At 73.9% G+C, this 57,006-nt stretch carries 48 protein-coding genes (1 of these 48 only partly in view); 28 read left to right on the top strand and 20 right to left on the bottom strand.

Features of this window, described 5'->3' with window-relative positions; translation table 11 throughout:
- The 6 genes in view from ABTW87_RS12775 to ABTW87_RS12750 are tightly spaced (at most 21 nt apart) and all read left to right on the top strand, a layout consistent with a single transcriptional unit that may run on beyond the window.
- A protein-coding gene (locus ABTW87_RS12775; protein ID WP_350650975.1) for a carbohydrate ABC transporter permease crosses the window boundary here: on the top strand, positions 1–613 show its 3' portion. Its footprint begins 203 nt before the window's first position; only the last 613 of its 816 coding nucleotides appear in the window; the start codon falls outside the window, past its left edge; it ends in the stop codon at positions 611–613.
- A 4-nt stretch (positions 614–617) separates the two neighbouring features.
- Positions 618–1,766, top strand: coding sequence for a galactonate dehydratase (gene dgoD / locus ABTW87_RS12770; protein ID WP_350650974.1), 1,149 nt, complete (start codon positions 618–620; stop codon positions 1,764–1,766).
- A gap of 5 nt (positions 1,767–1,771) precedes the next feature.
- Entirely contained in the window at positions 1,772–2,407 is a 636-nt protein-coding gene (locus ABTW87_RS12765) for a bifunctional 4-hydroxy-2-oxoglutarate aldolase/2-dehydro-3-deoxy-phosphogluconate aldolase (RefSeq protein WP_350650973.1), read from the top strand.
- Positions 2,407–3,360, top strand: a complete 954-nt coding sequence (locus ABTW87_RS12760) for a sugar kinase (RefSeq protein ID WP_350650972.1) — start codon at positions 2,407–2,409, stop codon at positions 3,358–3,360. The genes ABTW87_RS12765 and ABTW87_RS12760 overlap by 1 nt, the downstream gene beginning before the upstream one ends.
- A 21-nt stretch (positions 3,361–3,381) precedes the next feature.
- Entirely contained in the window at positions 3,382–4,611 is a 1,230-nt protein-coding gene (gene manD, locus ABTW87_RS12755) for a D-mannonate dehydratase ManD (protein ID WP_350650971.1), read from the top strand.
- Positions 4,601–5,140: a gluconokinase gene (locus ABTW87_RS12750; protein WP_350650970.1), complete on the top strand. Its 540-nt coding sequence runs from the start codon at positions 4,601–4,603 to the stop codon at positions 5,138–5,140. Before manD ends, ABTW87_RS12750 begins: the two co-directional genes overlap by 11 nt.
- An 11-nt stretch (positions 5,141–5,151) precedes the next feature.
- Here ABTW87_RS12750 and ABTW87_RS12745 read toward each other — a convergent pair whose 3' ends face one another.
- Positions 5,152–7,038: a transketolase gene (locus ABTW87_RS12745; protein ID WP_350650969.1), complete on the bottom strand. Its 1,887-nt coding sequence runs from the start codon at positions 7,036–7,038 to the stop codon at positions 5,152–5,154.
- Positions 7,039–7,171: 133 nt separating this feature from the next.
- On the opposite strand from ABTW87_RS12745, the gene ABTW87_RS12740 reads away from it, so the two are divergent.
- Positions 7,172–8,596, top strand: a complete 1,425-nt coding sequence (locus ABTW87_RS12740; RefSeq protein ID WP_350650968.1) for a glucose-6-phosphate dehydrogenase — start codon at positions 7,172–7,174, stop codon at positions 8,594–8,596.
- Between the two features lie 64 nt (positions 8,597–8,660).
- Here ABTW87_RS12740 and ABTW87_RS12735 read toward each other — a convergent pair whose 3' ends face one another.
- Entirely contained in the window at positions 8,661–9,176 is a 516-nt protein-coding gene (locus ABTW87_RS12735; RefSeq protein ID WP_350650967.1) for a hypothetical protein, read from the bottom strand.
- Between the two features lie 282 nt (positions 9,177–9,458).
- Here ABTW87_RS12735 and ABTW87_RS12730 point away from each other — a divergent pair, with 282 nt between their 5' ends.
- From ABTW87_RS12730 to ABTW87_RS12710, 5 genes are read left to right on the top strand one after another with little or no spacing between them, the layout of a single operon-like run.
- Complete coding sequence (locus ABTW87_RS12730) at positions 9,459–10,997, top strand: ABC transporter substrate-binding protein (protein ID WP_350650966.1); 1,539 nt, start codon at positions 9,459–9,461, stop codon at positions 10,995–10,997.
- A gap of 15 nt (positions 10,998–11,012) precedes the next feature.
- Positions 11,013–11,957 carry an ABC transporter permease gene (locus ABTW87_RS12725; protein WP_350650965.1) on the top strand — a complete coding sequence of 315 codons (945 nt, stop codon included), beginning with the start codon at positions 11,013–11,015 and terminating at the stop codon, positions 11,955–11,957.
- Positions 11,954–12,835 carry an ABC transporter permease gene (locus tag ABTW87_RS12720; RefSeq protein WP_350650964.1) on the top strand — a complete coding sequence of 294 codons (882 nt, stop codon included), beginning with the start codon at positions 11,954–11,956 and terminating at the stop codon, positions 12,833–12,835. Before ABTW87_RS12725 ends, ABTW87_RS12720 begins: the two co-directional genes overlap by 4 nt.
- Positions 12,832–13,821, top strand: a complete 990-nt coding sequence (locus ABTW87_RS12715; RefSeq protein ID WP_350650963.1) for an ABC transporter ATP-binding protein — start codon at positions 12,832–12,834, stop codon at positions 13,819–13,821. The genes ABTW87_RS12720 and ABTW87_RS12715 overlap by 4 nt, the downstream gene beginning before the upstream one ends.
- A complete protein-coding gene (locus ABTW87_RS12710) occupies positions 13,818–14,828 on the top strand; it encodes an ABC transporter ATP-binding protein (protein ID WP_350650962.1) in 1,011 nt (336 codons plus the stop codon). The genes ABTW87_RS12715 and ABTW87_RS12710 overlap by 4 nt, the downstream gene beginning before the upstream one ends.
- 38 nt (positions 14,829–14,866) lie before the next feature.
- Here the strand turns inward: ABTW87_RS12710 and ABTW87_RS12705 are convergent, their stop codons facing one another.
- Positions 14,867–15,754 carry a GNAT family N-acetyltransferase gene (locus tag ABTW87_RS12705; RefSeq protein WP_350650961.1) on the bottom strand — a complete coding sequence of 296 codons (888 nt, stop codon included), beginning with the start codon at positions 15,752–15,754 and terminating at the stop codon, positions 14,867–14,869.
- Between the two features lie 205 nt (positions 15,755–15,959).
- On the opposite strand from ABTW87_RS12705, the gene ABTW87_RS12700 reads away from it, so the two are divergent.
- The 3 genes from ABTW87_RS12700 (at position 15,960) to ABTW87_RS12690 (ending at position 19,036) form a co-directional block, all read left to right on the top strand.
- On the top strand, positions 15,960–17,078 hold the full coding sequence (locus tag ABTW87_RS12700; RefSeq protein ID WP_350650960.1) for a DUF3103 family protein: 1,119 nt from the start codon (positions 15,960–15,962) through the stop codon (positions 17,076–17,078).
- Positions 17,079–17,140: 62 nt separating this feature from the next.
- The gene (locus ABTW87_RS12695) at positions 17,141–17,758 is read left to right on the top strand and encodes a M23 family metallopeptidase (protein ID WP_350650959.1); all 618 of its coding nucleotides are present in this window, start codon (positions 17,141–17,143) and stop codon (positions 17,756–17,758) included.
- Between the two features lie 39 nt (positions 17,759–17,797).
- The gene (locus ABTW87_RS12690) at positions 17,798–19,036 is read left to right on the top strand and encodes a PucR family transcriptional regulator (RefSeq protein ID WP_350650958.1); all 1,239 of its coding nucleotides are present in this window, start codon (positions 17,798–17,800) and stop codon (positions 19,034–19,036) included.
- A 4-nt stretch (positions 19,037–19,040) separates the two neighbouring features.
- Here ABTW87_RS12690 and ABTW87_RS12685 read toward each other — a convergent pair whose 3' ends face one another.
- Together ABTW87_RS12685 and ABTW87_RS12680 are read right to left on the bottom strand one after the other, a co-directional pair.
- Entirely contained in the window at positions 19,041–19,268 is a 228-nt protein-coding gene (locus ABTW87_RS12685; protein WP_350650957.1) for a cation:proton antiporter regulatory subunit, read from the bottom strand.
- 50 nt (positions 19,269–19,318) lie between these two features.
- Positions 19,319–19,522, bottom strand: a complete 204-nt coding sequence (locus ABTW87_RS12680) for a hypothetical protein (RefSeq protein WP_350650956.1) — start codon at positions 19,520–19,522, stop codon at positions 19,319–19,321.
- A 412-nt stretch (positions 19,523–19,934) separates the two neighbouring features.
- On the opposite strand from ABTW87_RS12680, the gene ABTW87_RS12675 reads away from it, so the two are divergent.
- The 3 genes from ABTW87_RS12675 to ABTW87_RS12665 all read left to right on the top strand — a co-directional run bounded on the left by ABTW87_RS12675 (position 19,935) and on the right by ABTW87_RS12665 (position 22,517).
- A complete protein-coding gene (locus ABTW87_RS12675) occupies positions 19,935–20,750 on the top strand; it encodes a cell shape-determining protein MreB (RefSeq protein ID WP_350650955.1) in 816 nt (271 codons plus the stop codon).
- Positions 20,751–20,781: 31 nt separating this feature from the next.
- Positions 20,782–21,096, top strand: a complete 315-nt coding sequence (locus tag ABTW87_RS12670; protein WP_350650954.1) for a TraR/DksA family transcriptional regulator — start codon at positions 20,782–20,784, stop codon at positions 21,094–21,096.
- Positions 21,097–21,266: 170 nt separating this feature from the next.
- Positions 21,267–22,517: an NAD(P)/FAD-dependent oxidoreductase gene (locus tag ABTW87_RS12665; protein WP_350650953.1), complete on the top strand. Its 1,251-nt coding sequence runs from the start codon at positions 21,267–21,269 to the stop codon at positions 22,515–22,517.
- A gap of 45 nt (positions 22,518–22,562) precedes the next feature.
- Here ABTW87_RS12665 and ABTW87_RS12660 read toward each other — a convergent pair whose 3' ends face one another.
- From ABTW87_RS12660 to ABTW87_RS12635, 6 genes are all read right to left on the bottom strand, one after another.
- Complete coding sequence (locus ABTW87_RS12660) at positions 22,563–23,207, bottom strand: helix-turn-helix transcriptional regulator (protein WP_350650952.1); 645 nt, start codon at positions 23,205–23,207, stop codon at positions 22,563–22,565.
- 64 nt (positions 23,208–23,271) lie between these two features.
- Positions 23,272–25,623, bottom strand: coding sequence for a transglycosylase domain-containing protein (locus tag ABTW87_RS12655; RefSeq protein WP_350650951.1), 2,352 nt, complete (start codon positions 25,621–25,623; stop codon positions 23,272–23,274).
- A gap of 56 nt (positions 25,624–25,679) precedes the next feature.
- The gene (locus tag ABTW87_RS12650) at positions 25,680–27,941 is read right to left on the bottom strand and encodes a catalase (protein WP_350650950.1); all 2,262 of its coding nucleotides are present in this window, start codon (positions 27,939–27,941) and stop codon (positions 25,680–25,682) included.
- A 118-nt stretch (positions 27,942–28,059) separates the two neighbouring features.
- On the bottom strand, positions 28,060–29,778 hold the full coding sequence (argS, locus tag ABTW87_RS12645; RefSeq protein ID WP_350650949.1) for an arginine--tRNA ligase: 1,719 nt from the start codon (positions 29,776–29,778) through the stop codon (positions 28,060–28,062).
- Positions 29,779–30,053: 275 nt separating this feature from the next.
- Positions 30,054–31,493, bottom strand: a complete 1,440-nt coding sequence (locus tag ABTW87_RS12640) for a SagB/ThcOx family dehydrogenase (protein ID WP_350650948.1) — start codon at positions 31,491–31,493, stop codon at positions 30,054–30,056.
- Positions 31,494–31,550: 57 nt separating this feature from the next.
- Positions 31,551–31,895, bottom strand: coding sequence for an avidin-fold protein (locus ABTW87_RS12635; RefSeq protein WP_350650947.1), 345 nt, complete (start codon positions 31,893–31,895; stop codon positions 31,551–31,553).
- 43 nt (positions 31,896–31,938) lie between these two features.
- Between ABTW87_RS12635 and ABTW87_RS12630 the strand changes: the two genes are divergently transcribed.
- Positions 31,939–32,562 (top strand): CG0192-related protein, encoded by a 624-nt coding sequence (locus ABTW87_RS12630; protein WP_350650946.1) that lies wholly within the window; start codon positions 31,939–31,941, stop codon positions 32,560–32,562.
- A gap of 278 nt (positions 32,563–32,840) precedes the next feature.
- Here ABTW87_RS12630 and ABTW87_RS12625 read toward each other — a convergent pair whose 3' ends face one another.
- Positions 32,841–34,709 carry a pectate lyase-like domain-containing protein gene (locus ABTW87_RS12625; RefSeq protein WP_350650945.1) on the bottom strand — a complete coding sequence of 623 codons (1,869 nt, stop codon included), beginning with the start codon at positions 34,707–34,709 and terminating at the stop codon, positions 32,841–32,843.
- 183 nt (positions 34,710–34,892) lie between these two features.
- On the opposite strand from ABTW87_RS12625, the gene ABTW87_RS12620 reads away from it, so the two are divergent.
- From ABTW87_RS12620 to ABTW87_RS12610, 3 genes are all read left to right on the top strand, one after another.
- The gene (locus ABTW87_RS12620) at positions 34,893–35,375 is read left to right on the top strand and encodes a hypothetical protein (RefSeq protein ID WP_350650944.1); all 483 of its coding nucleotides are present in this window, start codon (positions 34,893–34,895) and stop codon (positions 35,373–35,375) included.
- Positions 35,376–35,452: 77 nt separating this feature from the next.
- The gene (locus ABTW87_RS12615) at positions 35,453–36,799 is read left to right on the top strand and encodes an MFS transporter (protein WP_350650943.1); all 1,347 of its coding nucleotides are present in this window, start codon (positions 35,453–35,455) and stop codon (positions 36,797–36,799) included.
- Positions 36,697–38,277 carry a Na+/H+ antiporter gene (locus ABTW87_RS12610; RefSeq protein WP_350650942.1) on the top strand — a complete coding sequence of 527 codons (1,581 nt, stop codon included), beginning with the start codon at positions 36,697–36,699 and terminating at the stop codon, positions 38,275–38,277. Before ABTW87_RS12615 ends, ABTW87_RS12610 begins: the two co-directional genes overlap by 103 nt.
- 62 nt (positions 38,278–38,339) lie before the next feature.
- Here the strand turns inward: ABTW87_RS12610 and ABTW87_RS12605 are convergent, their stop codons facing one another.
- Entirely contained in the window at positions 38,340–39,080 is a 741-nt protein-coding gene (locus ABTW87_RS12605; RefSeq protein WP_350650941.1) for a VHS/ENTH/ANTH domain-containing protein, read from the bottom strand.
- A 213-nt stretch (positions 39,081–39,293) separates the two neighbouring features.
- On the opposite strand from ABTW87_RS12605, the gene ABTW87_RS12600 reads away from it, so the two are divergent.
- Both ABTW87_RS12600 and ABTW87_RS12595 read left to right on the top strand, forming a co-directional pair.
- Positions 39,294–43,940: a hypothetical protein gene (locus ABTW87_RS12600; RefSeq protein ID WP_350650940.1), complete on the top strand. Its 4,647-nt coding sequence runs from the start codon at positions 39,294–39,296 to the stop codon at positions 43,938–43,940.
- Positions 43,941–43,949: 9 nt separating this feature from the next.
- Complete coding sequence (locus ABTW87_RS12595; protein ID WP_350650939.1) at positions 43,950–47,570, top strand: hypothetical protein; 3,621 nt, start codon at positions 43,950–43,952, stop codon at positions 47,568–47,570.
- A gap of 12 nt (positions 47,571–47,582) precedes the next feature.
- Here ABTW87_RS12595 and ABTW87_RS12590 read toward each other — a convergent pair whose 3' ends face one another.
- Together ABTW87_RS12590 and ABTW87_RS12585 are read right to left on the bottom strand one after the other, a co-directional pair.
- Entirely contained in the window at positions 47,583–48,098 is a 516-nt protein-coding gene (locus ABTW87_RS12590) for a 2'-5' RNA ligase family protein (protein ID WP_350650938.1), read from the bottom strand.
- 35 nt (positions 48,099–48,133) lie between these two features.
- Positions 48,134–49,180 (bottom strand): NAD(P)-dependent alcohol dehydrogenase, encoded by a 1,047-nt coding sequence (locus tag ABTW87_RS12585; protein WP_350650937.1) that lies wholly within the window; start codon positions 49,178–49,180, stop codon positions 48,134–48,136.
- Between the two features lie 158 nt (positions 49,181–49,338).
- On the opposite strand from ABTW87_RS12585, the gene ABTW87_RS12580 reads away from it, so the two are divergent.
- Positions 49,339–49,752 carry an SCP2 sterol-binding domain-containing protein gene (locus tag ABTW87_RS12580; RefSeq protein WP_350650936.1) on the top strand — a complete coding sequence of 138 codons (414 nt, stop codon included), beginning with the start codon at positions 49,339–49,341 and terminating at the stop codon, positions 49,750–49,752.
- Positions 49,749–51,824: an amylo-alpha-1,6-glucosidase gene (locus ABTW87_RS12575; protein WP_350650935.1), complete on the top strand. Its 2,076-nt coding sequence runs from the start codon at positions 49,749–49,751 to the stop codon at positions 51,822–51,824. Before ABTW87_RS12580 ends, ABTW87_RS12575 begins: the two co-directional genes overlap by 4 nt.
- Here ABTW87_RS12575 and ABTW87_RS12570 read toward each other — a convergent pair.
- On the bottom strand, positions 51,770–52,558 hold the full coding sequence (locus ABTW87_RS12570) for a hypothetical protein (RefSeq protein ID WP_350650934.1): 789 nt from the start codon (positions 52,556–52,558) through the stop codon (positions 51,770–51,772). The two genes, ABTW87_RS12575 and ABTW87_RS12570, sit on opposite strands and share 55 nt — an antisense overlap.
- Before the next feature lie 143 nt (positions 52,559–52,701).
- Here ABTW87_RS12570 and ABTW87_RS12565 point away from each other — a divergent pair, with 143 nt between their 5' ends.
- Both ABTW87_RS12565 and ABTW87_RS12560 read left to right on the top strand, forming a co-directional pair.
- The gene (locus tag ABTW87_RS12565; protein WP_350650933.1) at positions 52,702–53,601 is read left to right on the top strand and encodes a DUF72 domain-containing protein; all 900 of its coding nucleotides are present in this window, start codon (positions 52,702–52,704) and stop codon (positions 53,599–53,601) included.
- 71 nt (positions 53,602–53,672) lie between these two features.
- Positions 53,673–53,864: a hypothetical protein gene (locus ABTW87_RS12560; protein WP_350650932.1), complete on the top strand. Its 192-nt coding sequence runs from the start codon at positions 53,673–53,675 to the stop codon at positions 53,862–53,864.
- A 46-nt stretch (positions 53,865–53,910) separates the two neighbouring features.
- On the opposite strand, the gene ABTW87_RS12555 is transcribed toward ABTW87_RS12560, so the two are convergent.
- From ABTW87_RS12555 to ABTW87_RS12540, 4 genes are all read right to left on the bottom strand, one after another.
- Entirely contained in the window at positions 53,911–54,273 is a 363-nt protein-coding gene (locus tag ABTW87_RS12555) for a hypothetical protein (RefSeq protein WP_350650931.1), read from the bottom strand.
- 120 nt (positions 54,274–54,393) lie between these two features.
- Positions 54,394–55,053, bottom strand: coding sequence for a hypothetical protein (locus ABTW87_RS12550; RefSeq protein WP_350650930.1), 660 nt, complete (start codon positions 55,051–55,053; stop codon positions 54,394–54,396).
- A gap of 196 nt (positions 55,054–55,249) precedes the next feature.
- Entirely contained in the window at positions 55,250–56,110 is an 861-nt protein-coding gene (locus ABTW87_RS12545) for an alpha/beta hydrolase family protein (RefSeq protein ID WP_350650929.1), read from the bottom strand.
- Positions 56,111–56,163: 53 nt separating this feature from the next.
- The coding region (locus tag ABTW87_RS12540) for a glycosyltransferase family 9 protein (protein ID WP_350650928.1) at positions 56,164–57,006 on the bottom strand (843 nt) is incomplete at its 5' end.

Here is a 57,006-nt window from a genome sequence, read left to right as displayed (position 1 = left end):
CATCGGCAACAGCCTCTGGGTGGCGCTCGCGGCCACGGTGTTCTCGCTGATCCTCGGTGTGCCCGCCGCGTACTCGATGAGCCGCTTCAACATGCGCAAGTCGGCGCTCGTGGTGCTGATGGCCCGGGTGATCCCCGGTGTCTCGCTGCTGGTGCCCTGGTACTACGTCTTCTCGAACCTGCAGATGGTCGGCGGGTACACGGTGCTGATCCTCAGCCACATGTTCGTGTCGCTGCCGCTGATCGTCTACATCATGATGGGCTACTTCGACGGCCTGCCCACCGAACTCGAAGAGGCGGCGCTCGTCGACGGCCTGACCCACATCGGCGCCTTCCGGCGGATCACCCTGCCGCTGTCGGTGCCCGGCGTCGCCACCGCCGGCATCCTGTCGTTCATCTTCTCCTGGAACAACTTCATGTTCGCCCTGGTGCTCTCCGGCGCCGACACCAAGACGCTGCCCGTGGCGATCTTCGACTTCGTCGGCTACGCCAGCATCGACTGGGGCGGCCTGATGGCGGCGGCCACCGTGGTCACCCTGCCGATCATGGTGATCGCCCTGTTCGTGCAGAAGTACATCGTCTCCGGCCTCACCGCCGGCGCCACGAAGGGCTGAGGCCATGACGACGATCGCGCGGGTGGAGACGTTCCTCGTCGCACCCCGCTGGCTCTTCGTCCGGGTGGAGACCCTCGACGGGACCGTCGGCTGGGGCGAGGCGACGTGCGAGGGGCGCTCGGAGACGGTGCGCACCGCCGTCGAGCAGCTCAGCGAGCTGCTCATCGGCCGGGACGCGCTGCGCATCGAGGACCACTGGCAGGTGCTGACCAAGGGCTCGTTCTACCGGGGCGGGCCGATCCTGGCCAGCGCCGTCGCCGGGCTCGACCAGGCGCTGTGGGACATCGCCGGCAAGCACTTCGGCGCCCCGGTGCACCAGCTGCTCGGCGGCCCGGTCCGGGACCGGATCCGGGTCTACGGCTGGGTCGGCGGCGACGAGCCGGCCGAGGTCCGCGACCAGATCAGCGCCGCCGTCGAGAGCGGGCTCACCGCGGTGAAGATGAACGCCGCCGGGCGGATGAGCGCCGTCGCCTCGGTCGCCGAACTCGACGGCGTGGTCCGGCGGGTCGCCGCCGCCCGCGAGGTGCTCGGCGACGAGCGGGACGTGGCGGTCGACTTCCACGGCCGGTTCAACCTCGCCAGCGCCCGCCGGGTCGCCCCGCTGCTCGAGCAGTTCCGGCCGTTCTTCCTGGAGGAGCCGGTGGTCCCGGAGAACTCGCACCTGATCGGCGAGTTCGTCCGCTCGACCACCACGCCGGTGTCGACCGGGGAGCGGCTGTACAACCGGCAGGAGTTCCTGCCGGTGCTGCAGGCCGGCATCGCGGTCGCCCAGCCGGACCTCTCGCACGCCGGAGGCATCACCGAGGTACGCAAGATCGCCGCGCTCGCCGAGGTGTACGACGTGCAGCTCGCCCCGCACTGCCCGCTCGGGCCGATCGCGCTCGCGGCCTGCCTGCAGGTCGGCTTCGCCACGCCGAACTACCTGATCCAGGAACAGAGCATCGGCATCCACTACAACCTCGGCGCCGAGGTGCTCGACTACTGCCTCGACAAGACCCCGTTGACGTTCGTCGACGGGTACGTCGAGCGGCTCACCGGTCCCGGCCTCGGCATCGAGATCGACGAAGACGCGGTGCGGGCGGCGGACAGGCGCGGCCACGCCTGGCGCAGCCCCACCTGGCGGCACCGCGACGGCTCCTACGCGGAATGGTGATCCGAATGACCGTCAACCTCACCGCCGAACTCGCCGACGCCCGCATCCTGGCGGTCATCCGCGGCACCAGCGCCGACGGCGCGATCGCCGCCGGCACCGCGTTGCTGGAGGAGGGCGTACGCCTGGTCGAGGTCGCCCTCACCACACCGGACGCGGCACGGGCCGTCGAGGCGCTGCGCGCCGTCGCGCCGGCCGGGTCGCTGGTCGGCGCCGGCACCGTCCTCACCGCCGCCGACGTCGCCGACGTGGCCGCCGCCGGCGCGCAGTTCGTGGTGACGCCGGCCGTCGTCGAGTCGATCGCCGAGGCCGCGCGCCGAGGCCTCCCGGTCGCCGCCGGGGCCCTCACCCCGACCGAGGCGTACACCGCGATGCGGCTGGGCGCGTCGGCCGTCAAGCTGTTCCCGGCGTCGGTCGGCGGTCCGGCGTACCTCAAGGCGGTGCGCGACCCGTTCCCGGACATCCCGTTCGTCGCGGTCGGCGGCGTCGGCCTGGACGACGTGCCCGGCTACCTGGCGGCCGGGGCGATCGCCGTCGGCGTCGGCGGACCGCTGGTCGGCGACGCCGCGTCCGGCGGCGACCTGGCCGCGCTGCGGGCCCGTGCCCGCACCTACCTCACCGCCGTCCGGGAGCCGGCCCGCTGATGACCGCACCGGACCTGCTCACCTTCGGCGAGACGATGGTGTCGATGCGCTCGGCCGGCCCGCTCGCCGCCGGCGGGCCGCTGACCATGCACCTGGCCGGCGCCGAGTCGAACGTGGCCGTGGGCGTGGCCCGGCTGGGCCACCGCGCCGCCTGGGTCGGCCGGGTGAGCACCGACGAGTTCGGCGAGTACGTGCTGCGCCAGCTGCGGGCCGAGGGGATCGGCGTCGACGGCGTGGTCCGGGACCCGGACCGGCCGACCGGCCTGATGTTCCTGGAGCAGCGCACCGCCGACCTGACCCGGGTGCAGTACCACCGGGCCGGGTCGGCCGGGTCCGCGCTGCGCGCCGACGACCTGCGCCCGGCGCTGGCGGCCGGCACCCGGATGCTGCACCTGACCGGGATCACCCCGGCGCTGTCCGACACCGCCCGGGAGGCCACCGAGTGGGCGGTCGAGGCCGCCGCGGCGGCGGGCGTCCCGGTGTGCCTCGACGTCAACCACCGCGCCCGGCTCTGGACCCGGGACCGGGCCCGCGAGGTGCTCACCCCGCTGGCGCGGCGCGCGTCGGTCGTCATCGCCTCCGCCGACGAGCTGGACCTGGTCGGTGACCCGGGGGCCGACGAGGCACGCGTGGTGGCGGACCTGCTCGGCCGGGGCGTGCGGACGGTCCTGGTGAAGCTGGGCTCGGACGGCGCCCGGGCGCACACCCCCGACGAGACCCGTTACGCCGGGGCGGTGCCGGTGACCGCGGTCGACGCGGTGGGCGCCGGCGACGCCTTCACCGCGGGCTACCTGTCCGGATGGTTCGACGGGCTCGACCTGGCCGGGTGCCTGCGCCGTGCGACGACGCTCGGCGCGTTCGCGGTCGCCAGCCGGGGCGACTGCGAAGGGCTGCCCCGCCGCTCCGAACTGTCCCTCCTCGACGGCCACGAAACCGGAAGCGTTCTCCGCTAGCCACTGAAGAAAGGCCACCCCGTGAAGATCGCAGCTGCCGACGTCATCGTCACCAGCCCGGACCGCAACTTCGTCACCCTGAAGATCACAACCGACGACGGCGTCGTCGGCCTCGGTGACGGCACCCTCAACGGGCGGGAGCTGTCCGTCGCCTCGTACCTGCGCGACCACGTCGTCCCGCTGCTGATCGGGCGGGACCCGCACCGCATCGAGGACACCTGGCAGTTCCTGTACCGCTCGGCGTACTGGCGGCGCGGCCCGGTGACCATGGCCGCCATCGCCGCGGTCGACGTCGCCCTGTGGGACATCAAGGCCAAGGCCGCCGGCATGCCCCTCTACCAGCTGCTGGGCGGCGCGTCGCGGACCGGCGTCATGGCGTACGGGCACGCCTCCGGCCGGGACCTGCCCGAGCTGTTCGACTCGATCCGCCGGCACCTGGCCGACGGCTTCCGGTCGATCCGGGTGCAGACCTCGGTGCCGGGCATCAACGCGGTCTACGGCGTGGCCGCGCAGCCCAGCGTCGACGGCAAGCGCTACGACTACGAGCCGGCGCAGCGCATCCCGCTGCCGGCCGAGGAGGACTGGGACTCCCGCGCGTACCTGCGCCACCTGCCCGGGGTGTTCGAGGCGGTGCGCAACGAGTTCGGTCCGGAGCTGCCGCTGCTGCACGACGCCCACCACCGGTTGACGCCGATCCAGGCCGCGAAGCTGGGCAAGGCGCTCGAGCCGTACGACCTGTTCTGGCTGGAGGACTGCACCCCGGCGGAGAACCAGGAGGCGCTGCGGCTGGTCCGCCAGCACACCACCACCCCGCTGGCCATCGGCGAGGTCTTCAACACCGTGTGGGACTACCAGACGCTCATCCGGGAGCAGCTGATCGACTACGTGCGTTCGGCCGTCACCCACACCGGCGGCATCACCGCGATGCGCAAGCTGCTCGACTACGCCGCGCAGTACCAGATCAAGTCGGGTATCCACGGGCCGACCGACATCTCGCCGGTCGGCATGGCCGCGGCGCTCCACCTGGACCTGGCCATCCACAACTTCGGCATCCAGGAGTACATGCGGCACGGTCCCCTCACCAACGAGGTGTTCCGGCAGTCGTTCACATTCGACGACGGCTACCTGCACCCGGGCGAGCAGCCCGGCATCGGTGTCGAACTCGACGAGGAGGCCGCCGCGCGGTTCCCGTACGTCCCGGCCTACCTGCCGTTCAACCGGCTCAAGGACGGCACCGTCCATGACTGGTGACCGGCCACCGACCCGGCACGTCGTCGTGATGGGGGTGTCCGGGTGCGGCAAGACGACCGTCGCCCGGCTGCTCAGCGAGCTGACCGGCCTGCGGTTCGTGGAGGCCGACGAGTTCCACTCCGAGGCCAACGTGGCGCGGATGCGCTCCGGCGTACCGCTGGACGACGCCGCCCGCTGGCCCTGGCTGCGCGACCTCGCCGGCTGGATGACCGCCCGCCACCGGGAGGGTGTGTCCACGGTGCTGGCCTGCTCCGCGCTCAAGCGTTCCTACCGCGACGTCCTGCGGCAGGGACCGCCGAACGTGGAGTTCGTGCACCTGGACGGGCCGACCGAGGTGATCCGCGAGCGGATGGCGACGCGGACGCACCCCTACATGCCGGCGAGCCTGCTCGACTCCCAGGCGGCCACCCTGGAGCCGCTCGGGCCGGACGAACGCGGCCCGGTGCTCGACCTCCGGCTGCCGGCGGAGGCGCTCGCCCCGCTGGCGGCCGACCGGCTCGGCCTGCCGCTCGCCGTCGGGGGCGGCTGAGCGGGCCCGGCTCACCGGCCCCGGAGCAGGGTGCGGGCGGCGGCGGCGATGTGGTCGGCGTCGATACCGGCCCAGGCGAACAGCTCCGCCGTCTTACCGGAGCCGGGCATCCCGCGTACGGCCAGGTGGGCGACGTGCGGCGGGGACGCTCCGGCGGCGAGCAGGGCGTCGGTGACCGCTGACCCGAGCCCGCCCTCCGGGCGGTGGTCCTCGACGATCACCAGGCGCCCGCCGGTGGCGGTGGCGGCGTCCACGAGGGTGGCCGTGTCGATCGGTTTGACGGAGTAGCAGTCGATGACCCGGGCGCGGACGCCCTGCTCGCCGAGGACGTCGGCGGCGCGCAGGCACTCGTGGACGGTGACCCCGGCCCCGATCAGGGCGACCTCGTCGCGGTCGCTGCCGCGCACGACCTTGGCTCCGCCGATGGGGAACATCTCACCCGGCGGGTAGAGGACCGGGTAGGCGCCGCGGGTGGTCCGCAGGTAGCTGATGCCGGGCAGCGTCGCCATGGCCTCGACGAGGGCGACCGTGCCGGTGGCGTCGCTGGGGTAGAGCACGGTCGAGCCGTGTGTCGCCCGGAGCATGGCGAGGTCCTCCAGCCCCATCTGGGAGGGGCCGTCGGCACCGACCTCGATGCCGGCGTGCGAACCCACGAGGCACAGGTCGACGCCGGAGATGGCGCCCATGCGGATGAAGTCGTGCGCCCGGGTCAGGAACGCCGCGAACGTGGAGGCGAACGGGCGGTACCCGCTCACCGCCAGGCCGGTCGCCGCCGCGACCATCTGCTGCTCGGCGATGAACATCTCGAAGAAGCGGTCGGGATACGCCTCGGCGAACTTGTGCGCGCGGGTGGAGTCGCTGACCTCGCCGTCGAGCGCCACCACCCGCTGGTCCCGGCTGCCGAGCGCCTTGAGCGCGTCGCCGTACGCGTTGCGGGTGGCCACCTTCTCGCCGACGGTGTATCGCGGCGGTTGCGCGGGCGCGGGCAGGGCCGGCCGGCGGATCTCCGGCGCCGCTGCCGGGACCGGGCCGCGCAGGACCAGGTTACGTACGCCGCCGAGTTCGGCGACGGCCCGGTCGGCCTGGTCGGGGGGCAATTGCTTGCCGTGCCAGTCGGGCCGGTCGGCGATCTCGCCGAAGCCGTACCCCTTGACGGTGCGGGCCAGGACGACGGTGGGCCGGTCACCGGTGGGGTCGCCGGCCGTGGCCAGCGCCGAATCGACGGCGGCCAGGTCGTGGCCGTCCACGACGATCGCGCGGGCGCCGAAGGCCTCGACGCGGCGGGCGTACGCGTCCAGGTCCCAGCCCAGCTCGGTGGGGCCGCGCTGGCCGAGGCGGTTGACGTCGACGATCGTGACGAGGTTGGCCAGCCGGTAGTGCGCCGCCTTGTCGAGCGCCTCCCAGATGGATCCTTCGCTCATCTCGCTGTCGCCGCACAGCACCCAGACCCGGTACGGGTACCGGTCCAGGTACCGGCCGGCGAGGGCGACGCCCACCCCGTCGGGCAGTCCCTGACCCAACGAGCCGGTCGCCACGTCGACCCAGGGCAGCGCCGGTGTGGGGTGCCCCTGCAGCCGCTGCCCGAACCGCCGGTAGCCGGTGAGCAGCTCCTCTTCGGAGACCACCCCGACGGCCTTGAAGACGGCGTAGAGCAGGGGAGAGGCGTGCCCCTTGGAGAAGATCAGGTGGTCGTTGCCGGCGGCCCTCGGGTCGTCCCAGTCGTACCGCAGGTGCCGCGTGATCAGCACGGCGAGCAGATCGGCGGCCGACATGCTGGACGTCGGGTGGCCCGAGCCGGCGCTGGTGCTCGCGCGGATCGAGTCCACGCGCAACTGCGCGGCCAGGTCGGCGACGGTGTCCAGGTCGGCTCCCGCCGTGACGGTCGACGTTGTCGTCATCGTGGTTGCTCCATCACCTGAGCCACGCTAGACGAGCGGACCGCCGCAGATGGCCGGATAGCACTACTTTGTCGGCACCGGCTTCGGCCCGGAACCGGCGTACCGCCGCGGTCGGCAGGGCATGGTGTTGTGCATGACGACATCGCCCCCGACCGCACACTCCCGCGTTCCCCAGACGTTGCTGCTGCTGGGCGCCACCGGTGACCTGGCCGCGCGCCTGCTGCTGCCCGGCCTCGGCCGGTTGGTGGCCACCGGCGCCCAGCCGGACCTGACGCTTGTCGGCAGCGGCACAGAGGCCTGGGACGACGAGCGGTGGCGGCGCCGGGTGACCGACTCCTTCGCGGCGGCGGGCGCGGACGGTCCCCGGGCGGCCGAGGTCGTCCGAACCAGCCGGTACGTCTGCGCCGACGTCACCCGGGAGGAGGACCTGCGACGGTTGCTGGCCACCTGCCATGGCCGGCTGGTCATCTTCTTCGCGCTGCCACCGCTGATCACCGCCCGGGCCGCCGCCGCGCTGGCCCGCATCGGCCTGCCGCCCGGCACTCGCCTGATGCTGGAGAAGCCGTTCGGCACCGATGCCGTCTCGGCGCGCTCGCTCAACGAGATCCTGGCCCGGCTGGTGCCGGAGGAACAGGTGCACCGCATCGACCACTTCCTCGGCAAGTCCACGGTGGTGAACATCCTCGGGCTGCGGTTCGCCAACCGGATCTTCGAACCGGTGCTCAACTCCGCGCACGTGGCCTGCGTCGACATCGTCTTCGACGAGACCCTGGGCCTGGAGGGCCGGGCCGGCTACTACGACAACGCCGGGGCACTCGTCGACATGGTGCAGAGCCACCTGCTGCAGGTCCTCGCGCTGATCGCGATGGACGCACCGCCCACGCTCGACGCCCGGGACCTGCGGGGCCGCAAGGCGCAGGTGCTCCGGGCCACCCGGGTCTGGGACGACGACCCGGTGCGGTGGAGCCGGCGAAGCCGGTACACGGCCGGCGAGGTCGCGGGACGGCGGCTGCCCGCGTACGTCAACGAGCCGGGCGTCGACCCCGACCGCGGGACCGAGACCCTCGCCGAGGTGGTGTTGGCCGTGGACACCTGGCGCTGGGCGGGCGTGCCCTTTCGGCTGCGCAGCGGCAAGGCGCTGGCCGGCAAGCGCAAGGAGGCCGTCATCACGTTCAAGCAGCCGCCCCGGGTGCCCACCGGTCTGACCGGGTACGACCAGCCGGACCGGCTGCGCATCGGCTTCGGCCCGGACCGGCTGGGCCTCGACGTGAACATCAACGGCCCGGGCGACCCCCTGGACCTCGACCAGGTTCACCTGGTGGCCGACTTCGGCCCCGGTGACCTGCCGCCGTACGGCGAGGTGTTGCGCGGCGCCTTCGACGGCGACCCCACCCTGTCGGTGCGCGGCGACACCGCCGAGGACTGCTGGCGCATCGTGGCGCCGGTGCTGGACGCCTGGCGGGCGGGGGTGGTGCCGTTGCGGGAGTACCCGGCCGGCAGCCCGGGGCCGGGTGACTCCCTGCTGACCCCGGCACCCGGGGAGATGACCGGTTCGTGAGCTGCCTGGTGGCCGGATCAGTGGCGGAGCGGGCCGGTCCTGCGGGTGGCGCGCGGTGCGGTCGTCAGGGCAGCGCGTCGAGCAGCCGGCGCAGCGCCTGCCGGTAGCCGTCCGGGCTCGAGCCGAGGCGCTCGAAGCTGCTCAGCGTCATCGTGTACGTGCCCGCCTCGGAGATGACCACCGCCTCGGCCCCGATGTCCTTCACCGCCAGGTAGCCCTTGCCGCCCCCGTCGAGGTCGGTCACCTCCCGGTAGGTCTGGGTGGCCTGCTCGCGCTGGTACTCGTAGGTGGTCTCGCCGGCGGTCCGGGACGCCGTGGTGATGTTCAAGCTGGCCACCCCGTTCCCGTCGCCGAACAGGCAGTTGCCCTGGTCGGTCAGGGGCTGGCCGAGCAGGTCGGACACCTGGGCGGCGGTGAACGGGCAGGCCGGCGGCGCGGCGCCGGCGCCCGCGTCGGTGTCGTCGGCCGGTGCGTCGACGTCCACGCCGGACCCGGCGTCCGGTGCCGGGGACTCGGCGCTGTCGCAGCCGGCCAGCATGAGCACGCCCGCGCAGAGCGCGGGCAGGATCAGTCGGCGCACAGGACCTCCTCGGAGGGTGCCGCCCGGCGTCCGCCGGTGCGATCGGTAGCGGGAGCCGCGCCGGCTGGGAAGGGCCGGCGGGCACGCACCGACGCTACGGGCGGACGGCCGCCCGGTAATCGGGTGTTTCCCTCGCTATCGACCCCTGGGCGAGGTCAGCGACGACCGATTGGAACCGGTCCTGCCGGCGCAGGTCATTCGCCCGTATTTGTTGACATGGTTCGGATCGGGGACGAGACTCGCACGATCGTTCACTTTGCCGGGAAGAATCCAGGGGGGACCATGTCCAGCACCAGATTCCGGATGGCCGGCGCCGCACTCGTCCTGATGCTCGGAGTGACCGGATGCACCGCGGGTGAGAGCGTCGATGTCGACGGCGCGGGGGAGTCCGGCTCGTCCGCCGGGGGCGTCCTCACCGCCGCCATCAGCGGAGAACCGGACCAGCTCGACCCGCACCGGACCTCCGCCTACCACAGCTTCCAGGTGCTCGAGAACGTCTACGACACGCTCGTCGAACCGGACGCCAACCTGGAGATGAAGCCGTCGCTGGCGACGAAGTGGACCACCAGCGACGACCAGCTCACCTGGACGTTCAACCTCCGCGAGGGCGTGTCCTTCTCCGACGGGTCGCCGCTCACCGCCGAGGACGTGGTCTATTCGTACAACCGGATCATCCAGGAGAAGCTGAACGCGTCGTACCGGTTCGCCACCGTCAAGTCGGTGACGGCGCCCGACCCCACCACCGTCGTCGTCACGTTGACCGCGCCGACCCCGAACCTGCTCGCCAACCTCGGCGGCTTCAAGGGGGTGGCGATCGTCGAGAAGTCCAACGTGGAGTCCGGGGAGGTCAAGACCAAGCCGGTCGGCAGTGGTCCGTTCACGGTGGCGTCGTACACCTCCGGTGACAACATCAAGCTGGTTCGCAACGACAGCTACTGGGGGACGAAGGCGAAGCTCGACGGGGTGACCTTCACGTTCGTCAAGGACCCGACGGTGGCCCTGCAGAACCTGCGCGGCGGCGAGGCGCAGTGGACCGACAACCTGCCGCCGCAGCAGGTGCCGGCGCTGCGCGAGAGCGACGACCTCACCGTCCGCTCGGTGCCGTCGAGCGACTACTGGTACCTGGCGCTCAACCAGGCACGCAAGCCGTACGACCAGGTGAACGTACGCCGGGCGGTCGCCTTCGCGCTCGACCGCGAGGCGATCACCAAGGCCGCCAAGTTCGGGCTGGCGACCGTCAACCAGACCGCCATCCCGAAGGACAGCGCCTTCTACTACGACTACGCCCCGTACCGCCGGGACCCGGCGCAGGCGAAGCAGCTGCTCGCGCAGGCCGGCGTGACCGGTCTGACGATGGACCTGATGGTCACCAGCGAGTACCCGGAGACGGTCACGGCGGCGCAGGTCATCGCGGCGCAGCTCAAGGACGTCGGCATCACCGTCAAGATCCGCACGCTGGACTTCGCCCAGTGGCTCGACGAGCAGGGCAAGGGGACCTTCGACGCGTTCCTGCTGGGCTGGCTGGGCAACATCGACCCCGACGAGTTCTACTACGCCCAGCACCACAGTTCGGGCACGTTCAACTTCCACGGGTACCGCAACCCCACCGTGGACAGGCTGCTCGACCAGGCCCGGACCGAGACCGACCAGGCCGCGCGCAAGCAGCAGTACGAGCAGGTGGCCAAGCAGATCGTCGACGACGCGAGCTACATCTACCTCTACAACCCCGACGTCGTGCAGGGCTGGTCGAAGCAGGTCACCGGCTACGAGGTACGCACCGATCGCGCGATCCGGTTCCGCGACGTCGCCCTTGCCCGGTGAGGCGGGGGAGGTCAGGTGACCCGCTTCGTCCTGCGGCGGCTGCTCCAGTCCGGCGTCGTGCTGCTCGGCGTGACGCTCGTGGTGTTCCTGCTGCTGCAACTCGTACCCGGCGATCCCGTACGGGTGGCGCTCGGTACGCGCTTCGACCCGGAGACGTATGAGGCGCTGCGGGCTCGGGCCGGGCTGGACCGGCCGTTGCCGGTGCAGTACGTCAGCTACGTCGGGCACGCCCTGACCGGCGACCTCGGGGTCAGCTTCCGCAGCGGCCGGCCGGTCACGGCCATCGTGCTGGAGCGGCTGCCCGCGACGCTGTCCCTGGCGGTCACCGCGGTGGTCTTCGCGCTGCTTGTCGCCTTCCCGCTGGGCGTGCTCTCGGCCCTGCGCAGCGGCTCGGTGTTCGACCACGCGGCCCGGGTGTTCAGCCAGTTCGGCGTCTCGGTGCCGGACTTCTGGATGGGCATCATGGGCATCCTGCTCTTCGCGGGGGTGCTCGGCTGGCTGCCGCCCTCCGGCTACGTGGCGCTCACCGACGATCCCGCCCGGTGGGCCGCCCACGTGGTCCTGCCGGCGGTGACGGTCGGCCTGGTCACCGCCGCGATCCTCACCCGGTTCATCCGTTCCTCGGTGCTGGAGGTGCTCTCCGAGGACTACGTCCGCACCGCTGAGGCGAAGGGCCTGCGGACCCGCGTGGTGGTGCTGCGGCACGTGCTGCGCAACGCGTTGATCCCGGTGGTCACCGTCGTGGCGGTGCAACTGGCCAGCCTGCTCGGCGGCGTGATCGTGATCGAGGTGCTTTTCGCCTGGCCCGGCGTGGGCCGGCTCACCTACGACGCGGTGCAGGCCCGGGACTATCCCGTGCTGCAGGGCGCGGTCCTGCTCGTGGCGGCCCTGTTCCTCCTGGTGAACCTCCTGGTGGACGTGCTCTACGCCCGCCTCGACCCGAGGATCCGGGTGCGATGAGCGGGACCGCCGACTCCAGGTCACGCCGGGCGCTGGCGGCGCTGCGTCGCGACCCGTTGGCCCTGACCGGCGGTGCGGTTCTCGTGCTGCTGGTCGTGGTGGGAGTGGCCGGGCCCTGGCTGGCGCCGGCGGGCGTCAACGAGGTGGACGTCGACCGGATGCTCCAGCCGCCGAGTTGGTCCCACCCGTTCGGCACCGACGAACTCGGCCGGGACGTGCTCAGCCGCGTCCTGGTCGCGGCCCGCGTCTCCCTCCAGGTCGGGCTGGTCAGCGTGGGTATCGCCCTGGCCGTGGGGGTGACCCTGGGTCTGCTCGCCGGCTACTACCGTGGGTGGCTCGACAACGTGCTCATGCGATGCATGGACGTGCTGTTCGCGTTCCCGGTCCTGCTGCTCGCCGTGGCCATCGTGGCGGTCCTGGGGCCGGGCCTGGGCACGGCCATGATCGCGATCGGTGTGGTCTACACCCCGATCTTCGCCCGCGTCACGCGCGCCGGCGTGCTCTCCGTACGTGAGCAGGTCTTCGTCCGGGCAGCGGTCGCCACCGGGGCGTCCGACCTGCGCATCATGCGTCGACACGTGCTGCCCAACATCGCGGCGCCACTGATCGTGCAGACGTCGCTGTCGCTGGCCTTCGCGATCCTGTCCGAGGCGGCGCTGTCCTTCCTCGGGCTGGGCGTCCAGCCGCCGGCACCGGCCTGGGGCCGCATGCTCTACGACGGTCGGGGGTTCGTCACCGAGGCATGGTGGTTGGGCGTCTTCCCGGGGGCCGCGATCTTCCTCACCGTCCTCGCGTTCAACCTGGTCGGGGACGCGCTGCGGGACGTACTCGACCCCCGCCAACTCACCCTCAGCGAGGCCCGGAGGAACGCCGGATGACCGATCGGCCCGTGCTGTCCGTGGCGGATCTGACCGTGACGATCGGTACCCGTCGGGGACCTGCCCGTGCGGTCGCCGGTGTCGACTGGTCGGTCCGGGCGGGCGAGACGCTCGCCCTGGTCGGCGAGTCGGGCAGCGGCAAGAGCATGAGCGTGCTCGCCGCCACCGGCCTCGCACCCCGCTCCGCCCGGGTCACCGGGTGCGTCCGGCTGCTCGGCACGGACCTCCTCGCACTGCCGGACGAGCGCCGCCGGTCGTTGCGGGGTCGACACGTCGGGTTCGTCTTCCAGGACCCGATGACCTCGCTGAACCCGGTGCTGACCGTGGGCCGCCAGATCGGCGAGGCCGGCGAGGAGCATCTCGGGCTCTCCCGGCGTGCCGCCCGGGCCCGCGCCGTCGAACTGCTCGAACTCGTCGGCATCCCGTCCGCCACCGAACGGGTGGACGCCTACCCGCACGAGCTGTCCGGCGGGATGCGCCAGCGGGTGGTGATCGCCATGGCCCTGATCTGCGAGCCGGACCTGCTGATCGCCGACGAGCCCACGACCGCTCTCGACGTGACCACGCAGGCCCAGATCGTCGAGCTGGTCGCGGACCTGCGACGGCGTCTGGGCATGGCCGTCGTCTGGATCACCCACGACCTGGGCGTGGTCGCCGGCACCGCGGACACGGTGGCCGTCATGTACGGCGGCCGCATCGTCGAACAGGGGCCCGTCGACGCGGTCTTCGCCAACCCGTCGCACCCGTACACCGCCGCGCTGCTCGCGGCGCGGCCCACCCCGGACGCCGGCGGCGCCGACCTGACCACCATCCCGGGGGCGCCACCCAGCCCGCTTGAGCTTCCCGCCGGATGTGCCTTCTGGCCCCGGTGCCCCGTCCGGGGTGACGCCCGGTGCGAGCATGAGCTGCCGCCGCTGGTTCCGGTCGCCACGGATCACCGCGTCCGGACCTTCTACCCGAACCGACCGAGCCGGGAGGACGGATGACCACGGACCGGGTGGCCGCCGACGTCGTCGCCGAGCTGGACGACCTGGCGGTGTGGTTCCCGAGCCCGGCCGGCGTGGTGCGGGCCGTGGACGGGGTGTCGCTCCAGGTCCGGCGCGGCGAGACACTGGGTCTGGTCGGCGAGTCCGGAAGCGGCAAGTCCACCACCGGCCTGGCGTTGCTACGCCTGGTCGACCCCACCTCCGGTCGGGTCCGGGTCGCCGGCCAGGACGTGACCCGGTGGTCCCGGCGGCGGCTGCGCCGGCTCCGCCGCCGCGTGGCCATGGTGTTCCAGGATCCCCAGGCCTCCCTCGACCCGCGGCACACCGTCGGGGCGAGCATCGCCGAGCCGCTGATCGTGCACCGGCTCACCGACGGGCGAGCCGCCCGCCGCGACCGGGTGGCGGAACTGCTGGACATGGTCGGTCTTCGCCCCGAACTCGCCGACCGGCATCCGCACGAACTCTCCGGTGGCCAGCGGCAGCGGGTGGGCATCGCCCGCGCCCTGGCCGGCGAGCCGGAGCTGATCGTTCTCGACGAGCCGATCGCCTCGCTGGACCTGAGCGTGCAGGCGCAGATCATGAATCTGCTCCGGCGCCTGCAACGGGATCTGGGGCTGACGTACCTGTTCATCGCCCACGACCTCGCCGCCGTCGAGCGCATGAGCGATCGGGTGGCCGTGATGTACCTGGGCCGGATCGTGGAGAGCGGCACACCGGCGCAGATCTGGCGGGAGCCCGCCCACCCGTACACCGCCGCCCTGCTGTCGGCCGTGCCCGTGGCCGATCCGCCGGTGGAGCGCAGTCGCCGGAGGATCATCCTCGCCGGTGACATCCCCAGCCCGATCGATCCGCCGGGCGGCTGCCGGTTCCGGACGCGGTGCCCGCAGGCCCGGCCGGACTGCGCCGGGACGGACCCGGTGCTCGCCGAGGTCGGTCCCGGCCACCGGGCGGCCTGCCTGTTCGCCGGGGAAGCCGTACGCGCGATGCGGGCGGAGGCCGCGGGATAGGTGAGCGGGGCGTGATGCCGGACGTGCCGCACCCCTCGTCACCCGACGAGGGACTTCTCGAACCAGTGGTGCGCGTAGCGCTCGGTGTTGAACGGCTCGACCTCCCGGTAACCGGCGGCGCGGTACATCGCGATCGCCTCGGTCAGGTTGCGGTTGGTGTCCAGCCGTATCGCCGACCAGCCCCGCTCGGCGGCGTAGCGCTCCAACTCGCCGAGCATCCGCCGCCCGATCCCGAGCCCCCGGACGCTGTCGGCCACCCAGACCCGCTTGATCTCGGCGGGCGCATTGCGGTGCAGCTTGATTGCGCCGCAGCCGACCGGCTCGGCGTTGAGGGTGGCGAGCAGGAGCACGCCGGCCGGCGGTACCAGTTCCTCGTCGCGGACCGGGTTGCTCAGCGCGGGGTCGAAACCGTCGTCGAACCGCCGGGCGACGTCCCGGGCGTACGCCCGGACGCAGGCCCGGGCGCGAGGATCACCGGGCGGGCACGGCTCGATGAGCACCATCGAGCCGACCAGCAGCCGCTCGACCTCGGCCATCGCGGCGACCAACCGCTCGCGGCGGCGGTCGTCGAGCGGCTGGAGGACCGACCAGGCCAGCTCGTCGGAGCGCTTGTCCAGCTCCGCCCACTCGGCCCGGCCCGCACCGGTCAGGCCGGCGACCCGTACCCGCCCGTCGCCGCCGGCCGGACCGACCGTGACCAGCCCGTCGTTCTCCAAGGTGCGCAGCAGCCGGCTCAGGTAGCCCGAGTCGAGGCCGAGCCGGGCCCGCAGCGCCGCGACCTCGGCGCCGCCGGGGCCGATCTCCCAGAGCAGTCGCGCCTGGGCGAGCGGCCGCCCGCGGGCCATGTACTCGTCGTCGAGGGCGCCCACCCGCTGGGTGACCGTCCGGTTGAACCGCCGTACCGCCGCGACGAACTCGTCCCTCATGATTGCTGACTTTAGTCAGGTATTCCGGTCGTGGCTAGGTGGCGATCGAGACCGCCCGCACGATGGCCCGGCCGGCCTCGGTCAGGCCGATCCCCGTGCGGGCCGGAACGCCATCGCCATTGACGAACAGCTATATGGGCGCGACGATCCAGCAAACCCGCGCCGCACCGGTCACGAGCCGGTGCGCATCGCAGAAGGGGTCCGCATGAATCCACGTTCCCTCCGGCTCGCCGCGCTGTCGGCGACCCTGGCGGCGACCACCCTCATCGCCGCGACCGCCACACCGGCCCTGGCCGGCCCGGACGACGTACCCCAGCCCACCCGGTCGGCGCCGGCCGCCGGCCCGGTCGCCTCCGCCACCGACCGGCTGGCCCGCGAGGTGGCCGGCGCCCTGGCCGACCCCGCCACCCGCGACCGGATCGCGAGGGCCGTGACCGCCGGGCCGGTAGACCTGCTCGCCGCCCCGCTCGGTACGCGCACCGAGCGCGCCGCGCGGTCGGCCAACGAGACGGTGCTGGCGGCGAAGGGCCTGCCGGCCGCCACCGGTTCGGTGCTGCGGCTGCGGCTCGGGCACGAGGAGAAGGCGGCGGCGGTGACCCGCGGCGGAGCCCCGCTCGTGGCGGCGGCCACGAGCGACGACGCGGCGACCGGTGTGGTGGCCTACGACACCGCTGGAAGGACCGTCCTCCTCGATCCGGTCCGGCCGCCGGCCCGGCCCGTGCTGGTGGTCGAGATCGACGTGGCGAAGGCGATGCAGCGTGGCCTGGCGCAGGTGCGCCAAGAGCTCGCGGAGCGTGGTCTGGTCGGCGCCCGGTCCGCGACGGCCGCGCAGTCGGGCTACTGGGCCACCAAGGTCAACTCCGTCCGGCTGAGCGACGACAAGGAGCCCTGGATCAAGGGCGGCGCGGAGATCTTCAGCGTCGTCACCGGGTTCGGGCCGGACGGCAAGGCGACGGCCACCATCGTGGAGATGCCGTACCTCGACCACGACGGGACGGTCTACCACCCCAACCAGCTGCTGGTCCACTTCAACGCCTACAAGTACAACCTCGCCGACGTGGTGATGTGGGAGGACGACGGGGACACCAACTACCGGGAACTGGCACGGGCGCTGGTCACCGCGCTGCTGACGATCGTCGACCACGGCGCGTACACCCCGCTGGTGAACGCGATCATCGACGCGATGCCGGACAGTTGGTGGACCGACGACCCGGACTACGTCGACTCCTGGTACACCCTCAGCACCGCCAGCTCCGGCCGGCTCACCGGCGCGTCCGCCAACGGCTGGCTGGACGTGGTCCCGTACTGGGTCCAGCCGCTGTAGGCAGGAGTCGCCTCCCCCGGGGCGCCCGGGGGAGGTTGGCGGCGTCTGCGATGCTCGGAGCGATGACCACCACCCGCCCGTCCCGACGCCGTACGCTTCTCGTCGTCGTGGCGCTCGGCGCTGTCGCGGCCCTCGTCACGGTCGCCGTGGTCGTCGTGCCGCTGCTGCTGCCGCCGGGTCCGCGCCCGCTGTTCCAGCTGCCCGTCGCCTGCGGGGAGACGTGGCGGCTCGGCACCTACCCCGGCCACGACGACTACGACGTCGACCTGTTCCCCATCGAGGACGACGCCTGGGGGCGGCCGGTGCTGGCCTCCGCCGCCGGCGAGGTGACCGTGGCCGGGATCAACGGCACACTGGGCGGCCGGACCCCCGGCGACCCGGACGGGCCGCGTGGCCGCGGCGGCGGGTACTGGGTGAAGATCGACCACGGTGGCCGGTGGGAGACGCAGTACCTGCACCTGCTCGAGCCGCCCCTGGTCCGGGCCGGGCAGCGGGTCGAGCAGGGCGAGCAGATCGGCAAGGTCGGCAGCACCGGCAACTCGGGCGCCCCGCACCTGCACTACGAGCAGCGCCGGGGCTGGGCGAAGGTGGAGACCTGGTTCAACGGCCTGCCGTCCGGTATCACCCACGACGACCGGGAGTACACGGTCACCCGGACCAGCCGCAACTGTCCCCCCTAGGCTGGTCGCGCGAGTTCCAGGTGCCGGGGGAGGTGCGCGATGACCGGGGCAGCCCGCCGCGGCGGTCCGGCCCGTCCCGACGACGTGTGGCTGACCGAGGTCGCCCGTGCCGCCGGCGCCGACGCCGGCGGCGTGCCGGTGGAGCTGCTCGGCGACTACCTGCGGCTGCTCGCCGACGCGGCGGCGACCGGGCGGCGGCCGCGCCGCGGCGAGCTCGACGCGGTCGGTGTGCTCGGGCGCCGCGCCGCCGAGCAGGGCGTGTCGGCGGGGCGGGCGGTACGCCTCTACCTGTCCGCGGCCCGCCGGCTCTGGCAGCAGTTACCGCAGCTGGTGCGCTCCACGGACAGCGAGGCGGTGCGGGCGGCGGCGGAGGCGGTGCTGCACGTCGTCGACACCGCGGTGGCGACGCTCGCCGAGGGGTACGCGGTAGCCCGCCGGGAACTGGTCCGCCGGGAGGAGGCACTGCGCCGGGAACTCGTCGACGACCTGCTCCGGGGTGATTCGGACCTGGGCGGGCTGGTGGAGCGCGCGGAGCCGTTCGGGCTGGACCTGGCGCGGGCGCACCAGGTGGCGCTGGCGGCGCCCAGCCGACGCCTGCCGGACACCGACGCGGCGATCAGCGCCCTGGAGCGGGTCATCTTCGACCGGCTTGGCGACCGGGACGTGCTGGTGGCGACCAAGGAAGGGCTGCTCGTCGTCATCGCGCCGGCGGACACCGTGACGCCCGAACGGGGCCCCGGCGAGGGTGAGGGCGTGTCGGTGGGTGACCTGGGCCGGTTGATGCACGCGGAACTGGACCGGCTGCCGCGCGGCCGCCCGTGGCAGGTCGCCGTCGGCCGCCCGCACCCGGGCGTGTACGGCATCGCACGGTCCTACGAGGAGGCCCGCGAGGCGCTGACCATGGCGCAGCGGCTGCACGCCGACACCGCCGTCATCGACGCCCATGACCTGCTCATCTACCGGGTCCTGCTGCGCGACCAGCCGGCGATGGTCGACCTGGTGCAGGCCGTGCTCGGCCCGCTGCGCCGGGCCCGCGGCGGCGCCGAGCCGTTGCTGGACACCCTGGACGCGTACTTCGCCTGCGGGCAGGTCGCCACCGAGGCGGCGCGCCGGCTGCACGTCTCGGTCCGCACCGTCACCTACCGGCTGGAGCGGATCCGGGCGTTGAGCGGGTACGACCCGGCTGAGCCGCGGGACCGGTTCACGCTGCACGCGGCCGTGCTCGGCGCGCGGGCGCTGGACTGGCCGCGCCAGCCCCTGCCCGGGCCGACGGCGTAGGCGCTCAGGCCGCGGCGACCAGTTCGGGGAAGCCCAGCAGCGTGGCCAGCGCCGTCGCCTCGGTGCGGGTCAGGGTGAGGTTGACCATGCGGTCCGGGTCGTCCGGGTCGTCGTGGAAGAACTCCCGGCGGCCGCCGACCTGGTACTCGACGATGCCGATGCGGCGGCCCTGTTCGGTGGTGAAGGTGTGCCGTACCCCGATGCCGGGCAGGGTCGTGCGTTCGATCTGCATGGGTGGCTCCAGGCGGAAACGGCCCGGCGGCGGGCCGGCGACGGTGGCGGTCAGGCGAGTGACGGCGCACCGGGCGGCGCCCGGTCGGCGGACCATGCGGGCACGCAACCCGGGACGGCGCGGGCCAGCCGGACGACGATGCACATGCCCAGCGAACTGCCGGCCCGGATCGTGGCGACGACCACCGCCAGCACGACGAGCATCGACAGCGCGAGCCGCTGGTCGATGTCGTCGGGGTGCTGCCGGTTCCGCATGGGCCAACCATAGCCGCCCTGCGGAGGTGCCCTCCGCCGTCGCCGAACGGACCTCTGGCCGACGACACTGGGTGATGATCTGCTGACGTTGGGCAGTTGAGGCTTCCGGTCACCGGCAACGAGCGGGTCGGTTGTTGGCCGGCGGCGCGCAATGTCGCGCCGGGGTTTTCGGCCGACGCTGGAGATCCGACACGTACCCGACCGACGAGGAGGCGGTGATGACGACCCGCACGCCGGTGGCTCCGCCACCACCGCCGGCCGGCTCGCCGTCGAGCGCGCCTCCCGGTCCGCTGGCCCTCCCGTCGCGCGGCTCCGTGACCTGACGCCCGGCCTGCCTCCGCCGCACTTTCCGTCTTCGCGCGCCGCCCCGACGTCCGGTGGCGGCACCGTCGTATCCACAAGAGAGGTCGGTATGCCCGTCCACGTCACGTCCGTCCATCCGTCCGGTCGCACCGGGATGCTCGCCGGCCGTTCCCACGGCACGCGGCCGGCGACGACCGTCGACCCCGAGCCGCTCGCCGTTGACCTCGGCAGCGCTCAGCTGCGCATGTGGCTGGGGCCGGCCGGCGTGCTGAGCGTGCCGGTGGGGGAGGGCCTGCGGGCGCCGGTGGTGCGGCGCGGCCGGGTCGTGGACGGCCCCGGGTGTGTCGCCGAGTTGCGGCGGCTGCTCCGGGACCACCGCATCCCGGTGCCGGTGGGGGCGCTCGTCGTGGCCTGCCGTCCGGTGCTCGCCGCACCGGCCGACCGGGAGGCGCTGCGGCGCGTGCTCGCCGCGGTGCTGGCGCCGTCCCGGCTGCTGTTCGTCGACACCGTGCGGGCCGGCGCCATCGGTGCCGGCGCGGCCGCCGGCACGCTGCTGCTGGCCGACGTGGGTGCCCAGCTCACCGAGGTGGCGGTGCTGGAGGACGGCCGGGTGGTCGCGGCGCGCCGCGCCGAGGTCGGCACCCGCGACCTGAACCACGCGGTGACCGCCGCCATGCTCGCCGACACCGTCGCCCGGCTGGTGCGGGAGCTGCGCCGGGAGCCGGCGGTGCGACCGCTGGTCTCGGCGGCCCTGGCCCGTGGCGTCGTGGTCGTCGGGGACGGGGCTACCCGACCGGACCTGACCGCCCGGCTGGTGGCCGCGCTTGGCGCGCCGGTGCACCGCGCCGCGTCGCCGCGTACCGCCGCGCTGACCGGCGCCAGTCTGGCGGCCGTGGCGGCGAGCCGGCACCCCGCCGGCACCTGAGGCCCGGAAGCCCTTCGAGAAGGAGCCACCGATGACGCACACCCTCAACGACCGCACCGAGACCCTGCGCGACGTGCTGGAGCGCCAGTTCCGGGAGCACACCGACCAGTTGACCGAGTTGACCGTGTACTCGCGACAGCGCGACCACGGCGGTCACGACCCGGACACCCTGCGCCGGCTGATCGAGGCCGCGCGCCAGGGCGTCGCCGACACCGCGCAGGCTCTGCGCCGGATGTCCGACGGGAGCTACGGCACCTGCGCGGGCTGCGGCGGCGAGATCCCGCCGGCCCGGCTGGAGATCCGGCCCGCCGCCCGGTACTGCGTTCCCTGCCAGGAGCGGCGCTGACGCCGGAGATCGACGTACGCCGACGGACGCTCTTGCGATCCGGGCCGCCAGGGTCCAGGATGGCAAAATAAGCAGCAGCCGTTGGTGAAAATGAGGGTCGGGACGAACGCCCGCTCCCGGGCCGGGTTCCTCGCCCTGGCCGGCGCCCGTTGACCTGATAGGAGTACGGGATGGCACGCTCCACCTTCGTCATCGTCGGAGCCGGCCTCGCCGGCGCGAAGGCCGCCCAGACCCTGCGCGAGGAGGGCTTCGCGGGCCGCGTGGTGCTGCTCGGCGACGACACCGAGCGGCCGTACGAGCGGCCACCCCTGTCCAAGGGCCTGCTGCTGGGCAGCGCGTCGCGCCACGACGTGTACGTGCACGACGCCGGCTGGTACGACGCGAACGACGTCGAGCTGCGTACCGCGACCCGGGTCACCGGCATCGACCGCGACGCCCGCCAGGTGACGCTGGCCGGCGGCGAGCGGCTCGGGTACGACGAGCTGCTGCTGAGCACCGGCTCCACGCCGCGTCGGCTCGACGTTCCCGGCGCGGATCTCGACGGCGTCCACTACCTGCGCACCCTTGCCGAGTCGGACCGGATCGCCGCGGCCCTCACCGAGGAGGCCCGGATCGTGGTGATCGGCGCCGGCTGGATCGGCCTGGAGATCGCCGCCGCGGCCCGCCGGCGCGGCAGCACGGTGACCGTGGTGGAGACCGCGGACCTGCCGCTGCAACGGGTTCTCGGCGACGAGGTCGCCCGGGTCTTCGCCGACCTGCACCGCGCCAACGGCGTCACGTTCCACTTCGGCGTCGGCGTCCAGCAGCTGTCGGGATCCGGCCGGGTGTCCTCGGTGCTGCTGACCGACGGCACCCGGCTGCCGGCCGACGCCGTCGTGGTCGGCGTGGGCATCCGGCCCGACACGCGGTTGGCCGAGGCGGCGGGCCTGAAAGTGGACGACGGCATCGTCACCGACGCCCGGTTGCGCACCTCCGACCCGCACATCCACGCCGCCGGCGACGTGGCGAACGCCTATCATCCGCTGCTCGGCCGGCACGTCCGGGTCGAGCACTGGGCGAACGCGCTCAACGGCGGCCCGGCCGCGGCCCGCTCCATGCTGGGCCAGCAGGTGGAGTACGCCCGGCTGCCGTACTTCTACTCCGACCAGTACGACCTGGGGATGGAGTACTCCGGGTGGGCCGCTCCGGAGGGCTACGACCGGGTGGTGTTCCGCGGCGACCCGACCGTGGTGGACGGCCGCGCGCCGGAGTTCGTGGCCTTCTGGGTCCGGGACGGCCGGGTGCTGGCCGGGATGAACGTCAACGTCTGGGACGTGACCGATCCGATCCAGGCGCTGGTGCGGGCGGGTCACGGCGGCCGTGGCGTCGACCTGGACCGGCTGGCCGACCCCGCCGTGCCGCTCACCGACCTCCTGGCTTGAGGGCCCGGCCACCGGGTGGGCCGGTCCGGCGACGGCCGCCCGGTGTCAGGCCGGGCGGATCTGCACGCAGCAGGCGCCGGGGGCGGGGGCCAGCCGGGCGTGGAGATCGGTCCGGCCGAGGCCGTCGAGGAGGCCGGCGACGAAAGCCCGGTTCACGCCGCACACCAGCTCGGTCTGCTGGGCGGCGAGCTGGTGGAACGGGCAGTTCCGCAGCTGGATCAGCGCACCCTCGCCGGCCGGTTCGAAGCCGAGCCGGGCGAGGACGTCGACGACCGCCTCGCCCTCGCCCACCTGCCGGCCGAGCGCCGCGCCCCGCTGCCCGGCCACGCGCAGGGCCGCCGACCGGGCGTCGGTGGGATCCTCGGCGACGGCCCGCGCGAGGATCTCGCCGATCAGGTCGTACCGGCGCTCCGGGATGGTCAGCGCGATACAGCCGGGTGCCGCCTCGTACACCTTCGGGGTCCGGCCGCGGCCACGCGGGACGGCGGCGGGCGCCGCGTACCGGGCGTTCAACAGGCCGGCGGCGACCAGCTTGTCGAGATGGAACGCGGCCAGGTTGCGCGAGATGTGCTGGGTCGCGGCCGCCTCGTCCCGCGTCACCGGGTGGTCCTGGCGGCGGACGTAGTCGTACAGCGCCCGTCGTACCTCGTCGACCAGGAGCGTCACCGCCGGCCACGGAGCAGCCACCATGCCGGGAAGTTTATCACCAGCGAGTATTGATGAAAATCATCGAGGTTCGGCGTGGGCGGCGACGTCAGCCCGGTGCCGACGTGCGTGACGGTTCCACGGTCCTCGACGGGCTCGGCCGCGGCGACCGGGTCGGGCTCCGCGTCGGTTCCGGCTCACCGGTCGGGCTCGGTGTGCCGCACCGTTCGGGGTCGCAGGTCGCCCGGGTCACGCTCGGCGTCGGCCGCGCGCTCGTCTCCGTGGGCTCCGCCTCCGTCGGCTCCGGCTCGGCCGGGGTGGCCGGCGCGTCGTCCGGGAACTTCGGCTCGGCGAACCGGTACTTGTCCGGGTCGAGCTTCAGCGCCGCCGTGGCCTGTTCCATGAACTGCCGCCAGATCGGCCCGGCGCCGGTGGCCCCGTAGACGTCGTAACTGCCGTCCTTCGTTCGCAACGGCTTGCCGTCGGTGGTGCCGAGCCAGACCGCGGCGCCGAGGGCGCCGGTCCAGCCGACCATCCACGTGTGCACGTTTCTGCTCGTGCTCTGGCCGGCCTGCCAGGTTCCGGTCTTGCCCGCGGAATCCCAGTCGTTGTCCAGCCCGGCGGCCTTCACCCGGCGCAGCGTCCAGTTGAGCTGCGCGACCGCCTCCTCGTCGAGCCCGATGTCGGCCTGCGTGAGACGCTCCTCGAGAACCTCCTCGTCGCCCTTGCTCACCGACCTGACGAAATGCGCCTCGGCCCGCTTGCCGCCGGCGGCGAAGGTGGCCATCCCGTTGGCATGGTCCTGGACGGTGATGCCGTACTGGCCGATGCCGACCTCGGTGGAGAAGTGCCGCGCGGCCTCCTCGGCGCTCTGACCGCCCAGGTCGATCCGCTTCGCCGGTGCGTCACCCTTCGGGTTGGCCCACATCGACTCGACGCCTGCCCGGGTCGCCATGTCGATCACCTTCGGGGTGCCCAACTTCTCGGTGAGCTCGAAGTAGGTGACGTTCAGCGAGGCGACGGTGGCCTCCCACAGCTCGCAGTTCGGCTGGCAGGGCGCCTTCTCGGCGTTGCGGATCGGGCCGGCCGCGCTCTCCTCCGTACGGCCCGACCTGGGGAACTCCTTGGTGTCGGGGGCGTGGAAGCGCTGCTTGACGGAGATCTTGTCGCGCACCGCGGCGGCCAGGTCGTACACCTTGAACGACGACCCGGGCGGGTGCTGGCCGAAGCCGCGGGCCTCCCCGTTCTCGTCGTAGTACCAACCGGCGTAGTCGGCGCCGGTGCCGTCGTTGCCGCCGTAGTAGCCGAGCACCCGGCCCGTGCCGGGCTCCACCGCCACCAGCGCCGCCTGCCAGTTCTCCGGCTGGCCGCGGACCGCGTCCGGAGCGCTGTCGCGGCGGATGTCGGCGGCCGCCTCGGCGGCGTCCTGCACCCGCTTGTCGATCGTGCTGACGATCTTGAAGCCCCCGTTGCGTATGTAGTCGGCGGGCTTGTCCTTGAACGGTCCGGACCGCCGCAGTTCACTCAGCACATGGTTGACGACCAGGCCGGTCGGCCGGTCGAGGCCGGACCCGTTGGCGTCCGGGTCGATCGGCTTGACGGTGTCCGGGTACGCCAGGTTCGCCGCCTCCTGCTCCGACAGATAGCCCAGCTCGACCATGCCGTCGCGGATGTAGGTCCACCGGTCGATCGAGTTCTGCCGGGCCTTCGGGCCGCGCATCGGGTCGTAGCCGGGCTGACCCTCGGGGTCCTCCGGGTTGGCCTCCGGCTGCTTCACCATCGCGCAGAGCACCATCGCCTCCGCCACGGTCAGCTGCTTCTCGGCCGGCGCGTCACGACGCACGGTCTTGCCGAAGTACGCCTGCGCGGCCGCCTCGATCCCGTAGGCGCCCCGCCCGAACGGCACGGTGTTCAGGTAGAAGCCGAGGATCTCCTCCTTGCTGTACTTGTCGTCGAGCTTCCACGCGATGACCGCCTCGCGGGCCTTCCGCGAGAAGGTGACGCCCTTGAGGTCGGCGGCCACCCGGGCGTACTGCTGCGTGATCGTCGAGGCCCCTTGGCGCTGACCGCCGGTGATGTTGGCCCAGGCGGCACGCAGCACACCCGCGAAGTCGATGCCCTCGTTGGTCCAGAACGTGCGGTCCTCGGCCGCCACGATGGCCTGCTTGGCGGAGTCGTTCATCTCGCCGTAGGGCACGATCGTGCGGTTCTCGGTGCCCAGTTTCGCCATCGGCGTCCGGCCGTCGGCGTAATAAACCGCGGTCGACTCCGGCAGTTTCAGGTCGGTGGGCGTCGGCACGCTGTCGACGTAGTAGGCGACGGCGAGCAGGCCGGAGCCCAGGAGCAGCGCGACCACGGCCAGGATGACCGGGAGGCGTCTGCGTCGCCGGGTGCGGCCCGCCGGAGTGTCGGGTGACCGGGGTACGCCGGCAGCGCGGTCGTCGTCGCCATGAGGTTCCACCTGGGCCTCCCTACCCCATGGTCGTTCCCCCGAACCGCCCGGTCAGGTCTCCCGGGTCACGCGACCGAGGCCGGGAACCGTTCCCACGTCCGGTGCGCGGCCATCAACTGCTTCACCTCGGTCAGCACGTCGACGGCGCCGTCGCCGGTGACGACACCGGGCGTGCCGGTCACGCCGGCCTGCCGCAGCGCGGCCTCGCCGGCGCCCCAGCCGCCGATCGCCTTGGCGTGCCGCCACGTCTCCTCGACCATGAGCAGCACCCGGGGATCCACGGTCACCGCGTCGGCCGTTCCCGCCTTGGCGTCCCGGGCGGGCAGCGCGTCCGGTGCCGGAGCCGGTGCGCCGGCCAGCAGGAGCGCGTCGAACTCGACCGACCGGGCGGTGGCGAAGGTCCGCTGCACCGGCAGGCCGCCGACCATGCCGCCGTGCGGGGCGACGAGCAACGGGACCATGCCGGCGGCGAACACCGCCTCGCGTACCGCGCCGACACCGTCGAGGTCGCCGTCGGGGTCGACGACGATCCCCACCATCCGGCCGTCGGCCGGCCACACCCGGCCCACCTGCGACAGCGCGGGGCTGGGTGTGACGTCGGCGAGCGGCACGGTCGGCTCCGGTGCGGGCAGGCCCAGGCCGGCGGCGACCTGCGCGCACAGCACGGGGTCGATGTTGGCCAGGCACCGCAGCTGCCGCTCCTTGATCGCCTGGTGGTAGCACTTGCCCAGCTCGAAGGTGTACGCGCGGATGATGTGCTCCTTCTCGACCGGCGACATGCTCAGCCAGAACAGGCGGGCCTGGCTGAAGTGGTCGTCGAACGAGGCCGGGTTCGCGCGTACCTTCGGCGCCTCCGCGACCGTCACCGGCACGTCGACGAAGGCGTTCTCCGCGTCGCCGGCCGGGAAGGGGTTGCCGCCGTCCAGCGAGTTCGGCCGGTACGGCGCGACACCCGCGTGCACCGCGTGCTGGTGGAAGCCGTCGCGGAGCATGTCGTTGACCGGGGCGTGTGGCCGGTTGATCGGGATCTGCGAGAAGTTCGGGCCGCCCAGGCGGGTGAGCTGCGTGTCGACGTACGAGAAGAGCCGGCCCTGCAGCAGCGGGTCGTTGGTGACGTCGATGCCCGGCGGCAGGTGCCCGACGTGGAACGCGACCTGCTCCGACTCGGCGAAGAAGTTCGTCGGCGTGCGGTTGAGCACCAGCCGCCCGACCGGCTGCACCGGTGCCAGCTCCTCCGGGACGATCTTCGTCGGGTCGAGCAGGTCGATCCCGGCGAACGTCTCCTCCGGCGTGTCCGGGAGGACCTGGAGACCGAGTTCCCACTCCGGGTACGCGCCGGCCTCGATCGCGTCGTACAGATCGCGGCGGTGGAAGTCCGGGTCGATGCCGTTGAGCAGCTGCGCCTCCTCCCAGGCGAGGGAGTGCACGCCGAGCTTCGGCTTCCAGTGGAACTTGACAAGCACCGTCTCCCCGGCCTCGTTGACCAGCCGGAAGGTGTGCACGCCGAAGCCCTCCATCATGCGGTACGAACGCGGGATGCCCCGGTCGGACATGTTCCACATGGTGTGGTGCTGCGCCTCGGTGTGCAGGGAGACGAAGTCCCAGAACGTGTCGTGCGCGCTCTGCGCCTGCGGGATCTCCCGGTCCGGGTGCGGCTTGCCGGCGTGGATGATGTCCGGAAACTTGATGGCGTCCTGGATGAAGAAGACCGGCATGTTGTTGGCGACCAGGTCGAAGGTGCCCTCATCCGTGTAGAACTTGGTCGCGAAGCCGCGGGTGTCGCGGACCGTGTCGGCCGACCCGCGGAAGCCGAGGACGGTGGAGAACCGGACGAAGACCGGCGTCTCCCGCCCCTGCTTGAGGAAGCCGGCCTTCGTGATGCCGGCGGCGGTGCCGTAGCCGGTGAACACGCCGTGCGCACCGGTACCGCGGGCGTGCACCACCCGCTCGGGGATGCGCTCGTGGTCGAAGTGGGTGATCTTCTCGCGGAAGTGGTGGTCCTGGAGCAGGATCGGCCCGCGCGGCCCGGCCTTCAGCGAGTGGTCGGTGTCCCGCAGCCGCGTGCCCTGCGAGGTCGTGAGGTAGGCGCCCTGCTGGCCGTTCGCGATCGCCGGCGCCCCGGTCTCCGCGCCGGTCGGCGTACGGGTCTCCGGGGCGCCCTGCTCCTTCTTCGGCGGCAGCGGGTCGTGCGGCGTGGTCGGCTCCTCGACCGTCGGGGGCGCGCTGCCCGGCGCGCCGGGCACGTCGGGCCGGAGAGCCTCGGTCAGCTTCTCGGTGGCGGCCTCCACGGCGTCCTTGACGGCCTTGGCGGGTTTGCTGGCATCCATCGGGCGGGTTCCTCCGTCGGCGTGCTGGGGAGCGTGCCCTCAAGGCCCTACCCTCGCCGGCGGGGTGGAAACGCGGCATTCCCGACACCGGCCCGGCCGGCGTCGCGCGGGGCCGTGCTCACATCCGTTCGGGTGCGCGGATACCGAGCAGGTGCAGGCCCTGCCGCAGCACCCGGGCGGTCAGGTCGCAGAGCAGCAGCCGGCTGTCGCGTACCGGCGCGGCGGCGGCGAGCACCGGGCAGCGCTCGTAGAAGCCGCTGAAGGTGGTGGCCAGCCGGTGCAGGTAGCCGGCCAGATGATGGAACTCCAGGTTCTGCTCGACGGCGCCGACGACGGTCGCGAAGCCGGTCAGCTCGATCGCGAGCGCCCGCTCCGCCGGATCGGTCAGCCGGAGCTCCGCCGCCGGTGGCGGAACCGGGCCGGCCCGCCGGAAGATCGACCGGATCCGGGCGTAGGCGTACTGGAGGTAGGGGGCGGTGTTGCCGTCCAGCGAGAGCATCCGGTCCCAGTCGAAGACGTAGTCGCGGTTGCGGTCGGTGGACAGGTCGGCGTACTTGACCGCCCCGACGCCCACCGCCCGCCCGACCTCGGCCACCTCGGCGTCGTCCAGGCCGGGGTTCTTCCGGCGCGCCAGCTCCGTGGCGCGGGCCACCGCCTCGTCCAGCAAGCCGGCGAGCTTCACCGAGTCCCCGCTGCGGCTGCGCAGCATCCGCCCGTCGGTGCCGAGGATCGACCCGAATCCGACGTGCTCGGCCCGGGTGCCCTCCGGGAGCCAGCCGGCGAGTGCGGCCACCGCGAAGACGAGGTCGAAGTGCTGCCGCTGGGGCAGCCCCACGACGTACAGCAGCCGGGTGGCGCCGAGCCCACCGGTGCGGTGCCGGAGCGCCGCCAGGTCGGTGGCCGGGTAGCCGAAGCCGCCGTCGGCCTTGCGGACGATCAACGGCAGTGGCCGCCCGTCCCGACCGGTGAAGCCGGGTGGGAAGACGCAGGCGGCACCGTCGCTGTGCCGCAGCAACCCGAGCCGGTCCAGCTCCGCCACGACCGGCGCGAGCAGCTCGTTGTAGCCGCTCTCGCCCCGGAAGTCGGCGTCGGTCAGGGTGACGTCGAGCTGGTCGTAGACGCGCAGGAAGTACGCCGTGGACTGGGCGACCAGCAGCCGCCACAGCCGCACCGTGCGCCCGTCACCGCTCTGCAGCGCGACCACCCGCGACCGCGACCGCTCCCGGAAGCCCTCGTCGGCGTCGAACTTCGCCCGCGCCGCCTTGTAGAACGCGTCGAGGTCGCCGACGGACAGTTCCCGGACCGCCTCGGTCTCGCCCAGGTCGAGCAGGTGCTCGATGAGCATGCCGAACGGGGTGCCCCAGTCGCCGAGGTGGTTTGCCCGGACCACCCGGTGACCGCGCCATTCGAGCAACCGGGTCGCGGCGTCCCCGATGACGGTCGAGCGCAGGTGCCCGACGTGCATCTCCTTCGCCACGTTCGGCGCCGAGTAGTCGACCACCACCGTCTCCGGCCGGTCGCTGACCGGTACACCCAGCCGCTGGTCGGCGGCCATCCCGGACACCAACCCGCCCAGGGCGGTGTCGGCGACGGTCAGGTTGACGAAGCCGGGACCGGACACCTCCGCCGCCGCGCACAGGCCGGCAAGGTCGGCTCCGGCCAGCGCCTCGGCGGCGACCTCCCGGGGAGCGCGGCCGAGCCGCCGGGCCAGCGGCAGCGCCGCGTCCGACTGGAAGTCCGCGTGCTGGGAGCGGCGCACGGCCGGGTCGACGGGACCGCCCGCCACCGCGGCGAACGCCGGCGCCAGCCGGTCGGACAGCAACTTCTCCAGATCCATCGAAACTGCCGATCTCGCTCGGACCCGCACCGGACGCGGGTCGCCGGAAGGGAATCCGGACGGATCGACGGGACGGCTCCGAGGGGGACCGGGCGAATCGATCCGCCCGGTCGTACGTCGGCTCAGGCGGTCGTGGCTCGCAGGCGAGCAGCCGAACGCCGACGTCGCTCCACGCCCGCCCGCACGGCGCACCGGGGCCGGTTGCTGGGGACGGCGGAGCCACTCATGCCCGGCACTCTACGCGGGCCGCCGCGACGGTGACCACCGGATAGCGGTCAGCTGCCGCCGAGGCGGGGCTGCACCGGGCGTACCGCGACCGGCGCGCCGGGCCGGCCACCCGGCCGGGACGCGTACTCGGGCACGCCCACGCAGGTGAAGAGCAGGGCGGCCAGGTCGTCGGGCTCGCCGAGCAGGCCCGGCACCGCCGAGTCGTTGAACGTCATGCCGGAGGCGCCGGCTCCCAGGGCGTACGCGGCGAGGTGCAGCCGGCCCTCGACGAGCCCGGCGGCGAGCTGCGCGTCCCGGTAGGAGCGGTCGTCGAGGGTGGCGGTGCGGACGGCGGCGATGGCAACGTACGCGGCGTCGGCGCCGAGCGCCTGGTCCAGGCAGACGCGGAGCAGTTCGTCGCGGAGGTCGCCGCCGCGCAGCGGTGCCGACAGGTCGGGCCACCGGTACAGGCCCGGCGGCACCCCGTCGACACCGTGCACGGCGACCCAGTGCGGCACGGTCACGCCGCGCAGGGCGGCGCTCATCGACCACTCCAGCGTGCGCCGGGGCAGCGTCCGGGACCGGTCCATGCGCCGCTGCGACCCGCGCCGCCGTACCACCTCGTCGAGCGTGGCCGACTCCGGGACGTCCGCCAGGGCGTCCCCGGCCGGCCACGGATCGCCGAGCACCGTCCGCTCGCCGGCGCGCTGGGCGGCGGTGCAGAGCGGCAGCTCCACCGGCGGCAGGTCGCCGGTGGCGGCCGGCCCCGAGGGGGTGACGGCCGGCTCGCCGTCGCCGAGGGTGAGCAGCGCGAGGGGGTACTCGTGGACGCCGTCCGCGCCGACCAGCTCGCGGATCTGCGCGTCGGGAAACAGCGACCGCAGGTTCGGCGCCTGGCCCGCGCTCGCCGCCGCGGCCGACAGTTGGGACAGCAGCGTCCCCGCGTCCCAGTAGAGGTGCCGCCAGCCGCGCTCGGCGTACCGCCAGCCGGTCCGCCAGGGCACGCCGGTCACGACGAGCGTGGTGGCCGTACCGCCGGCGGCCGGCGCGACCTGCACGAGCGCGTGCCGCCGTCCGTCGTACCAGTGCACGCCGTCGGGCACCCCGGCGACGCCGTGCGTGCTCGCGTAGACCTCGAGCGGGAACCGGGCGCCGGCCGACCCGGCGGCGCGGAAGAGGACCGGGCGTCCGTTGCGCTCCGCGGTGCGGACCACGCCGGCGCCGAGGAAGAGCACCCGGCCGAGCTGCGCCGCGTCGAGCGGGCGCTCCGGGCCGGCGCCGCCGGCGAGCACGGCCGCCGCCGGCAGGCCCGGGTCGGGAAGCTCGCGCGGCAGCTCCACCACGGGCAGGTTCCCGGGGTACGCCTTCATCGGCGGCGGCAGCGTCGCGGGGTCGTTCGGGACGAGGTCGTGGCGCACCCGCGGGTCGTCGGCGGGCACGTCCCACTCGCGTTCCGGCACGTACGAGGTGAGCCGGTGCAGCAGGCCGGCGCCCGAGTCGAGATCCACCCGGCCATCCTGCCAGCCGGCCGGCCCGGGCGCGCGGGAGTCGGCGCCCCGCGGCTCTCACCCGCCGGGCAGCTCCTCGACCACGCTTGTGCCGCTGCCCGGCCGCGACTCCCACCACCAGGTCTCGTGCAGCCGCACCCGGCCGTCGTCGAGCACCGCGATCTCCGAGACACAGTGGCCGGAGGAGGTGAGACCGTCGCTGTTCAGCTGCACGTACCGGAAGTCGAGCCGGTCGCCGTCGCGGGTGCCGACGAGATGGCCGCGCCGGATCGCCCCGCCCGCGTACTCGGCCCAGACCGTGCCGTCGTTCTCGTGGTACGTGAAGACGGTCTCCGTGCCGACCTCACCGGCGACGACGTCCGTGACGGCGGCGAAGCGGCGCCCCTCCAGCGAGATCGTCATGTCGATGATCGTAGCGGCGGCGCCCGCGGCTACCATGCCGCGCATGGCGTTGTTGCACCGTGCCGACCTGAAGCCCAACAAGCTCGAACTCCTCGCCGCGTGGCTGCCCGGCCGGAACTGGTTCGCCGGGGACGCGGGCGCCGAGGTCACCCGCGTAGCCGCGTACCGCTTCGACGACCCGGACGGCGCGGTGGGTGTCGAGACCCTGCTCGTCCGCGCCGGTGCCGGGCCGGTCCTGCAGGTGCCGCTGACCTATCGCGGCGCGCCGTTGGCCGGCGGCGACGAGTGGCTGGTCGGCACGACCGAGCACTCGGCGCTGGGCACCCGCTGGGTGTACGACGCCTGCGGTGACCCGGTGTACGCCGCCGTGCTGGCGGACGTCCTCCGCGGCGACGCCGGCCAGGCCGAGGAGTACTTCGAGGTCGACGGCGTCCGCGAGGTCCGCGAGGCGCTCATGACCGTCACCGTCGAGGGGCGGACCGACGTGCCGGTGCCCGGCGCGATCCGCCGGGTCGAGGACGGCGACCCGGCGGTCATCGTCACCGACGGCGTCGAGTTGTTCGTCGTCCGCCGGGTGGGCGGTGCGGCGGCGTCGAGCGGCACCGTCCTGACCGGCACCTGGCCCGGCGGTCCCGGAGTCGTGCCGCTCGCGTACGTGCGGAGCTGAGGCGCGCCACCGTCCGGTTCGTGCAGCGGCCGCGGCGAGCCGATGTGGGGCCGCACCGCCTTTGGAGCTGATGTCGTGGATGAATCGTGCCGGCTCGGTTCACGCGTGGTGCCCGGTGCGCAGGGGGTCGCCGGCGTGGGCTGGATTCGGCGCGCTGGTCGATGTCCCAGACGGCTCAGCTCCAAAGGCGATCGCTCCGCATCGTCGGGCTGGCGACGACGGCTGACCGCCGGGCGGTTGCGTGGGCCGGAGCAGATGCCCCGGCCCACGCCGCCGGATCACGGCACGGGGTACTCCGCGAGGTAGACCGGCGCGCCGACGCGGGTGGTGTCGGCCGCCGCGCCGACACCGTTGACCACGTGGTCGATCGTGCCGGCGCTGAGGTTCACCGTCATGATGTGGTGCAGCCGCACACCGGGCCGGTCCGGCACCTCGAAGCCGTTCTCGGTGTGGATCGACGGGTTGTTCTGGTTGAACACGTACACCCCGCCGCCGTACAGGGTGTGGTGCCGCACCCGGTCGCCGACCTTGTAGCCGGCCCACCCCTGGACGTCGCCGTTCATCCAGTCCGCCTGCGTCGGCGGGTCGTACGGGAGCTCGTTCTGGTAGAGGATCGTCGTCCCGTGCTCGCCGTTCCACACCGTGTTGTAGCGCTGGAAGTGCTCGACGAACAGTCCGGTGGCGGTGACGTGGTCGCCGTTGACGATCGCGCCGTACCGGCCGGTGTTGGTCCGCCAGCGCTCCGTGTCGCCGTTGACGCCCTCGGTGAAGCCCTCGACGCCGTGGTCGCCCCGCCATACCCAGGTGTGATCGATGAGGACGTGGTCGCTGTTGATCTCCAGGGCGGTGTGGGTGCGGCCGATGTGCGGCCCGCCGACCCGGAAGTACACGTCGGACAGGGTGATCGGGTTGCGCGCGGTGCTGTGGTTGCGCCCGTGCCGGCTGCCGACCCGCAGCAGGACCGGCGACTCCCGGAGCCCGGCGTCCACGGTCACCCCGGCCACCACGACGCCGGGCACGCCCGCGACGTCGAGCGGCACGGCGCCGTTCACGGCGGTGAGGGTGGCGTGCCCGAGCCCGAGCACGACCGTGTCCGGGCGCCGGATCTCGATGCTGCGGGCGACGTCGTACACGCCGGGGGTGAGCAGCAGGTGCTTGCCGCGGGCGAGTTCCCGGTTGATCACGTGCACCGGGTCACCCGGCTTGGCGATGAAGAAGTCGCGGATCGGGATGCTGCGGCCCGGGGTGAGGCCGGTGCCCCAGGTGATCCCGCGGGTGTCCCGGCGGACCGCCGGCACCCGCACGTGGTAGCGACCCCGGTCGTCCACGTACAGGTACGGCTTCTCCCGGCTGAGCGGCGTGGTGTCCAGTGTGGTGTACGGCGGGTCCGGGAAGTTGGCGTCGTCCGGTGCGCCGACCACCCCCGCGAACACCTGGTTCCACACCGCGTTGGACCAACTGCCGATCTCGCTGTTGCGGGTCAGCCACTGCTGCTGGGAGCCGTTGACGACGTCCGGCAGCCGCGAGTCGGCGATGAAGCCGCCGCTGGCGTACTGCGGGCCGGCGGTGCAGTAGTCCATCAGCGACAGCGTGCCGCCGTTGATGTCGAGGCGGCGCATCGACACCGCCTGGGACACCGCCCAGAAGTTCGCCGAGGACCGGCAGTCGTCCTGGCCGGCGGCGTTGATCGACAGCGACAAATTCGACAGCGTGCGCCAGAAGTTGACCAGGGCGATGCAGTTGCCGGCGCCGCCGTCGGCGAGGCAGCGGTTGTAGACCTCGATCTTGCCGTTGAGGCGTACGTCGGTGGGGGTGGCGCCGAGGCCGGAGACCTCGGTGTAGTAGCCCACCTTCACCTGTAGCGGCTGCTCCGCGCTGCCGTAGCTGCCGGGCAGGAACAGGTACGCGTGCCGCGCGGTGCCCATCTCGGCGTCGACCTGCGCGGCGTGCCGGGCGTCCATGGTGGCCTGGATCTCGCTGACCGGTGTGCCCGGTCCGAAGATCGTCACGTTGGGGCCGAAGTCGGGGGCGCCGGGGCGGGGTGGGCCGGCGGTTGCGGCGGGCGCGGTGGCGGTGACGGCGGTCGCGAGCACGAGACCGAGCACCAGTGCCCGGCGTCCGCGCCGTCGTGTGCCGTGGATGGTCATGCGGTGGTCCTCCCGGGTGGTGACGGCGAGCGAGAGAGCGCTCTCCGAAGGAGCCGTGCGGTGGTCGGGACGGCGGAAAGGGGATCGGAACTGTTTCTACCGGGTGAACGCGCCGGGTGGAAGAGGGCAACCTACGGTCCGCCCTGGACGGCCCGGACCGAGCTGTCAACGTATCGTTGACACATGCCGTCCGAGTTGGACCTACTGACCGAGGTGAGAGCCGCCCGGGCGCGGCTCGACGACGAGGAGCTGACGCTCATCGACCGGGCCCGGCACGCCGGTGCGACCTGGGCGCAGGTCGCCGCCGCGCTCGGGCTGGCCAGCCGCCAGGCGGCCGAGCAGCGGCGTCAGCGGCTCGCCGCGGCGGTCCGGGCCCGACGGACGGCAGACGACGCGCCCTTCGGGCCCAGGATCGCCGCCCTCCGCGCCGCGATCGCGGAACTCGACCGGTGGATCGCCGCCGACCGGCGGTGGGACAGGCGCTTCGCCGCCGCTCCGCTGGTACGGCGCACCGTCACGGCGGCCCTGGACGCGCCGCCCGGCCCGCTGCACTCGCTGGCCCGGCACGTGGTGGCCGACCTGGCCGCGGCCGGTCCACGCCGGGTGCCGGCCCGACCGCGGGCACTCGCCCAGGCCGTCCAGGCAGCGCTGTCAACGCCCCGTTGACAGCGGTCGCCGATCTTGCGTCGAGTCGACTCAGCTTTGAGGATCGGAGCTGTCACGCCGTACTCGTCGGGAGTCCCATGCGTCGTAACGCCCTGCTCTTCGTGGCCATCTCGCTGCTGTCCGGCTTCGGCAGCACCACGATGTCGCTCGTCGCCGGCATCTGGATCCTCGACCTGACCGGCTCGGGCAGCCTCGCGGCGCTGGCCGGCGTCTGCGTCTTCGCCCCGGTGCTGGCCGGTCCCTGGCTCGGCGGCGTGGTCGACCGGCTGCCCCGGCGTCCCACGCTGATCGCCGTACACCTGCTGCTGGTGCCGCCACTGCTCAGCCTGCTCGTGGTCCGGGACGCGGGCGACACCTGGCTGCTCTTCGCCGTCTCCCTCGCCTACGGGATCGGCTACGTGCTCATCGACGCCGGCGAGTCGGCGCTGCTCCCGGAGACGCTGCCCGCCGAGCGGCTCGGCGCCGTCAACGGTTGGCGGACCAGCGCCCAGGAGGGCGTCAAGCTGGTGGCGCCGCTCGCCGGGGCGGGCCTCTACGCCTGGCAGGGCGGTCACCTCGTCGCGATGGTGAGCGCGACGATGCCGGTCCTGGCGGCAGTTCTCTACACCGCCGTCCGCCCGGCCGGGCGCCGGCCGGTCGCGACGACGGCCCGCCGCCCCGGCCTCCGCGCCGGGCTCGCGGTGATCCGGCGCCGACCCGTGATCCACCGCAGCGTGGGCCTCGCCGCCGTCGCCATCGGACTGTCCGGCTTCACCACCGCGGCGTACTACCAGGTCGTCACCGGTGACCTGGCCATGCCGTCGACGTTCCTCGGCGTCCTGCTCAGCGCCCAGGGCGCCGGATCCATCGCCGCCGGGCTGGTCGCCGGGCGCCTGATCGACCGGCTCGGCCCCGTCCGCGTCGCCACCGCCGGGACCGCCCTCTTCGCCGTGGTGTGCGCGGGTCGGTGCCTGCCCTGGTGGCCCGCGGCGGTCGCGGCCTCCCTCCTCGCCGGCCTCGCCCTGCCGTGGGCGCTGATCGCGGCGGTCACCGCCGTCCAGACCCGCACCCCGGCGCGGCGGCTCGGGCGCGTCGCGGGAACCGCCACCACCGTGATGTTCGGCCCGGTCGCGGTGACCACCCCGCTCGGCTCGGCCGCCGTGGCGCTCGGCGCCCGCCCGACGTTCGCCCTCGCCGCGGCCCTGTGCCTGGCGGCCGTCGCGGTGGTCACCGCCGGGCAGCGCCGGACCACCGCCTTCCGAATCCACGCCCGGCCGCTGCGGCGTTCCCCCGGTGCGCCCCGGCCCACTCGTAGATCATGGAAGGGGCGGCCGGGACGGGGGTGGCTGTGGAGGCGCTCGACCTGCTGGTGGTGCTCGGTGCCACCGTGCTCGTCGGCACGACGCTGGGCGGCCGGTACCGGGTGGCGCCACCGGTGCTGCTGATCGCCCTGGGCGTGCTGCTCGCGTTCGTCCCGCTCTTCTCCGAGGTGCTGCTCGAGCCCGAGGTCGTGCTGCTGCTGTTCCTGCCGGCGATCCTCTACCGCGAGAGCATCACCACCAGCCTGCGCGAGATCCGTGCCAACCTCGCCGCCATCGTCCTGCTCGCGGTGGGGCTCGTGGTGGTCACCATGGTCACGGTGGCGTACACCGCGAGGGCGTTCGGCATCGACCCGGCGGCGGCCTGGGTGCTCGGCGCCGTGCTGGCGCCGACCGACGCCGCGGCGGTGGCCGGGCTGGCGAAGCGGATGCCCCGCCGGCTGCTCACGACGCTGCGCGCGGAGAGCCTGATCAACGACGGTACGGCCCTGGTGCTCTTCGCGGTCGCGCTCGGCCTGATCACCGGCCACACCGCGCCCGGCGCGCTCGGGTTCCTGGAGCGGCTCGGGGGCGCGTTCGTCGGCGGCGTCGCCGCCGGCCTGCTGGTCGGCACGGTGGTGGTGCTGCTCCGCAAGCGCCTCGACGACCCGCTCCGGGAGGGCGCGCTCAGCGTCCTCACGCCCTTCGCGTCGTTCCTGCTCGCCGAGTTGGTCCACGCGAGCGGTGTGCTCGCGGTGCTGGTGGCCGGGCTGGTCCTGTCGTGGGCGAGCCCGCGGGTGATCGGCGCGCGGGCCCGGATCATGGCCTTCGACTTCTGGGACCTGAGCACGTTCCTCATCAACGGCGGGCTCTTCGTGCTCGTCGGCCTGCAGATCCCCCGGGCGGTCGAGGGTGTCACCAGCACCTCGCTGATCCGGGCGCTGCTCATCGCGGTGGTCGTGGCCGGGGTCGTCTTCGTGACCCGGCTGGCGTGGGTGCACCTGTCCGCCCTCGGGATCTGGGCGGTCCGGCGTCGTACGCCACGACGTGAGCCCCGGCCGCCGTGGCGGATCAGCGTCGTCGCCGCGTGGGCCGGATTCCGTGGCGCGGTGTCGTTGGCCGCGGCGCTCGCGGTGCCGTTGACCATGCCGGACGGCGGGCCGGTCCACGAGCGGGATTTGATCATCTTCTCCACCGCGCTGGTGATCGTGCTGATCATGCTCGTCCAGGGGACCACGCTCCCGCTCGTCGTCCGCTGGGCCGGCCTGATGGGGGACGCGCAGCGCGAGGACGAGGTGCGGCTGGCCCGGCTGCGCGCCACCGAGGCGGCGCTGGCCGCGCTGCCCGACGTCGCCGGCCGGCTGGGCGTCGAGGCGGACCTGGTCGAGCGGCTCCGGACGGAGTACCAGTCGCGCCTGGAGGGCATGCGCAGCGGCGTGGCGGAGGAGGGGCAGCCGATGCGGGACCAGGAACGTCAACTGCGGCTGGCCGTTCTGGAGCACAAGCGCCGCGAGGTGACCCGGCTGCGGGACCGCAACGAGATCGACGACATCGTCCTGCGGGAACTCCAGGCGGTGCTGGACATCGAGGAGATCCGGCTCGCCGGGCCGACCGTCAACGAATGAGACCCCGGCGGATACGCCTGCTGCGCGGGTACCTCCGGCGCCGCTCGCCCGCTCGGCGGAGGTCAGAGAGCGTGCCGGACCCAGACGTTGGGCTCGACGTAGACGGCGTGGTCCTGGGCCACGTCGCACCAGACCGGAACCAGCGCGTGCGGCACGTGCACCGGGCCGGTGCGGTCGAACGGCAAACCGGTCCAGGCCCGCCACTCGGCGAGGGTGCCGGGGATCGTCATCGAGCGCGGCGCGACCGAGTCGATCCGCCCGCCCGCGCGTACGTGCACCCGCAGCCACGGGTCCACCGGCAGGCCGTCGTCGCGGACGCGGAACGCGTACTCCCGCATGGGCTCGTCGGGGACGGTGTGCTTGCCGCTGGGGCGGACCGGCGCGACCAGCTCGGTGAAGCCGAGGCGCTGCGCGTTCGCGCGCATCGCGCCGAGCATCCGGGCCGAGACGCCGCGGCTCCGGGCCTCCGGGCGTACGCAGATCTCCAGCGCCGAGACCAGATTCGGCGTCGTGCCCGCCAGCCGGTTGACGGTGGCCCGTTGCACGACCCGGTCCCAGCCGCCCGGCGGCAGCTCGTCGGCGGTCCAGGACAGCGGCACGCTGTACGCCCGGGCCACCGCGCGGCCGGGCGCGGCCGGGTCGAGGGCGAGCAGGACGTGGTCCGGGTAGTGCAGGTCGGCGACCGCGTAGTACAGCGACGCCATCGGGTCCCAGCTCATGAACTCCGGCCACGCGCCGTCGAAGTCGTCAAGCAGGGGCGCCAGGTCCGGCCGCTCGGCGAGGGTGACGATCTCAAGATCCACGTAGCGCACCGTAGCCGTCGGTCGGTCTGGGCGCGACCGGATATCGGCGCCCCAAGTGATTGGAAGGGACCCTTCTACTACCGCAGGCGTTAACAAGGGGCCCTTCCTTTCACCCGACACTTGGTGTGTCCGTGATCGGACTGCTCACCCTCCGCAGTCGCGAGAAGGATGAGTTCGGCCACCGTGGTCACCCCCTCCCCGAAGGAGGCGCGCGTGTCCGATCCCGCCCGCACCCCGCGACCCGCCCGCTCCGTCCCGGGCCTCGACGCCCTCGCCCGCCTCGCCGACGACGCCCTGCGCGGCACCGGCACCCGACTGCCCGCCGATGCTCTGGTGGACCGGTACGACGAGCGGGAGAAGCTGCTCGCCGGTCGGCTCGTCGACCACCGCTCCGGGCTGCGGCCGGCGCGCCGGATCGGCCCCTTCCGTACGCCCGGCGGCACCGACGTCTTCTGGGACGTCTTCGCCGCCGCCGCCCGGCTCACCATCGCCGAGACCGGGGCGGCGGCCCCGGCGATCGTGCTCACCGCCGCCCGCCCCCCGGTAGTCGGGCCGCGCGGCGTCTCCGTCGACGTCGAGCCCGGCACCGTCTGGATCCGCGGTGACCTGCTCGGCGGCCTGCCCGCCGACGCGTACGCCGGGCTGCGCGTCACCGAGGGCAGCCTGAGCCTGCCCGCCGGGTCGACCGTCACCGGTGACCGGATCACCGTCCCCGCCCCACTGACCGCCGCGCTGAAGGTGGCGCCCGCCCCGGACGAGCCGCCGGCCGGCACCGGCGGCTGCGACGCCGGGACGGCCACCACCCTGCCCGCGGCGGTGAGCCTGCGGTTCCGGGCCGGAACGCTGGACGTCGGCGGGGAGCCCGGCGAGGCCCACCTGTGGGACGCCGCCTTCCGGTTCGGCGCGCCCACCGGCGACCGGACGTTCGTGGCCCGGCTCTGGACGGTCGTGCTCGGCTACGACGTCGAGCCGGACACCCTCGACCCGGCAGGTACGGATCTCGTGGCCTTCGGCGGCCGCGCAGCGGTGCGCGGCGGTGGGCTGGGCCTGCCCGTCGTGACCGCCACCGACCCGGCGATCCTCGGCGAGGCGGCGTACGCCGCCCGGTGGCTGCTCCAGGTCAGCGGCCTGACCGCCCGCTGGTACGAGTCCGACCCGCGCCCGCACGAGCTGCCCGACGCGTGGCTCGCCGTGTCGGCGTCCGGGGCGATGCTCGCCGCCGAGGACGTACCGCCGCTCGGCCCTCCGGTCACCCACACCTACGACCTGTGGGCGACGGGGGAGGAGGGCCACCGACTGCCCTGGCGGCAGACGTACGACGAGCCGTTCTGGCTGCTCTGGTCCTGCCACCTCGCCGACGGCGAGCACCTCATGGCGCAGTGCTCGGTCGAGGCCGCGCTGGACCGGCCGCTGACCACCGAGGGGATCCCGGTGGACACGCCGACCCGGGCCGGGGTTCTGTGGCTGCACCGCCGCGCCGGCGAGACGACCGCCCTGCTCGGCGCGGCGCTGCCGCCGAATCCCCGCCGGCACCTCCAGTTCGCGCTGCGCAACGCCCTGGTGTGGACCACCCTGCCGGCGTTCTGCGTCGTCCGGGGCGTCCTGCGTGACGGGTCCCTCGGCTCCGGCACGGCACAGCTCGCCTTCGGTGTGCACGGGTGGGCGCCCACCCTGCCCGACCCGTACGTCGCGAACGCCACGATCGTCCGGCCGCGCATCGGGCGGGAGGTCCCCCCGACCACGCTGGTCTGCCGGATCGGTTGGGCCGGGCCGGACACCGCCCCGACGGTGGACTTCGAGGGTCTGCTCGGCGTCGCCACCGCGACCGTGAGCGGCCGGCCCGCCTCGCCGGTCGAGCCCCGTCCCGCCGACCGCGACCGGACGGCTCCCGACGTGGGGCTGACCCAGGTCGAGCAGGGTCGGCTGCACCTGGACAAGCGGACCGATGCGCAGTGGCAGGCGGCGCAGCGCCGCGAACTGGAGCTGCGTGGGCAGCGGGTCGAGGCCGCCCGCCAGTCGGACGCGGTGAGCAACGCCATCGTCGACCGTTACCTGAACGAGGTCGTCGGACCGACTCCGCCGCTGCTGCTGCTCGACGTCTCCACCAACCAGGACCTGCTGGGCGTCGCGATGGGCGGGCGGCAGACCGGCGCGGCGGGCGGCGCGTTCCCGGTCGAGGGACTGGCGGTCCGCTCCGAGGTCGCCGACCTGCGCGTGGTCGCGCTGCCGCAGGTGCAGTGGGAGCCGGTCCGCACCCTCGACGCCGACCAGGACATCGCCACGATGGGCTGGTTCCCGACGCCGCTCGCCTCGGCCGTCGACGGCGGTGCCACGACGATCGGCGCCCGTTCGCAGAAGCTGGTTCCGGTGGTGCCGGCCGACGCCCTGGACGGCACGGTCGGCGCGTTCCGGGACGGCACCCCGGTCGGCCTGCGGACCACGTTCCCCTTCGGGCTGATCGCGGCGGTGCTGGTCCGACCCGACGCCGCCGCGGACCGCCCCGCGGACCTGCTCGACCTGACCCGCCCGGCGTTCCCCACCGAGGACGCGGTCGGCGGCCTCCAGGTCACCGCGCAGGCCGAGGGCGGCCGGCCCGACGACGGCGGCGTCTCGGCGACCTTCGCCGGCCGGATGCGCCAGTTGCTCAACGGCGTCGACCTGGCCTCGGGCGCCCCGCTCGGGCTGTCCATGCTCGGCTCGACGGCCGACCCGACGGGCAGCGTGGAGGCCGTCTTCAACAACGACATGGCGGCGAACCCCCGGGTGCCGGTCACCCGGATCGACGTGTCGGGGTACGGCGGCTCGAACTTCAGCGACTGGAACAACCCGTTCGCCGCGTTCGCGGAGGCCGCCAAGGTGCAGTTCCGGGTCGTCGTCGGCCGGACCGCGCTGGAGGTCATCAAGGTCAACAGCGTGCTGCACCCGTGGGGCATCCGGGTCACCCGCTCGGTGACCGTGGAGCGGCGCCCCGGCGGCGGCGTGATCCGTCGGGACAGCGGCTGGCAGGCGTTCACCCCGGGCCTGTTCGACTACCGGTACTTCGACGAGGGCGTCGGCGACGTGGTCGTCGCCCCGTACACCTTCGACGCCGGGCTGTTCCGCGGCCTGTTCGACGTGCGGACGATCCGCCCGGCTCCCGGCGCGGTCTTCGGCTCCGGCGGCACCCAGCTGGTGCCGTACCACTTCGACGCCGACCTGGCGCTCGACGGCCTGCCCGGCCGGGCCACGGCCACCGGCGTGCTGGGCTGGTTGCAGGTCACCCCGAACGGCGCACCGGCGCCGGTGTCCGACCTGCGCGCGTTGATCGAGGCCCAGGGGCCGGTCGGCGGCCCGGTCGACGCGTGGCTCGACGTCGCCGGCAGCGGGCTGCCGTTCCGCGCGCAGCGGATCGAGGTCGGGCTCGCCGACGACGCCGGAACGCCGGTGTTCGTCGCGACGGTCCGCGGCATGCCGCGGCTGCCGGAGACCGGCGCCTGGTCGGTGGTGGTCCGGCCGGCGGCCGGGGGCGGCGGCGAGGCCGTGCCGGTCGCCGAGACCCGGGGTACGCCGCTGGTGCGGCGCTACCCGGTCGCCTACGCCGCCGGTGACCGCAGTGTGTTCACCGAGCCGCCGCTGGTCGGGGCGCCCGGGCCGTACCGGTTCGCCGACGCCGCCGACCTGCTCACCCCGGCCGCGCCGGCGCACGACTACGCCCTGCTGCAGAGCACGCCGACCCACGCGTTCTGCTTCCCGCGCCCGTCCGTCCCGGCGCCCGGCGTGCCCCGGGTCGAGTCCGGCCACCGGGTGGCGCTCGCCGACGTGCTCGCCCGCTCCACCTCGAAGGGCGCCTTCCCGCCGCCCGCCAACACCATCGAGCTGCCACCGGGCGTGGTGCACCTGGACGTCGGACCGGGCGGCCGGCTCGCGCTCAGCGACCCGGTCGACATCGTGGGCCACCCCACGCCGCTGCGCATCGCCGGCAGCACCGGCCACGGGTCCCAGCTGCGCTACGACAGCGCGCGGCTGCGGCTGGAGCTGACCGGGGAGCGCTGGTCGGCGGAGTTCACCGGGTTGCGGATCTGGACGGACATCGCCGGGATGACCGAGCTGACCGGCAGCGAACTGGACATCGCCGGTGGCACCGACCGGCGCCCCGAGATCAGCCGGCTGCGTTCGCTGCTGCTGACCGAGATCGAGGAGATCCTGCGCTACATCCCGTTCTTCGGCGACCGGGGCGAGGAGGGCCCGCTCCCGCTCGGCGCGACCAACGCCAAGCACGAGGTGAAGTTCGACGCGAAGACAATCGTGAGCTTCCCGAAGTTCTCGCTGCCGGTCGGCGCCGACCTCACCGCGACCCTGTCGCTGGGTGCCAGCAGCGGCATCGACCTGGCCACCGGCGGCGCCAAGGCCTCGGCGGTGTTCGGGGCGGAGTTGGAGGGCCGCATCCCGGTCACCACGATCGGGGTGGCGAAGGTCTTCGTCATCGTGAGCCTGAAGGTCACCTTCTCGCTCACCTCGGTCTCCGGGAGCGTCACCAGCGAGAAGTTCGAGCTTGTCGCGTTCGCCGGGGTGGGCGTCGAGGGCAACATCGGCGTCTTCAAGGCGTACGCGTTCCTCGGCATCGGCTTCGTGCTCGCGTACGACGCGATCGCCGACCGGACCAGCTACGGCGGGCTCGTCGCGCTTGAGGCCGGCGTCGACATCACCACCAGCGTCAAGATCGTCAAGGTGAAGCTCCGGGCCGAGCTGAAGGGCCTGGTGTACGACGACGCCGGCACCACCAAGTGCGACTACACCGGCTCGGTCAAGCTGCAGGTCGACATCTTCCTGATCATCTCGATCAGCGCGACCTACCAGATCAGCGACACGGTCACGCTCTAGGAGTCCGCCATGGCCACCGCACACAAGCTCACCCTCGTGCCGTACCTCCAGCGCTGGGACCACGCCTCGCGGACGCTGTCGATCCGGCTGCTCGTCGCCCCCGCCGGCAACCCGCTCGAGCCGTTGCTGGCCGCGCCGCCCGGCGTGCCGGCGTTCGCCGACGCGAGGTTCGCCTTCGCGGTCCAGCTCTCCGACGCCGTCGACGCCCTGCCGCAGCGGACCCTTGTCGACCAGACCGCCGTCCTGCCGCCCGATCCGTCCACCGTGCACGCCCCGGACGCCCGGAGCGCCTTCACCGCCATCGGGGACGCCCTGGAGATCCCGGCCGGACCGGCCGGGGACACCTTCGCGCCGCAGCACCGGGACCCGAGCCAGCAGCTGCGCAAGTACCTGCCGGAGAGCTACCGGCGCTCGTTCCCGTTCGTCCGGCCGCGTACCTCGCTCGCCGTCACCGACGGCAGCTACCACTGCCTGATGAGCTGCCCGCCCGAGCCGGCGCCCCCGCCGCCACCGCAGGTGATCGGCTGGGGCGAGGCGATCGCCTTCGCGCTGCGCCGCCCGCGGCTCGCCGAGGCGCTCGGGCTGATCGTCGCGCTCGAGGTACCGGTCGACCCGGCCCGGCTGGCCGGCGGCGGCTGGCTCTGGGTGGACCTCGCCCCGCACAGCGACTACGCCGCCCAGACCACCGACCCCGCCTTCCTGCGCTCCTTCGCCACCCGGGTGCCGGCGCTGCCGGACGACGCGGACCCGCCGGTCTTCACCCCGGTGCTCTTCCCGGTCTCCGCCGACGCCACCGAGGCCGGTGCGCTCGGCAACTACGACAAGGTCTTCGTGGAGGCGCTGCGCTTCGACGACGGCTTCGCCAAGATCGTGCACGCCCGGCAGCCGGTCAGCGCCGACCTGCTGGACGAGAGCGGCTCGGGGGCGCCCGTCGCCCGGGACGAGGGCGTCCAGCTGGGCTGGGACGACGAGGACATCCTCGAGGGGCAGAACCGGGCGCTGGGCGCCCCGCCCGACGGCGAGGACCCGGTGCTCGCCCCGCGCGGCGTGTTCGGCTACCGCGTCGACGTCCGGGAGGCCGGTGCCGACGGCTGGACGTCGCTGTCCCTCGTGGACGCCCCGCTCGTCGTCGGTGTCGACCTCGGCACTGCCCGGGAGGAACGGTGGAGCGAGGTCGTGCCGGCCGAGCACAGCGGTCAGCTCTGGCTGCCCGCCTGGTTCCTGCGCTGGCGCGGCGGGTCGCTCGTCGTCGACACCGTCGACGAGCAGCGGCTGATGGACGTCCCGGTCGGCCAGGCCGACACCGCCGTACCGGCCGGCGCCGACGCGGTGGAGCCGCGCTACGGCCGGTCGTACGAGTTCCGGGTCCGGCTGGCCGACGCCACCGGCGGCGGCCCCGACGTCGCCGCCGTGCCCTCCCGCCCCGGCCAGGCGCCGACCGCCCTGCTGCACCTGCGCCGGTTCCGCCCGCCGTCGACGCCCCCGGTCGACCCGGTCACCGCGCCGCCGGACGGCCGGGTCGCCGCGCTGACCGTGCACCGCCCGACGCTGGGCTACCCGGAGGCGGTGTTCGCCGCCGGCGCGCCCGCCCGCGCCGCCCTGCTGGCGCAGATCGCCGCCAACGACGCCAATCCCGGGAACGAGACCACCCCGGCGGTCCCCGACCCGGACACCGGCCGGCTGCACGTCCGGGTGCTGCTGCGCACGCCGGCCTTCGACCCGGCCGGCGGCGACGACGGGTACGTCGAGTGGTACGCCACCACCCGGCCGTTCCCGGCGGACCCGGACGAGGCGTACGAGCTGGAGCTGGACTGGATCGACGCGGCCGACCACACGGAGGTCGACGTCACCGGCCAGACCGGCGGCGAGGGCACCGTGACCGGACCACTGCCGGTGCTCACCGCCCGGGACGTCCGGCTGGAGCTGCGGGCCCTCGGTGCCGCCGACCCGGCGTACTTCGGCACCGACGCCGCCCGGCGCGGCCCGGCCCGGATCGTCGACCTGCACGGCGCCGCCGGCGCCGAGCCGGACCTGCTGCGACCGCTGCCGCTCGCCGACGAGCTGCGCTCGGTGTTCCTCCGGCCGGACGCCGGCACGGCGGTGGTGACCCACGCGCTGGCCGCCCAGTCCGCGCCCACCCCGGCCCTGCTCGGCCGGCTCGCCGGCGCGGTGGAGCTGGTGGCCGACGGGCCGATGCTGCTCGGGCCACCGGGGCAGCGGGTCGGCTTCGGCTGCGCCGGGCTCACCCACCATTTGGCGCCGGACCTGACCAGCGTGGAGTTCGCGGATCCGGCCGAGCTGGCCGGGCAGTGGATCAACGTGGTGCAGGTGGTGCTGGACCGGGACTGGACGTGGCGCGGCGCCGGCTCGCCGACCCTGTCGGTCCGCCGGACGGTCCGGCTGCCCGACGCGCCCGGCGCGCCGTCGGAGACCGTCGACGTCGGCACCGTGGAGCTGATGGACTCGGTGAACGTGCAGGCCACCCGCGGCGCGGTCGACCGCACCGCCACCCGCCTGTACTTCCTCGACGCGCTGCCCCCGCCGGCCGGTCCGGACGGCTTCCCGTACGAGCTGGCGGTCGGCTACGAGCTGACCGTCACCCTGGCCGGCGGCGGCACCGTCACGCGGACCGTGGAGACCCGCCTGCCCGTGGTCACACCCCCGGCCCAGGTGCCGAAGGTGGTGGCCGCCGGGATCGCGCTCACCCCGTACGCGACGGACGCCGAGTACGCGGCCACCGCCCCCCGGATCCGCCGGCTGTGGCTGGAGTTCGCCGAGCCACCCGCCGACCCGCGGGACGCGTACTTCGTCCGGCCGCTGACCGTGACCCCCGACCCGATGCTGCTGCCCGGCACCGAGCCGGTCGCCGACCCGCTCACCGTCGAGGGCGTGCCGCTGGATCCGGAGCCGGTCCGGGTGATCACGCCCGGCCAGGTGCAGGACCACGCCGGGCTGGCGACCATGCAGCGCCTGGAGCCGGCGGCCGACAGCGACCGGCACTTCCTGGTGCCGCTGCCGCCGAACACCGACCCGAACTCGCCGGAGCTGTTCTCCTTCTACACCTACGAGATCCGGGTGGGGCACGACCGGGGGCCGGCCGCCGACCCGCTGTGGTGCACGGCGCAGGGCCGGTTCGGGGAGTCGCTGGTGCTGGAGGGCGTCGCCCATCCGGCACCGGAGCTGCCGTGCACGGTGCTCGCCGAGCCGGACGGCGCGGTCCGGGTCCGCGCCGCGTACGCGGTGCCGTACCTGGGGCTGCGACGGGTGGCGCCGAGCCCGCCGAACACCGGCCTCTGGGCGGTGCTGTACGCCCGGGTCACCCAGGCCGACGGCAGCACGAAGCGCAACATCCAGCTCGATCTGCGGCCGCTGCGCCCACTGCGGAAACGCCCCGACGCCGGCGTCCCGCTCGCCGTGGAGGGCGAGATCGGCTGGACCGGGGACGAGGTACGGGGTGCGCTCGACGCCGCCGGCCTGCCCACCGGCTCGCCGATCGGGGCGCTCGCCGTCGAGGTGCTGCCGGAGCCCAACGGCAGCTTCGCCGACCCGCTGGGCGGCGACCTCGGCCAGGTCCGCATCCTCCGGACCAGCCCGCTGGCACCGGTCGTCCGCGGCTGCTGCACCGACTGACCGCGGCGGCGTTCAGGGCAGGGGGTGGGCGATGCCCCGGGCGTGGTCGGCCACGCCCGCGCCCACCACCGTCGCGCTCAGCGGGAGCATCTCCAGGCAGCGGCGGACGGCGGCGGCCATCAGCACGTTCGGCACCCGCATCGAGAGCGTGCAGTGCGGCACCCAGCGCCCCGGGCGGTACTGGTCGGCCAGGGCGATCCCCGCGGCGGCCAGCCGGTCGTGCACCCGGCGGTGGTGCGCCAGCAGGTCGGCGGTCGGCGTGACGCCGAGCCAGAGCACCCGACCGACGAACTGCCCGGCGTACTGGAACTCCAGCTCCAGCGGCGCCGCCACGACGGTGCCGGTCAGGGCCCCGGCCACCTGCTGCGGGTCCAGGCGCGGCGCCACCGCGAGCGACACGTGCGGCCGGTGCCGCTGCGCCAGCAGCGAGCGCATGCTCTGCACACCCTCGGCCTCCAGCGCGTCCCAGAGCACCCGGATCCGCCGGGTGGCGTCGGTGTCCAGGTAGAGCTCCAGCGCCGCGACCACGGTGATCAGCGTAGAGCGGCGCGGTCGGGCGGTTCTCAGGGCACGACGACGGCGCGGCCTTCGAGCGTCCCGTCGGCCATCTTCCGGTACGCGGTCATCGCGTCCTCGAGCGCGAACGTGGTCGCCTTCGGATGGATCATGCCCCGGGCACCCAGCTCCAGCACCTCGATCAGCTCCGGGCGGCTGCCCCAGTAGGTGGTCTGGATGCTCACCTCGTACGGCACGGAGAAGAACCCGACCGGCAGGGTGCCGCCGCCGATCCCGACGATGGTCAGGTCACCGACGGTCCGTGCGGCGGCGACGCCGAGGGCGAGGGTCGCGTCGGCCCCGACGCAGTCGACGATCACGTCCGCGCCCCGGCCCCCGGTGACCTTGCGGATCTCCTGCGCGGTCTCCGCGCCGGAGCGCAGGGCCAGGTCTGCCCCGCACTCCTCGGCGAGGCGGAGCGCCTCCTCGCGGGTGTCGACGGCGATCACCCGGGCGGCGGTGGTGGCCTTGAGGATCTGCACGCCGACGTGCCCCAGACCGCCCACGCCGATCACGACGGCGGTGCTGGTCGGGCCCAGCTTGGGCCAGGAGCGGCGGATCGCGTGGTAGGGCGTCAGACCCGCGTCGGTGAGCGGCGCGGCCTGCACCGGGTCGAGTCCCGCCGGCAACGGGACGATGTGCCGGGCGTCGGGCACCAGCAGGTAGTCGGCCATGCCGCCGTCGAGGCCGAGGCCGCCGCCCCCGCCGGGCACCGGCGCGCCCGCCGGGTTCTCGCAGTACGGGTCCACACCCACCCGGCACCGGGCGCACGTGCCGCACCCCCACGGCCCGTAGACGGCCACCGGCTGCCCGACCTCCAGCCCGGTCACGCCGTCGCCCAGGGCGTGCACCCAGCCGGCGTTCTCGTGCCCGAGGGTGAACGGCGGGTTCCACGGCACGGCGCCGGCCTCGAAGTCGTGCATCAGGTGCAGGTCGGAGTGGCAGGCGCCGGCCGCGCCGATCTTCACCACCACCTGGCCGGGGCCGGGCGTCGGCTCGGCCACCTCGACCAGTTCCGGCTCCGACTTCCACCCCGGCAAGCGCAGCGCGCGCATGTCTCCTCCTGTGGGTCCGGTTCTCCGCGTCCGTCGATCGCCTGCCCGTTCGGGCCCGGACCAAACCGCTCCGTACCGCGGGGTCGATTCACCCGACGCGGGTGAACCGGCCTCACCCCGGACGGTGTGAGCCTGCCAGGGAAGGGGAGGAGGGGGCGATGATGACGCCCGCGGCGAAGCTGATCGAGCGGCTGGAATCGGGGCGCCACCCGGACCTGCCGGAGACCACGGCCGGCACCGTACGCCTCGACGCCCGCAGCGACGGTCGGACCGAGCACTGGTACCTCACGATCGCCGACCAGCGGATCAGGGTGCGGCGGTGCTCCGACGAGGCCGACCTCGTCCTGCGGGCCGACCGGGCGGTGTTCGACCGGATCGCGACTGGCGAGTTGCATCCGGCCGCCGCGCTGGGCCGCAACGACCTGACCGTGCAGGGCGACATCCGGCTGTTCATGATCCTCCGTCGGCTCTTTCCCGGCCCGCCCGGCGCACGCCACCCGCGGGAGGTGGCCCGGGCGTCGCGGGCGTCGGTGCGGGCCCCCGTGACCGTGGTGAGAGGGAGGAACCGGTGAGGCAGGAGCGGGTGCACGTGATCGTGGGCAACGCCTTCGCCGTCAGCGACGCACAGGGGGACATCGAGTTCGATCCGAACGCACCGGTCGGGCTGTTCTCCTGGGACACCCGGTTCCTGGCGCACTGGGTGCTCCGGGTCGACGGCGAGCGGCTGCGCGTGCTCTCCCGTGACGACATGGCGTACTTCGAGACGCGGTTCTTCCTCGTCCCCGGCACGGCCAGCCACTACGTCGACGCCGACGTCTCCGTCATCCGGCACCGGTCCTTGAACGACAGTTTCCGGGAGAAGCTCACCGTGCTGAACCACTCCGCCGAGCCGGCCGATCTGACCGTGCGGATGGAGATGGGCAGCGACTTCGCCGACGTCGCCGACACCGCCGAGGACGGCCGGCGCCCCCGCCGGCACGTGCACGTCCGGGCGGACACCATCCTGCACCAGCTGCGGTTGCGGTACCGGCACCGGCGGTTCGACCGGGAGACGGTCGTCACCAGCACCGAACCGGCCGAGGTCGACGAGCAGGGCATGACCTTCCGGATCCGGGTGCCACCGCACGGGCAGTGGGAGAACGACCTGCACGTGGGCATGATCGTGCACGGCGAGGCCGGCCGGGACATGCGCGCCGACCTGGCGACGCACCGCCTGCACGTCACCCGGGACATGCGCGAGGACCTGCAGAGGTGGCTGGAGCGGGCGCCCACGCTGGTGGCCGAGAACGACGCGCTCGTGGCGTCGTACCGGCGGTGCCTGATCGACCTGGCGTCGCTGCGGTACGAGCCGCTGTCGTCGAAGCAACGGGTGCTGGTCGGCGGGCTGCCGTGGGCGATGGGCCTCTACGGGCGGGACAGCCTGGTGACCTGCCTGCAGACGCTGCCGTTCATCCCGGAGCTGTCCCCGGTGGTGCTGCGCCTGCTGGCCCTGCTGCAGGGTGGTCAGCTCGACGACACGCACGAGGAGGAACCGGGCAAGATCCTCGCCGAGCTGCGCTACGGGGAAGCGGCCGCGTTCGGCGACGAGCCCACCACCCTGTACTACGGCGCGGCCGACACCACACCCCTGTTCGTGGTGCTGCTCGACGAGTACGAGCGCTGGTCCGGCGACGCCGACCTGGTGCGGGAGCTGCGCCACCCGGCCCGTCTGGCGCTGAACTGGATCGACGAGTACGGCGACTCGCTCGGCGACGGGTACGTGCGCTACCAGCGCCGCAACCGTCGGCAGGGCGCGGTGAACCAGTGCTGGAAGGACTCGCCGGAGGCGATCACCGACGCCGACGGGCGGCACCCGGGTTTCCCGCGGGCGACCTGCGAGGTCCAGGGCTACGCGTACGACGCGAAGATCCGCGGCGCGCGCCTGGCCCGGGAGATCTGGAACGATCCCGCGTACGCGGACCGGCTCGAACGGGAGGCCGCGGAGCTGAAGCGCCGGTTCAACGACGACTTCTGGCTGTCGCACCGGGGGTACTACGCGCTGGCGCTCGGCCCGGACGGCGAGCCGGTCGACGCGCTCACCTCCAACATCGGTCATCTCCTGTGGAGCGGCATCGTGACCGACGAGCGTGCCGGGCTGCTCGCCGAGCACCTGGTCGGTCCGGACCTCTTCTCCGGTTGGGGGGTGCGCACCCTGGCCGCCGGCCAGCGGGTCTACAACCCGGTCGGCTCCCACGTGGGCGCGGTGTGGCCCTGGGACAACGCGGTGGCCGCCGCGGGCCTGCGCCGGTACCGGTGCGACGCCGAGGCGGCCCGGATCGCCGACGGGATGTTCGCCATGGCCGAGGTGGTCGGCGGTTCGGTGCCGGAGCTCATCGCCGGGTATCCGCGCAGCCTCACGAGGTACCCGGTCAAGCTGCCGTCCGCCGGGTGTCCGCAGGCCTGGTCCTCCGGTGGGCTGCTGATGCTGCTGACCGCCGTGCTGGGGCTCGAGCCGCGTGGCCGGAACCTGCTGGTGAACCCGGCGGTGCCGCCGGGCCTCGGGCGGATCGAGCTGCTGGACATCCCGGGCGTGTGGGGCCGCGCCGACGCCTACGGCCGCGACCGCGCCCAGGGCGTGCTCGGGACCCAGCCCCGGCTGCGCTGATCCGCCCCGGGCGTGGCCGGATCGGGGTCGCCGGGCCGGTCGGGGCGCCGGGTCGGGGTGGCCGAGTGTGCCGCCCGTCCGGTCGGGTGGACGCTCGGGCGGTTGCCGGGACGGTCGGTCGGGGTCGTGTGCGGGTCGGAACCGCCGGGTGCCGTGGCCAGCACCCGGTCGCAGTAACCGGGCACCCGGTCCCGGCCCCCGGCCGCGCCGACGAGCCCCGTGAAGGCCGGGTTGTCCAGCGCCCGGCCCGGGTTGTCGACGGCCTCGATCCGGTAGGCCCGGCAGAGCTCCGCCGTCGACGGGTCCGGCCGGTCCGCCGACGAGGAGGGCGTGACGGACGGTGGCTCGGTGTCGCCGCCGGGGGAGCCGGTGGCCTCGACGGCCGGCGCGGACGGCGGCCCGGGCGTCCGCAACGGGTTGGGCAGGACACCGCCGGCTGCGGCGAGAGCCACCCCGCCGGTCCCCGCGACGAGCAGGGCCGCAACTGCGGCACGGAGACCGAAGCCGGTGAGCGTGAAGCCCGACCGGCGTGCGCCGGACACGGAACGGGGTGCGCCCTGCCGGGCCAGCCGGTACGCCCGCACCGCCGCCGCTTCCCCGGCCAACTCGCCGGAGCCCGGAGCGGCACGGACCGCGGACAGCAGCACCGCGAGGGGGTGCGGCCCGTTTCGCCGGTCCATGGCGTCGTCGAGCAGCCGCTCGACGGTCTCGGAGTCCAACCGGTGTGCGTTCATCTCGTGTTCCTAGCGCCACCGCCCGGCGGAGCGTCACACGAGCAGCAGGCGCCGGCGCCGGGACGACGGCGGGGACCCCGGCTCCCCGGGCCCGGTTTCGTCCTGCGGTTGCTGATTCGTCCGATCCGAGCTCCACTAATTACATGGGTGTCATCAAGGTCGGTACGGCGGGTTGGGCGGATCGGACGCTGCTCGATTCCGGCTGGTACCCGCGCTCCGCCAACACCCCGGCCGGCCGCCTGGCCCACTACGCCGACCGGTTCCCGCTCGTGGAGGTGGACACGTCGTACTACGCGGTACCGGCGCCGGAGACCGCGCACGGCTGGGCGGCGGCCACCCCGGCGGGCTTCACCTTCGACGTCAAGGCGTTCCGCTTGTTCACCGGTCACCCGACACCGGTCGACTGCCTCCCCCGGGACCTGCGTCCCCCCGGGAACCCGCGCCGGATCCGCCGCCGCGACCTGCCTCCCGGCGCGTACGACGAGCTGTGGGTCCGGTTCCGCGCGGCGCTGGAGCAGCTCGCGGTGGCCGACCGGCTCGGCGCGGTGCTGCTGCAGTTCCCACCGTGGCTGGCCCGGGGCGACGCGGCCCGCCGCCGCATCGTCGAGCTGGCCGGGCGGTGCCGGCCCTGGCCGGTGGCCGTGGAACTGCGGCACGGCTCCTGGTTCGAGGAGACGGCCGCGCTCGACACACTGGCGTTCCTGCGCGAGCACGATCTCGCCCACGTGGTGGTGGACATGCCGCAGGGCCACCCGTCGTCGGTGCCGCCGGTCCCGGTCACCACGGCCGACCTCGCCGTGGTCCGCTTCCACGGGCACAGCACCGGCTGGGAGAGCGGCGACAAGCAGGAGAAGTTCCGGTACGCCTACGGCGAGCGGGAACTGCGCCACTGGGCGGACCTGCTCGTCGAGCTGGGCGGGCGGAGTACCGAGCTGCACGTGCTGTTCAACAACTGCTGCGGTGACCAGGCGCAGCGCGACGCCGCCCGCCTCGCCGACCTGCTCGGCGTCGAGCCGGCCCGGTCGCCGGCCCGTGCCGGCTGATCGCGGTTTCCGGTCCCCGCAGCCGGGTACCGGCGATCATGAGGCTTTGCCGACGGGAGGAACGGATCGCGATGGGCGAGCAGCGGCAGGAGCAACACGTCGACGACGCCCCCGGGGTGCCGCAGGACGCGGCGGCGCGGGAGACCCGGGCGGCACAGGAAGCGCACGGCGGCAGCCTGGCGCCCGGCCTGGTGGACGACACCGGCCACCAGGTGGCGCCCGACCCGTCGACGCCCGCCGACGAGGACACCGCCGGCGCCTGACCGGCCGGGGTGCCGCCGGTCGAGCGACACCCTGACCGGGCGGTGGTCAGGAACGCCGGCCCCGCGTCCGCAGCGCGTCCTCGGCGCGCTTGTCGATGTCGGCGTCGTCCGGAAAGGACCGGTGCGACGGCGCCGGGTCCGGCGGCGCACCCGGGCCGGCCATCGGCGTCCGGGTCGGCTCCACCGGGCCGAAGCCGTGCCGGCCGGAACGGCCGGACGGGCCGCTCGGTGCACCGGCGCGGCGTTCACCGCGCCGGCCCTCCGGAACGGCCGTCTCCTCGCTGCCCTCGTCCATCGGGTCGTGCTCGCCCGCGCCCCACGGCGGGTCGGCGTCGAAGCCGTCCCGGGTGACCCACGGGGTGGCCGCCTCCGGCTGCCGCCCGTCGTCGCGTCCACTGTTCCCGGTCATCGCCCACCTCGCTGGTCTCGTCGTGCCCGGACGGCGGCCCCGGCCGTCGTCGTGTCCGCGTGGGTCGGCCGGGCGCGCCCCGCCGTCGAGGTCGCGGCGGGACGGCGCCCGGCGCCGGCCTCAGCGGTGGTGGGACATCGCCATCCCGCGCCGCGAAGCGCCCATCATGGCCATCTTTTTTCCGGCCATGCCCATCATCGCCAGCTTGCCGATGTTCTTCGGGGTTCCCAGCGAACTGGCCCGGCCGAGCATGCCACGCAGGACCTGGCCGGGTTTCTGCTGCTCACCCATGTACGCGGTGACCACGATCAGCGCTCCGGTCAGCGCGGGAATCGCCCACTGGAGCACCTTCATCTGCCGCTGGCAGGACGCCACGTTCGACGGCGTCGAGTGGTTCGGTTCGGTGGTGCCGTCGACCGGCGGGTTGCCGGCCTTCTCCAGCTTCATACCCAGCAGCCGGCTGTACCCGGTCACCGCGAGCGCGCTGACGGTGAGCGCGGTCTTGATCGTGCTGGCCCGGCCCACACCGGCCTGGCTCGCCACGCGCGGGCTCTCCGTCACCAGTTCGCCCACGGCACCGGCGAGATGGGCGCCGATCGCCGCGGCGTTCACCGGGGTCCACCTGGCCCACCCGGCCGAGGCCGTCGGTAGCCGCTGGGTCGAGTCGCTGATCTGAGCCGCGCCGCCGTTGACGCCGAACGCTCCCATCAGGGAGCCTCCGAACCAGGCCGCCAGGCCCAGATCGTGCATCGAGCGCAGCGCGGTGTGCCGTTCGGACATCTGATCCCCTTCCACCGTGTCGGGCGGTGCGGCATACCCGCCGCCCGAGCCGCTAATCCCGACCGTCGCCCGCCGATACGACGCGCGGCCGCTGATTCGGCCGCAGAACCGCCGCCGGGCCGGGCCGGTGTCCGTGGTCGGAGCTGCTGGCATGACGGGTGGACTGACCGGGAACCGGCCTGGCGGCGGTCGCCGGTCAGCGGGACGGCAGCTCGGCGGCGAACCGGGCCACCCGCCCGGCCAGCGGGGCGGCCGCGCGTACCCAGGTGAAGTGGTCCATCCGGGTGCCGGCCTGGGCCGCCGTGTAGCGCTCGCGCACGACGGGCGCGGCGTCGAGCTTGCCGCAGAGGTGGTCGAGCGTCTCGTGCGGCGTGTACTGGTCGTCGTCCACGCTGACCGCCAGCACGGGTACGCGGAGCGCGCGCACCGCCGCCTCGGCGTCCACGCCGTCCAGCCGCGGGAAACGCCCGGTGCGGGCGGTGTACGCCCAGTCGCGGATCACCCCCCGCGCCTGCCGGCCGCCGAAGCCCCACCCGGGCCACACCCCGACCAGCCGGGCGACCGCGGCGATGCCCTGCGTGTACGGCAGGACGCCGTACCCCCGCCGCCCCGGGTAGCAGCGCCACCACGGCAGCCCCACGGCGACCAGTGCCAGGCCGTCCACGTCCCGCTCCGCGCGAAGCGCGGTGTGCAGCAGGGCCGCCTGCCCGCCGAGGGAGTGCCCGAGCAGTACCGTGCGCCGGCCGTCCCGGCGGTCCTTGAGCGCCGTCAGCACCGCCCCCACATCGGCGGCCAGCTCCGCGTACCCGTACCGGCAGGCGCGGCTCGGTCGGGGGGTGCTCACGCCGGTGCCGCGCAGGTCCGCGACGGCGACGGCGAGCCCGGCGTCGCGCAGCGCCGTGGCGAACGGCCGGTAGTACCGCGCCGGGACACCCATCGCGGGCGAGATCAGCACCAGCGGGGCGTCGTCCCGGCCGCCGGCCGGCTCCGGGTAGACCTGTACGCCGAGGCGCGCCCCGTCGACGTCTACGAACTCCTGCTGGTACTCCGCGTTCACCGGTCCAATCTACGACCGCTGACTACCGGCGGGTAACTACTGGGTGACGGCCGTCACCCGACCGGCAGGTGCGCCGCCGGGCGGACCGGCGCGGGAAGGACCTCCCGCCGTCCACCCCGTGCCGCTGCCTCGACCCGCGCCACCGCCGCGAGCACGTCCGGCACGTCGAGGGCCGCCAGCGCCGGATGCGGTACGTCGTCCGCCCGGCCACCCCGGTACGGGCCCCGCCAGAGCGCCTCGTGCCGGGGCCGGTCCGGTGGTGGTCCCCAGAGGGCCGGGGAGACCGGGCCGAAGAGGACGACCGATGGGGTGTGGTAGGCGGTGGCGAGGTGGGCGATGCCGGTGTCGCCGCTGATGAGCAGTCGGGCGTGGGCGACGAGGGCGGCGAGGTGGTGCAGGTCGGTGTGTCCGGCGAGGACCGCGTCGTCGGGCAGCCCGGCCAGCTGGGCGACCTGCTCGGCGCGGCGGCGCTCGGTGTGGTTCCCGGTGACGACGACGTGGTGACCCTCGGCGGTCAGCTGCCGGGCGACCGCGGCGAACCGCTGCACCGGCCATCGCCGCTGCGGCGCCTTCGCTCCCGGATGGACGATCGTCACCCCGGCCGGCACCCCACCGGCCGGGGGCCGGATCAGCGTCAGGTCCGTACGGTCCGCCGGGATGCCGTACCAGGCCAGTAGGCGGCACCAGCGGTCGACTTCGTGTTCGTCGGGGCGCCAGGGTGGGCCGTCGTGGTGGTTGGCGTCGGGGTTGGTGTAGGCGAGGAGTCGGTGGGGGTGGGTGGCGGTGAGTAGGTGGTGGGATTGGGGGCCGTGGCCGTGGAGGTTGACGGCGATGTCGGGGGTGGGGCCGGTCCAGGGTTGGGGGTTGAGGTTGGGGGTGTCGATGAGGTGGTTGAT

This window comes from Micromonospora sp. NPDC126480 (assembly GCF_040302465.1).
In the GTDB taxonomy this organism is placed as follows: Bacteria; Actinomycetota; Actinomycetes; order Mycobacteriales; family Micromonosporaceae; genus Micromonospora.
The sequence above is the reverse complement of the archived record's forward strand: the minus strand, read 5'-3'. Positions and strand labels throughout refer to the sequence as shown.

Coding starts and splice junctions, on each gene's coding strand:
- dgoD (WP_350650974.1), top strand. CDS start 618: ATGACGACGATCGCGCGGGTGGAGACGTTCCTCGTCGCACCCCGCTGG.
- ABTW87_RS12765 (WP_350650973.1), top strand. CDS start 1,772: ATGACCGTCAACCTCACCGCCGAACTCGCCGACGCCCGCATCCTGGCG.
- ABTW87_RS12760 (WP_350650972.1), top strand. CDS start 2,407: ATGACCGCACCGGACCTGCTCACCTTCGGCGAGACGATGGTGTCGATG.
- ABTW87_RS12750 (WP_350650970.1), top strand. CDS start 4,601: ATGACTGGTGACCGGCCACCGACCCGGCACGTCGTCGTGATGGGGGTG.
- ABTW87_RS12745 (WP_350650969.1), bottom strand. CDS start 7,038: ATGACGACAACGTCGACCGTCACGGCGGGAGCCGACCTGGACACCGTC.
- ABTW87_RS12740 (WP_350650968.1), top strand. CDS start 7,172: ATGACGACATCGCCCCCGACCGCACACTCCCGCGTTCCCCAGACGTTG.
- ABTW87_RS12730 (WP_350650966.1), top strand. CDS start 9,459: ATGTCCAGCACCAGATTCCGGATGGCCGGCGCCGCACTCGTCCTGATG.
- ABTW87_RS12720 (WP_350650964.1), top strand. CDS start 11,954: ATGAGCGGGACCGCCGACTCCAGGTCACGCCGGGCGCTGGCGGCGCTG.
- ABTW87_RS12715 (WP_350650963.1), top strand. CDS start 12,832: ATGACCGATCGGCCCGTGCTGTCCGTGGCGGATCTGACCGTGACGATC.
- ABTW87_RS12710 (WP_350650962.1), top strand. CDS start 13,818: ATGACCACGGACCGGGTGGCCGCCGACGTCGTCGCCGAGCTGGACGAC.
- ABTW87_RS12705 (WP_350650961.1), bottom strand. CDS start 15,754: ATGAGGGACGAGTTCGTCGCGGCGGTACGGCGGTTCAACCGGACGGTC.
- ABTW87_RS12700 (WP_350650960.1), top strand. CDS start 15,960: ATGAATCCACGTTCCCTCCGGCTCGCCGCGCTGTCGGCGACCCTGGCG.
- ABTW87_RS12695 (WP_350650959.1), top strand. CDS start 17,141: ATGACCACCACCCGCCCGTCCCGACGCCGTACGCTTCTCGTCGTCGTG.
- ABTW87_RS12690 (WP_350650958.1), top strand. CDS start 17,798: ATGACCGGGGCAGCCCGCCGCGGCGGTCCGGCCCGTCCCGACGACGTG.
- ABTW87_RS12685 (WP_350650957.1), bottom strand. CDS start 19,268: ATGCAGATCGAACGCACGACCCTGCCCGGCATCGGGGTACGGCACACC.
- ABTW87_RS12680 (WP_350650956.1), bottom strand. CDS start 19,522: ATGCGGAACCGGCAGCACCCCGACGACATCGACCAGCGGCTCGCGCTG.
- ABTW87_RS12675 (WP_350650955.1), top strand. CDS start 19,935: ATGCCCGTCCACGTCACGTCCGTCCATCCGTCCGGTCGCACCGGGATG.
- ABTW87_RS12670 (WP_350650954.1), top strand. CDS start 20,782: ATGACGCACACCCTCAACGACCGCACCGAGACCCTGCGCGACGTGCTG.
- ABTW87_RS12665 (WP_350650953.1), top strand. CDS start 21,267: ATGGCACGCTCCACCTTCGTCATCGTCGGAGCCGGCCTCGCCGGCGCG.
- ABTW87_RS12660 (WP_350650952.1), bottom strand. CDS start 23,207: ATGGTGGCTGCTCCGTGGCCGGCGGTGACGCTCCTGGTCGACGAGGTA.
- ABTW87_RS12650 (WP_350650950.1), bottom strand. CDS start 27,941: ATGGATGCCAGCAAACCCGCCAAGGCCGTCAAGGACGCCGTGGAGGCC.
- argS (WP_350650949.1), bottom strand. CDS start 29,778: ATGGATCTGGAGAAGTTGCTGTCCGACCGGCTGGCGCCGGCGTTCGCC.
- ABTW87_RS12635 (WP_350650947.1), bottom strand. CDS start 31,895: ATGACGATCTCGCTGGAGGGGCGCCGCTTCGCCGCCGTCACGGACGTC.
- ABTW87_RS12630 (WP_350650946.1), top strand. CDS start 31,939: ATGGCGTTGTTGCACCGTGCCGACCTGAAGCCCAACAAGCTCGAACTC.
- ABTW87_RS12625 (WP_350650945.1), bottom strand. CDS start 34,709: ATGACCATCCACGGCACACGACGGCGCGGACGCCGGGCACTGGTGCTC.
- ABTW87_RS12620 (WP_350650944.1), top strand. CDS start 34,893: ATGCCGTCCGAGTTGGACCTACTGACCGAGGTGAGAGCCGCCCGGGCG.
- ABTW87_RS12615 (WP_350650943.1), top strand. CDS start 35,453: ATGCGTCGTAACGCCCTGCTCTTCGTGGCCATCTCGCTGCTGTCCGGC.
- ABTW87_RS12595 (WP_350650939.1), top strand. CDS start 43,950: ATGGCCACCGCACACAAGCTCACCCTCGTGCCGTACCTCCAGCGCTGG.
- ABTW87_RS12585 (WP_350650937.1), bottom strand. CDS start 49,180: ATGCGCGCGCTGCGCTTGCCGGGGTGGAAGTCGGAGCCGGAACTGGTC.
- ABTW87_RS12580 (WP_350650936.1), top strand. CDS start 49,339: ATGATGACGCCCGCGGCGAAGCTGATCGAGCGGCTGGAATCGGGGCGC.
- ABTW87_RS12570 (WP_350650934.1), bottom strand. CDS start 52,558: ATGAACGCACACCGGTTGGACTCCGAGACCGTCGAGCGGCTGCTCGAC.
- ABTW87_RS12565 (WP_350650933.1), top strand. CDS start 52,702: ATGGGTGTCATCAAGGTCGGTACGGCGGGTTGGGCGGATCGGACGCTG.
- ABTW87_RS12560 (WP_350650932.1), top strand. CDS start 53,673: ATGGGCGAGCAGCGGCAGGAGCAACACGTCGACGACGCCCCCGGGGTG.
- ABTW87_RS12555 (WP_350650931.1), bottom strand. CDS start 54,273: ATGACCGGGAACAGTGGACGCGACGACGGGCGGCAGCCGGAGGCGGCC.
- ABTW87_RS12550 (WP_350650930.1), bottom strand. CDS start 55,053: ATGTCCGAACGGCACACCGCGCTGCGCTCGATGCACGATCTGGGCCTG.